Source organism: Pseudoxanthomonas sp. P4_B2, assembly GCF_056402315.1.
On the sequence record NZ_JBFUHQ010000002.1, the window covers coordinates 763711 to 817986 of the forward strand.

At 61.8% G+C, this 54276-nt stretch carries 60 protein-coding genes (2 of these 60 cut by a window edge); 27 read left to right on the forward strand and 33 right to left on the reverse strand.

What is annotated here, in order from left to right; translation table 11 throughout:
* The 9 genes from AC1DTQ_RS07930 to AC1DTQ_RS07970 form a co-directional block, all read left to right on the forward strand.
* Positions 1 to 321, forward strand: partial view of a DNA glycosylase AlkZ-like family protein gene (locus tag AC1DTQ_RS07930; protein ID WP_477848969.1) — the 3' end only. Its footprint begins 768 nt before the window's first position; 321 of the gene's 1089 nt are visible here — the last part of the coding sequence; its start codon lies beyond the left edge, outside the window; its stop codon occupies positions 319 to 321.
* A gap of 456 nt (positions 322 to 777) precedes the next feature.
* Positions 778 to 1182, forward strand: a complete 405-nt coding sequence (locus AC1DTQ_RS07935; RefSeq protein WP_477848970.1) for a hypothetical protein — start codon at positions 778 to 780, stop codon at positions 1180 to 1182.
* Between the two features lie 806 nt (positions 1183 to 1988).
* Positions 1989 to 2384 carry a hypothetical protein gene (locus AC1DTQ_RS07940; protein ID WP_477848971.1) on the forward strand — a complete coding sequence of 132 codons (396 nt, stop codon included), beginning with the start codon at positions 1989 to 1991 and terminating at the stop codon, positions 2382 to 2384.
* A 26-nt stretch (positions 2385 to 2410) separates the two neighbouring features.
* On the forward strand, positions 2411 to 2857 hold the full coding sequence (locus AC1DTQ_RS07945) for a GFA family protein (RefSeq protein WP_477848972.1): 447 nt from the start codon (positions 2411 to 2413) through the stop codon (positions 2855 to 2857).
* Between the two features lie 78 nt (positions 2858 to 2935).
* Positions 2936 to 3769 carry a lysostaphin resistance A-like protein gene (locus tag AC1DTQ_RS07950; protein ID WP_477848973.1) on the forward strand — a complete coding sequence of 278 codons (834 nt, stop codon included), beginning with the start codon at positions 2936 to 2938 and terminating at the stop codon, positions 3767 to 3769.
* A 51-nt stretch (positions 3770 to 3820) separates the two neighbouring features.
* Complete coding sequence (locus AC1DTQ_RS07955) at positions 3821 to 4225, forward strand: GFA family protein (RefSeq protein ID WP_477848974.1); 405 nt, start codon at positions 3821 to 3823, stop codon at positions 4223 to 4225.
* 104 nt (positions 4226 to 4329) lie between these two features.
* Positions 4330 to 4698: an S-adenosylmethionine decarboxylase gene (locus tag AC1DTQ_RS07960; RefSeq protein WP_477848975.1), complete on the forward strand. Its 369-nt coding sequence runs from the start codon at positions 4330 to 4332 to the stop codon at positions 4696 to 4698.
* A 108-nt stretch (positions 4699 to 4806) separates the two neighbouring features.
* On the forward strand, positions 4807 to 5127 hold the full coding sequence (locus tag AC1DTQ_RS07965; protein ID WP_477848976.1) for a DUF2277 domain-containing protein: 321 nt from the start codon (positions 4807 to 4809) through the stop codon (positions 5125 to 5127).
* A 16-nt stretch (positions 5128 to 5143) separates the two neighbouring features.
* Positions 5144 to 5512, forward strand: a complete 369-nt coding sequence (locus AC1DTQ_RS07970; RefSeq protein WP_477848977.1) for a hypothetical protein — start codon at positions 5144 to 5146, stop codon at positions 5510 to 5512.
* A 289-nt stretch (positions 5513 to 5801) separates the two neighbouring features.
* On the opposite strand, the gene AC1DTQ_RS07975 is transcribed toward AC1DTQ_RS07970, so the two are convergent.
* The gene (locus tag AC1DTQ_RS07975) at positions 5802 to 6362 is read right to left on the reverse strand and encodes a hypothetical protein (protein ID WP_477848978.1); all 561 of its coding nucleotides are present in this window, start codon (positions 6360 to 6362) and stop codon (positions 5802 to 5804) included.
* 248 nt (positions 6363 to 6610) lie between these two features.
* Here AC1DTQ_RS07975 and AC1DTQ_RS07980 point away from each other — a divergent pair, with 248 nt between their 5' ends.
* The 3 genes from AC1DTQ_RS07980 (at position 6611) to AC1DTQ_RS07990 (ending at position 8222) form a co-directional block, all read left to right on the forward strand.
* Positions 6611 to 7033, forward strand: a complete 423-nt coding sequence (locus AC1DTQ_RS07980; protein ID WP_477848979.1) for an ester cyclase — start codon at positions 6611 to 6613, stop codon at positions 7031 to 7033.
* Between the two features lie 4 nt (positions 7034 to 7037).
* Positions 7038 to 7652, forward strand: a complete 615-nt coding sequence (locus tag AC1DTQ_RS07985) for a TetR/AcrR family transcriptional regulator (protein WP_477848980.1) — start codon at positions 7038 to 7040, stop codon at positions 7650 to 7652.
* Between the two features lie 141 nt (positions 7653 to 7793).
* Positions 7794 to 8222 carry a YybH family protein gene (locus AC1DTQ_RS07990; protein ID WP_477849158.1) on the forward strand — a complete coding sequence of 143 codons (429 nt, stop codon included), beginning with the start codon at positions 7794 to 7796 and terminating at the stop codon, positions 8220 to 8222.
* Between the two features lie 66 nt (positions 8223 to 8288).
* On the opposite strand, the gene AC1DTQ_RS07995 is transcribed toward AC1DTQ_RS07990, so the two are convergent.
* Both AC1DTQ_RS07995 and AC1DTQ_RS08000 read right to left on the reverse strand, forming a co-directional pair.
* On the reverse strand, positions 8289 to 8858 hold the full coding sequence (locus tag AC1DTQ_RS07995) for a dihydrofolate reductase family protein (RefSeq protein ID WP_477848981.1): 570 nt from the start codon (positions 8856 to 8858) through the stop codon (positions 8289 to 8291).
* A 145-nt stretch (positions 8859 to 9003) separates the two neighbouring features.
* Positions 9004 to 9156 (reverse strand): hypothetical protein, encoded by a 153-nt coding sequence (locus tag AC1DTQ_RS08000; RefSeq protein WP_477848982.1) that lies wholly within the window; start codon positions 9154 to 9156, stop codon positions 9004 to 9006.
* A 176-nt stretch (positions 9157 to 9332) separates the two neighbouring features.
* On the opposite strand from AC1DTQ_RS08000, the gene AC1DTQ_RS08005 reads away from it, so the two are divergent.
* The 5 genes from AC1DTQ_RS08005 to AC1DTQ_RS08025 all read left to right on the forward strand — a co-directional run bounded on the left by AC1DTQ_RS08005 (position 9333) and on the right by AC1DTQ_RS08025 (position 11778).
* Positions 9333 to 9704, forward strand: a complete 372-nt coding sequence (locus AC1DTQ_RS08005) for a GFA family protein (RefSeq protein WP_477848983.1) — start codon at positions 9333 to 9335, stop codon at positions 9702 to 9704.
* Positions 9705 to 9821: 117 nt separating this feature from the next.
* A complete protein-coding gene (locus tag AC1DTQ_RS08010; RefSeq protein ID WP_477848984.1) occupies positions 9822 to 10403 on the forward strand; it encodes a hypothetical protein in 582 nt (193 codons plus the stop codon).
* A gap of 61 nt (positions 10404 to 10464) precedes the next feature.
* Positions 10465 to 10908 (forward strand): hypothetical protein, encoded by a 444-nt coding sequence (locus AC1DTQ_RS08015; protein ID WP_477848985.1) that lies wholly within the window; start codon positions 10465 to 10467, stop codon positions 10906 to 10908.
* A 64-nt stretch (positions 10909 to 10972) separates the two neighbouring features.
* Positions 10973 to 11434 carry a thioesterase family protein gene (locus tag AC1DTQ_RS08020; protein ID WP_477848986.1) on the forward strand — a complete coding sequence of 154 codons (462 nt, stop codon included), beginning with the start codon at positions 10973 to 10975 and terminating at the stop codon, positions 11432 to 11434.
* Positions 11435 to 11445: 11 nt separating this feature from the next.
* Positions 11446 to 11778 (forward strand): gamma-glutamylcyclotransferase family protein, encoded by a 333-nt coding sequence (locus tag AC1DTQ_RS08025; protein ID WP_477848987.1) that lies wholly within the window; start codon positions 11446 to 11448, stop codon positions 11776 to 11778.
* 31 nt (positions 11779 to 11809) lie between these two features.
* Here AC1DTQ_RS08025 and AC1DTQ_RS08030 read toward each other — a convergent pair whose 3' ends face one another.
* The 4 genes from AC1DTQ_RS08030 to AC1DTQ_RS08045 form a co-directional block, all read right to left on the reverse strand.
* A complete protein-coding gene (locus tag AC1DTQ_RS08030; RefSeq protein WP_477848988.1) occupies positions 11810 to 15088 on the reverse strand; it encodes an autotransporter outer membrane beta-barrel domain-containing protein in 3279 nt (1092 codons plus the stop codon).
* 331 nt (positions 15089 to 15419) lie between these two features.
* Positions 15420 to 15629, reverse strand: a complete 210-nt coding sequence (locus AC1DTQ_RS08035) for a hypothetical protein (RefSeq protein ID WP_310092315.1) — start codon at positions 15627 to 15629, stop codon at positions 15420 to 15422.
* 150 nt (positions 15630 to 15779) lie between these two features.
* Entirely contained in the window at positions 15780 to 16787 is a 1008-nt protein-coding gene (locus AC1DTQ_RS08040) for a DUF2272 domain-containing protein (protein ID WP_477848989.1), read from the reverse strand.
* Positions 16788 to 16911: 124 nt separating this feature from the next.
* Positions 16912 to 17292, reverse strand: coding sequence for a hypothetical protein (locus AC1DTQ_RS08045; RefSeq protein ID WP_477848990.1), 381 nt, complete (start codon positions 17290 to 17292; stop codon positions 16912 to 16914).
* 380 nt (positions 17293 to 17672) lie between these two features.
* Between AC1DTQ_RS08045 and AC1DTQ_RS08050 the strand changes: the two genes are divergently transcribed.
* Positions 17673 to 18236, forward strand: a complete 564-nt coding sequence (locus tag AC1DTQ_RS08050; RefSeq protein WP_477848991.1) for a transposase — start codon at positions 17673 to 17675, stop codon at positions 18234 to 18236.
* A gap of 82 nt (positions 18237 to 18318) precedes the next feature.
* On the opposite strand, the gene AC1DTQ_RS08055 is transcribed toward AC1DTQ_RS08050, so the two are convergent.
* A complete protein-coding gene (locus AC1DTQ_RS08055) occupies positions 18319 to 19452 on the reverse strand; it encodes a GGDEF domain-containing protein (protein WP_477848992.1) in 1134 nt (377 codons plus the stop codon).
* 624 nt (positions 19453 to 20076) lie between these two features.
* Between AC1DTQ_RS08055 and AC1DTQ_RS08060 the strand changes: the two genes are divergently transcribed.
* On the forward strand, positions 20077 to 21246 hold the full coding sequence (locus AC1DTQ_RS08060; RefSeq protein ID WP_477848993.1) for a DUF3667 domain-containing protein: 1170 nt from the start codon (positions 20077 to 20079) through the stop codon (positions 21244 to 21246).
* Positions 21247 to 21283: 37 nt separating this feature from the next.
* Here the strand turns inward: AC1DTQ_RS08060 and AC1DTQ_RS08065 are convergent, their stop codons facing one another.
* Positions 21284 to 21913 (reverse strand): TetR/AcrR family transcriptional regulator, encoded by a 630-nt coding sequence (locus AC1DTQ_RS08065; protein WP_477848994.1) that lies wholly within the window; start codon positions 21911 to 21913, stop codon positions 21284 to 21286.
* Positions 21914 to 22058: 145 nt separating this feature from the next.
* On the opposite strand from AC1DTQ_RS08065, the gene AC1DTQ_RS08070 reads away from it, so the two are divergent.
* A complete protein-coding gene (locus AC1DTQ_RS08070) occupies positions 22059 to 23090 on the forward strand; it encodes an MBL fold metallo-hydrolase (protein ID WP_477848995.1) in 1032 nt (343 codons plus the stop codon).
* Positions 23091 to 23221: 131 nt separating this feature from the next.
* Here AC1DTQ_RS08070 and AC1DTQ_RS08075 read toward each other — a convergent pair whose 3' ends face one another.
* Together AC1DTQ_RS08075 and AC1DTQ_RS08080 are read right to left on the reverse strand one after the other, a co-directional pair.
* Entirely contained in the window at positions 23222 to 23422 is a 201-nt protein-coding gene (locus tag AC1DTQ_RS08075) for a DUF3606 domain-containing protein (protein ID WP_477848996.1), read from the reverse strand.
* A 468-nt stretch (positions 23423 to 23890) separates the two neighbouring features.
* A complete protein-coding gene (locus AC1DTQ_RS08080) occupies positions 23891 to 27046 on the reverse strand; it encodes a discoidin domain-containing protein (RefSeq protein WP_477848997.1) in 3156 nt (1051 codons plus the stop codon).
* Between the two features lie 217 nt (positions 27047 to 27263).
* Here AC1DTQ_RS08080 and AC1DTQ_RS08085 point away from each other — a divergent pair, with 217 nt between their 5' ends.
* Both AC1DTQ_RS08085 and AC1DTQ_RS08090 read left to right on the forward strand, forming a co-directional pair.
* Positions 27264 to 27653 carry a BlaI/MecI/CopY family transcriptional regulator gene (locus AC1DTQ_RS08085; RefSeq protein WP_477848998.1) on the forward strand — a complete coding sequence of 130 codons (390 nt, stop codon included), beginning with the start codon at positions 27264 to 27266 and terminating at the stop codon, positions 27651 to 27653.
* Between the two features lie 3 nt (positions 27654 to 27656).
* Positions 27657 to 29543 (forward strand): M56 family metallopeptidase, encoded by a 1887-nt coding sequence (locus tag AC1DTQ_RS08090; RefSeq protein WP_477848999.1) that lies wholly within the window; start codon positions 27657 to 27659, stop codon positions 29541 to 29543.
* Positions 29544 to 29633: 90 nt separating this feature from the next.
* On the opposite strand, the gene AC1DTQ_RS08095 is transcribed toward AC1DTQ_RS08090, so the two are convergent.
* The 5 genes from AC1DTQ_RS08095 to AC1DTQ_RS08115 are packed head-to-tail and all read right to left on the reverse strand — an operon-like array spanning position 29634 to position 34744.
* On the reverse strand, positions 29634 to 31676 hold the full coding sequence (locus AC1DTQ_RS08095; RefSeq protein WP_477849000.1) for a hypothetical protein: 2043 nt from the start codon (positions 31674 to 31676) through the stop codon (positions 29634 to 29636).
* Complete coding sequence (locus tag AC1DTQ_RS08100; RefSeq protein ID WP_477849001.1) at positions 31673 to 32425, reverse strand: PP2C family serine/threonine-protein phosphatase; 753 nt, start codon at positions 32423 to 32425, stop codon at positions 31673 to 31675. Before AC1DTQ_RS08100 ends, AC1DTQ_RS08095 begins: the two co-directional genes overlap by 4 nt.
* A gap of 3 nt (positions 32426 to 32428) precedes the next feature.
* Complete coding sequence (locus AC1DTQ_RS08105; protein WP_477849002.1) at positions 32429 to 33181, reverse strand: vWA domain-containing protein; 753 nt, start codon at positions 33179 to 33181, stop codon at positions 32429 to 32431.
* 42 nt (positions 33182 to 33223) lie between these two features.
* Positions 33224 to 34384, reverse strand: a complete 1161-nt coding sequence (locus AC1DTQ_RS08110) for a serine hydrolase domain-containing protein (RefSeq protein ID WP_477849003.1) — start codon at positions 34382 to 34384, stop codon at positions 33224 to 33226.
* A 27-nt stretch (positions 34385 to 34411) separates the two neighbouring features.
* Positions 34412 to 34744: a hypothetical protein gene (locus AC1DTQ_RS08115; RefSeq protein WP_477849004.1), complete on the reverse strand. Its 333-nt coding sequence runs from the start codon at positions 34742 to 34744 to the stop codon at positions 34412 to 34414.
* A 140-nt stretch (positions 34745 to 34884) separates the two neighbouring features.
* On the opposite strand from AC1DTQ_RS08115, the gene AC1DTQ_RS08120 reads away from it, so the two are divergent.
* Positions 34885 to 36192 carry a metal-dependent hydrolase family protein gene (locus tag AC1DTQ_RS08120; RefSeq protein ID WP_477849005.1) on the forward strand — a complete coding sequence of 436 codons (1308 nt, stop codon included), beginning with the start codon at positions 34885 to 34887 and terminating at the stop codon, positions 36190 to 36192.
* A gap of 62 nt (positions 36193 to 36254) precedes the next feature.
* Here AC1DTQ_RS08120 and AC1DTQ_RS08125 read toward each other — a convergent pair whose 3' ends face one another.
* From AC1DTQ_RS08125 to AC1DTQ_RS08190, 14 genes are all read right to left on the reverse strand, one after another.
* Positions 36255 to 38747 (reverse strand): PAS domain-containing protein, encoded by a 2493-nt coding sequence (locus AC1DTQ_RS08125; RefSeq protein WP_477849006.1) that lies wholly within the window; start codon positions 38745 to 38747, stop codon positions 36255 to 36257.
* A gap of 165 nt (positions 38748 to 38912) precedes the next feature.
* Complete coding sequence (locus AC1DTQ_RS08130; RefSeq protein WP_477849007.1) at positions 38913 to 39185, reverse strand: DUF4242 domain-containing protein; 273 nt, start codon at positions 39183 to 39185, stop codon at positions 38913 to 38915.
* 77 nt (positions 39186 to 39262) lie between these two features.
* Entirely contained in the window at positions 39263 to 39649 is a 387-nt protein-coding gene (locus AC1DTQ_RS08135) for a cupin domain-containing protein (protein ID WP_310092276.1), read from the reverse strand.
* 123 nt (positions 39650 to 39772) lie between these two features.
* Entirely contained in the window at positions 39773 to 41326 is a 1554-nt protein-coding gene (locus AC1DTQ_RS08140) for an alpha-N-arabinofuranosidase (RefSeq protein ID WP_477849008.1), read from the reverse strand.
* A gap of 214 nt (positions 41327 to 41540) precedes the next feature.
* Positions 41541 to 42293: a sulfite exporter TauE/SafE family protein gene (locus tag AC1DTQ_RS08145; RefSeq protein ID WP_477849009.1), complete on the reverse strand. Its 753-nt coding sequence runs from the start codon at positions 42291 to 42293 to the stop codon at positions 41541 to 41543.
* A gap of 52 nt (positions 42294 to 42345) precedes the next feature.
* Complete coding sequence (locus tag AC1DTQ_RS08150) at positions 42346 to 42726, reverse strand: VOC family protein (RefSeq protein ID WP_477849010.1); 381 nt, start codon at positions 42724 to 42726, stop codon at positions 42346 to 42348.
* 56 nt (positions 42727 to 42782) lie between these two features.
* Positions 42783 to 43160: a hypothetical protein gene (locus tag AC1DTQ_RS08155; protein ID WP_477849011.1), complete on the reverse strand. Its 378-nt coding sequence runs from the start codon at positions 43158 to 43160 to the stop codon at positions 42783 to 42785.
* A gap of 69 nt (positions 43161 to 43229) precedes the next feature.
* Positions 43230 to 43739, reverse strand: coding sequence for a hypothetical protein (locus AC1DTQ_RS08160; RefSeq protein ID WP_477849162.1), 510 nt, complete (start codon positions 43737 to 43739; stop codon positions 43230 to 43232).
* Entirely contained in the window at positions 43673 to 44296 is a 624-nt protein-coding gene (locus tag AC1DTQ_RS08165; protein WP_477849012.1) for a pyrimidine dimer DNA glycosylase/endonuclease V, read from the reverse strand. The genes AC1DTQ_RS08160 and AC1DTQ_RS08165 overlap by 67 nt, the downstream gene beginning before the upstream one ends.
* A complete protein-coding gene (locus AC1DTQ_RS08170) occupies positions 44236 to 44613 on the reverse strand; it encodes a DoxX family protein (protein WP_477849013.1) in 378 nt (125 codons plus the stop codon). Before AC1DTQ_RS08170 ends, AC1DTQ_RS08165 begins: the two co-directional genes overlap by 61 nt.
* 35 nt (positions 44614 to 44648) lie before the next feature.
* A complete protein-coding gene (locus AC1DTQ_RS08175; protein ID WP_477849014.1) occupies positions 44649 to 45494 on the reverse strand; it encodes an alpha/beta fold hydrolase in 846 nt (281 codons plus the stop codon).
* 96 nt (positions 45495 to 45590) lie between these two features.
* Positions 45591 to 45992: a hypothetical protein gene (locus AC1DTQ_RS08180; protein ID WP_477849015.1), complete on the reverse strand. Its 402-nt coding sequence runs from the start codon at positions 45990 to 45992 to the stop codon at positions 45591 to 45593.
* Between the two features lie 567 nt (positions 45993 to 46559).
* Positions 46560 to 48323 carry a diguanylate cyclase domain-containing protein gene (locus AC1DTQ_RS08185; RefSeq protein ID WP_477849016.1) on the reverse strand — a complete coding sequence of 588 codons (1764 nt, stop codon included), beginning with the start codon at positions 48321 to 48323 and terminating at the stop codon, positions 46560 to 46562.
* A 246-nt stretch (positions 48324 to 48569) separates the two neighbouring features.
* Complete coding sequence (locus tag AC1DTQ_RS08190; RefSeq protein ID WP_477849017.1) at positions 48570 to 48983, reverse strand: RcnB family protein; 414 nt, start codon at positions 48981 to 48983, stop codon at positions 48570 to 48572.
* Between the two features lie 144 nt (positions 48984 to 49127).
* Here AC1DTQ_RS08190 and AC1DTQ_RS08195 point away from each other — a divergent pair, with 144 nt between their 5' ends.
* Positions 49128 to 49514: a tautomerase family protein gene (locus AC1DTQ_RS08195; protein WP_477849018.1), complete on the forward strand. Its 387-nt coding sequence runs from the start codon at positions 49128 to 49130 to the stop codon at positions 49512 to 49514.
* A 63-nt stretch (positions 49515 to 49577) separates the two neighbouring features.
* Here AC1DTQ_RS08195 and AC1DTQ_RS08200 read toward each other — a convergent pair whose 3' ends face one another.
* The 3 genes from AC1DTQ_RS08200 to AC1DTQ_RS08210 form a co-directional block, all read right to left on the reverse strand.
* Positions 49578 to 49817 carry a hypothetical protein gene (locus AC1DTQ_RS08200; protein ID WP_310092253.1) on the reverse strand — a complete coding sequence of 80 codons (240 nt, stop codon included), beginning with the start codon at positions 49815 to 49817 and terminating at the stop codon, positions 49578 to 49580.
* A gap of 275 nt (positions 49818 to 50092) precedes the next feature.
* Positions 50093 to 51088, reverse strand: a complete 996-nt coding sequence (locus AC1DTQ_RS08205; RefSeq protein ID WP_477849019.1) for an aldo/keto reductase — start codon at positions 51086 to 51088, stop codon at positions 50093 to 50095.
* Positions 51089 to 51183: 95 nt separating this feature from the next.
* Entirely contained in the window at positions 51184 to 51561 is a 378-nt protein-coding gene (locus tag AC1DTQ_RS08210; protein WP_477849020.1) for a YciI family protein, read from the reverse strand.
* A gap of 154 nt (positions 51562 to 51715) precedes the next feature.
* Here AC1DTQ_RS08210 and AC1DTQ_RS08215 point away from each other — a divergent pair, with 154 nt between their 5' ends.
* The 3 genes in view from AC1DTQ_RS08215 to AC1DTQ_RS08225 are tightly spaced (at most 45 nt apart) and all read left to right on the forward strand, a layout consistent with a single transcriptional unit that may run on beyond the window.
* A complete protein-coding gene (locus AC1DTQ_RS08215; protein ID WP_477849021.1) occupies positions 51716 to 52657 on the forward strand; it encodes an ABC transporter ATP-binding protein in 942 nt (313 codons plus the stop codon).
* Positions 52654 to 53427: an ABC transporter permease gene (locus AC1DTQ_RS08220; RefSeq protein WP_477849022.1), complete on the forward strand. Its 774-nt coding sequence runs from the start codon at positions 52654 to 52656 to the stop codon at positions 53425 to 53427. The genes AC1DTQ_RS08215 and AC1DTQ_RS08220 overlap by 4 nt, the downstream gene beginning before the upstream one ends.
* A gap of 45 nt (positions 53428 to 53472) precedes the next feature.
* A protein-coding gene (locus AC1DTQ_RS08225; RefSeq protein ID WP_477849023.1) for an alpha/beta hydrolase family protein crosses the window boundary here: on the forward strand, positions 53473 to 54276 show its beginning. It continues 1146 nt past the right edge of the window; only the first 804 of its 1950 coding nucleotides appear in the window; its start codon is at positions 53473 to 53475; its stop codon lies off the right edge, out of view.

Sequence of the window (54276 nt, forward strand, 5' to 3'; positions counted from 1 at the left end):
CGCTGGAAGCTCGACGAGCAAGTGCGCCTACTGACGCCGTTCGATCCGGTGGTATGGGACCGCCGCCGTTTCCAGCTGTTCTGGGAGTGGGCTTACCGCTTCGAGGCCTATACGCCCGCACCCAAACGCAAGCTGGGCTACTACGCGCTTCCGCTATTGTGGCGCGATCGCGTGATCGGTTGGGGCAATCTGTCGGTGGCCGAAGGCGTGTTGCGACCGCAGCTGCACTACGTCGATGGCCATGCGCCGCAAGAGGCGGCATTCGATCGGGCGCTGGAAGCAGAACTGGTACGGATGCGGGTGTTCTTGGGGTTGGGATGAAGACATTGGATTGACGGGCCTCCCAGGCGGCTCCCACAATCCGCGCTACACCCCATTTTGGGGTCTAATCGTAGTTGGGCGGCAATGAGAGCTAATCGAGATGTTTACCAATCCTGGATTAGCGGCAAGGCTGTCGCTTTCACATGGATTGGGGCGCTTCTTTTTCCGCTTGTCCCGTATACGTCGCCTGGCCAGAAAATGTTCTGGATATGTGCAGCTGCTGGCGCAGTTCTTATTTGGAGCGTAATTGATGGTTTCAGGGCAAAGCGCGCTGGGATTGTTTCAGGCTTCATCGCCAAAGCCGTGGTACCTCTTATTCTGTTTGCGCTTTCTGCAACTTGGGTGGGCTGGAGGTTACTTGCCACCTAACAATTCATTCAAGCCGAGCCCGCTTCGCGGTCTCGGCAAACTTCGGCCGTTTCGTAGCGGGTCGGCTTAATTCAGGCGTTAGATGGCATGAGAAATAGCGTCGCAACCCTATTGATCGTTTTCTTTTCCTTCTTTGCCGTGGCAAGCTTTGGCCTGCTCGGTGGCATCGTTAAACAGCGACAGGCTTTAGGGATGGGAGTAGAGCTTGCGCAAACTACTATGATTCATGACGACAAGCTTCGCATCGTCCTCAACCGCATCGACGATTTCGGCAAGTATAGAAATGTCTCCGAAAAGATAATTACCGGTCGGACCGGCACCCTGAAGGGTATCGCAGGACTTTCCGAAATCTTGCACACCAATATCGGTTACTTCTGTCTCGGCCTATTGCTCAGCCTGTCTGGAGTTCTCGCCACGGGCTTCGCCATGTACTTTCGTCTGCGGTCCTGCATGCAACAGCTCGCTCGTGCAGATGGCCCGGTTACCATCTAACAATTCATTCAAACCGAACCCGCTTCGCGGGTCGGCTTAATTCAGGCGTTAGGGCTCACGGGGAAGTTCATGGCTACTGCTCTTTTGCTAACGGCTTTGGTACTGCCAGTCGTTCTGTTCTGGCTGCTAAGGTCACGTACCCGTTTGAACGGCCTAGTTGCTGCAGGTATTGCGGTTGCGGCCGGCTGGGCACTCAACTTTGCCTGGGCTTCTGTCGCCCATGAATCCATTCCCCTTGCTGTCCGCTTCGGCTGGGTCTGCCCCGCAGTCCTAGTACTTCTCACTTGGCTCGTCTTGCGGTTCATGAGCCGCCGCACCGCGTGAGCCCTAACAGTTCATTCAAGCCGAAACCGCTTCGCGGTTCGGCTGTGTCAGGCGTTAGGCCTCACACAGCCATTCTCGTATAACCTGGCAGTGACGAAATCCCGTTTCTTACATTCGTCTCTTGCGTAACCCGGACGTAGGGCGAGCTCCTGTAGGCGCACTCAGTTTCAAATACTACGTAGCCGTTTGGGTCAAACAGCGCGCCTGGAAACAATTGGAGATTGTTGTACCAAGACCCTTCCCAGTGATAAAGCGCATGTTTTGCACCGACTCCCCAGAGTCGATTCAGTTGTCTGCCAGAAAATCCTAATTTTGTGTTAGTTTTCATATGCTTATTCCTCTCGATTGTCATGCCCGCATTGCCATGACAACTTTTTGAGGGCCTTGTCTCAACCGTTCGTCGGCTGCGGCCTAACAATTCATTCAAGCCGAAGCCGCTTCGCGGGTCGGCTGTGTCAGGCGTCGGACCTCAGGAGAAAACCATGCGGCAGTCCCTCAAAAGCATCGCGGCTGGAGTTGTATCAGGCGGACTCACTTATACCGTATCCCTCTACACGCTCGGCTTCACCACTGCCTTTGCCATGCCGCGGGGCTTTCCTCTCGCACTCTGGCAGGCAACGGTGGTCTTTGGCCTAGGCGCAATGCTTGTGGCATTGCTCATTCATTTCCTCGCAATCCGGGTGCTTACCGCCAAAACTCTTCCTGCTTTCATTGGATTTGCGACAACGGGAATTTTTGCCTTGGCGGCGACAGGCCTACTGACCCATGGCGGTAGCGCCCTAGCGGCGTGGCTAATCGGCGCTTTGCTGGCTTCGGTGGCCTACAGCCAACTGAGATCTAATTCATTCAAGCCGAATCCACTTCACAGGTCGGCTTAATTCGGGCGTTAGACCCTGGTGGGGCAATGTCGATAGCGACAGATTGGATAACACTTCATGGCAGTTGCCATTGCGGTGAACTGCGCGTCGACTTTTCCACTGGCTTAGACCCAGCAAATATCACACCGCGCGCATGCGATTGCATGTTCTGCCGGAAGCACGGTGCAGCTTACATCTCGGACCCCGCCGGGAGCTTGTCTGTGTCTTCGAGCCAAGGCGCAGTGCGTAAGTATCGACAGGGGTCAAACGCCGCCGATTTTTTGATCTGTGCGCACTGCGGCGTGCTTGTTGCGGTCACCTATGAGTACAACTCCCGCATTTACGGCGCAGTGAATATCGGCTGCTTGGATGGGCATAATGGACTCGGGAGCTCCACTCCAGCTTCCCCTCAAACCTTGAGTCAGGATGAGAAGATCTCCAGGTGGTTACAGCTGTGGGTTCCAGACGTACAGATGGTCACGTCTGGCGCCTAACAATTCATTCAAGCCGAAGCTGCGCCGTGGGTCGGCTTAGCTCAGGCGTTGGCCCTTGCTCTCTTATCGGAAAACCTTATGACTCGTGGGAACTTAGTCGGCGGCGTCACATTCTTGCTCGTCGCTTTCGGCGTTCCTTGGGTAGGGTGGCTCTTTGTTCAAGACGAGCGGCTGAGTCTATGGTTCTTCCCTCTGTTCGCCAGTGTCGCGGGATTTGCCGCCTCCTTCGCGGAGGGTGGCAAGAAAGGTCTCAAGATGTTTTCGCGTCGCGTTTTCAGAACGCTCGGTGCATTACGTTATGTATTGGTTGCGACTTTGGTCCCGCTGTTGCTGGGCCTGAGCTATCTGCTGGTCACGGGTGTATCGCTTTCGAGCATCGTCTTGTCTCCGGCGGCCGTACTGGGGTTGTCGCTAGGCGCGGCTCTGATCACAGGACCGCTTGCGGAGGAGTTCGGGTGGCGCGGATATCTGCAGCACGCATTTCTTGGTCGCTTGGCTCCGTTCTGGGCCGCGCTGGCCGTCGGTGGCATCTGGTGGGCGTGGCATATCGCGTTGTACCGAAACTCAGTATTCACCTCCGCTGCCTCGGCACTGAATTTCCTGGCTTATCTAGAGACGTGGTCGATCTTCATGGTCTTCTTGGTGCAGCGTGCCGGCGGCTCCGTATGGCCTGCGGTGGCGTTCCACTGGGCGGCAAATACGCATCCGGGAATTCTGCAAGCGCTCTTGCCCTCCGTTGACGGCAGCTTTCTTCCGGGCGGATCGAAGGGGTCGCTGTTTTACCTTGGAGTCGCCTGTGCGTTCGCGCTACTCAACCACCGGTTCTTTTTCGACAAGCAGGCCAGCGGTGTCGCACTTCACGCAACGGCCAGCAATTCATTCAAACCAAAGCCGCTTCGCGACTCGGCTTAACTCAGGCGTCGGGGCTTCCAAGATTTGTCCTTCTTAATACGGAGCAAACACATGAAGAAAACCTATCACGGCAGTTGCCACTGCGGCGCAGTACGTTACGAGGCGGATATCGATCTGAGCACCGGAACGGGAAAATGCAACTGCTCAATTTGTACGAAGACGCGGAACTGGAGCGTCATCGTCAAACCAAATGATTTTCGCCTGATTTCTGGTGAGTCCGATCTGAGCGACTATCAGTTTGGAACAAAGAGCGGACATCACTTATTCTGCAAGCATTGCGGCGTTCGCTCTTTCGGACGCGGATATATCGAGCAAATCGGTGGAGACTACGTCTCTATCCAGCTGAGCACACTCGATGATGCGCCGCCTGACGAACTCCTGCAAGCAGCTGTTCGGTTCGCCAATGGGCGGGACAACAGCTGGTGGACGGAGCCCACAGAGACGCGGCATCTATAGGCTGTGCCACCAAAACTTGTCCGTACAAAATTGCCGCGGCACATGATTCTCTACTTTTCCTTCATGCGGACTCTGCCGTCCGCTCAAGTCAAACAGGAAGCTTTATGGAGGATTTCATGCGAAATCTAGCGCCAGACATAACTAGGCAGCGCTTGCTGATCGAGGGTTTCTATACTATTGCTGTGGATCACGTATCGGTTGAAGGATACTTGACCGGCGTAGCGGCGCATTTGAGTCTGCGCACCTACGGGACACCGATCATCCACTCCCCCGCGGGTGAGGGAAAGCTGGAGAACGCTGGCTTTGATGCCTTCATTCCGCTGATCGATTCCGGGATTTCGCTTTATGTCTGGTCGGAGCGCAAGTTTTTTGCGGCGGTCCTGTTTACCTGCAAAGCATTTGATGTCCGCCAAGCACTCGAGTTCACGCAGCATCACTTCGGCGCTTCGAAACTTGAGCATCGAGCGTTCTAATTGTTCACAGGTTGCCATTGGTAAGGCCTAACAGTTCGTTCGAACCGAACTCGCTTCGCGGGTCGGCCTAGTTCAGGCGTAGGCGATAATCGAGCATTGGAGGTGTTTGTGTGCAGAAATATTAAGACGTTGTACAACTTCGACCCTCCAGCAACTGGAGATGAGATCCGAGCCTCCGCATTGCAATTCGTTCGAAAATTGAGCGGATTCAATGCGCCATCGAAAGCCAATGAAACAGCGTTCAATGAGGCGGTGAAGCAAGTTACTCTGGCTGCGACAACGCTCATTGATTCGCTCACCACGTTCACGCCACCAAAGAACCGAGAAGTCGAACGCAATAAGGCTGCGAGCCTTTCAGCTAAGCGCTTCGGCGTGAAAGACCTACCCAGCAAATCGTTTAAGCCGAAGCCGCTTCGCGGCTCGGCTTAGTACAGGTGTAGGGATCATGAGAAAGATTGCTGCATTCTTAGTCCTTTTGGCGGCATCAGGATCCGCCCAGTCCACCGACTGCCCCACCACGGAACTAGGACTTGCTGGGACATGGAGCAGGACCAGCGATTCCGGTTTCTTCGAGGAGTTCTCCCTTGAAAGTGCAGCAGGTTCTCGCACCTTCAATTCTTGGCTTGGCCAAAGACCTGAAATATCCGATGCGACCTGGAGCCTGGAAGGCTGCCAATTAGTCGTTACGCCGCAGCACGGACAGTTCGGCCGCTTTCGGTTTAAAGTTATCGGTCTCAAGCACGGCAAGCTGCGTTTGTATGATGTGCTGGATCGCGTTGAGTCGATTTATGTGCGCTCGTCGGATGAGCCATAGCAATTCATTCAAGCCGAACCCGCTTCGCGGGGAGGCTGTGTCAGATGTTAGGCGTCGGGTTCGGAGCGCTACTGACATAGCAGTGTCAGGAGAAATTCTTCAATATGATGATTCTGTTCTTGCCGCCCTCCGCTATACGGAGACTTGACATAGGAGCCCGCACGTGCCGTATCGGGGACCGTCATTGCGAGCCTAGGTGGCTGTTCTGTCGCGGTCCAGAAGTCACGGCCCGAGACCCGAAAAGAAAAGGCAGCCGCAGCCGCCTCTCCGTTTTCTCGAGAATGGCTTGTCAGGCCGGCCACAACCACCAGAACGCCAGCGCGCTGACGACGCCGTAGATCAAGGCGTCCAGCAGATCCTTGATCACGCTGACCCACGGCTTTCCCATCCAGATGCCGGACTGCACGCTGCCGCCCGCATAGGTGAGGAAGGTGATCAGGCCGACCAGATGCCCAGCGTAGTGGGCGTTGCCGGGCAGGCCATAGACCTGCAGCGCGATGGCGCCGGCGGCGATGGCGATCACCAGGTTGAAGAGGAACCAGCGGATCAGCATGCCGCCCATCTTCGGTGGGCCGCTCTTGATCACAGTAAGCATGCCGATCGGGCCGTCCACGTATTTCTTCATCATGGCTTCTTCCCGCATGGCTTTCATGTCCGTGCAGTGAGGAATGCCGTACTGTCCGGGCGCGGGTGCGCCTTTGCGCAGGACAGCCTGCACTTCGTCTTCGTTGGCCAGCTTCTTGTAGTCGCTGTTATGCCACTTGAAGACCATGTGGATCAGGCTGCTGGCGATGTAGACCAGGACCGCTGCTACCAGGATGGGCAGCCAGAGTTGCGGCAAAGCGTTCATGACGGGGCTCCTTCGGAGTTTGGGTGATGGCGCGCAATGGATAGAGCGGGCGGAACCAAACGCGGGTGAAGCGGGTGACGATGGCTGTGGGAGCGCCGAGGCATCTTACTCCCGAAGGCCATGGCGAGAAGGCGGCAGAGAGGCAGAGAACCCAAAGAACCATTCGTCGAATATGCGACGATAGTGTTGTAATGAGACAAATATCTCATTAAGCTGTCCTCCTCACCCATCCCCAGGATTCCCCGACCATGAGCCTTAGCCGCACCCGGATGGACCAGAAGCTCGACGAACACTTCGGTTTCGAGGCCCGCGACGACGTGGCGGGCGTGCTGGCCACGCTTGCGCCGGACGTCGAGCACGACATCGTCGGCTCGCCGACCGGTCCGACCCATGGTCCCGAATCCGCCCGAGGCTTCTATCAACAACTTTTCGCCGACTTGTCCGACGGCAAAGTGCAAAGCCTGCGTCGCTTGTACGGCGAGGACTTCCTGGTCGACGAATCGATGTGGCGCGGCCGCGCGCCGGGCCGTCCGTTCGGATTGGAAGGGCGCGACCGCCCTCTCGAGTTCCGCCTGCTGCATGTCATCGAGTTCGCCGATGCCGGCGACATCAAACGCGAGCAGGTATGGCTGGATATGTCCGCCATCCTCCAACAACTGCCGCAGAACTGAAGCGATGAGCGATACGTCCGCGGGCCGGCCCAACCAGCGCCGGCGCACGCGCAAGGATCTGTTGCAGGCCGCCACCCGTCTGGTCAGGCAGGGCCGCAAACCGAGTCTGGAGGAAATCGCCGAAGAGGCGATGGTCTCGCGCGCCACTGCCTACCGCTATTTTCCGAAAGTGGACGCCTTGTTGCTGGAAGCCGCCCTGGACGTCGCCACTCCCGATGCAGATGCGCTGTTCGAGCATGCTCCGAAGGAGGATGCCGTCGCCCGGGTGGAATGGGTGGACGACGCCTTGCACGAGATGGTGCTGGCCAACGAGGCGCAGCTACGGATGATGCTGGCGCATTCGCTGCAACGCGGTATCGGCGACGGCAGCGACGATGCCGTTCCTGCCCGCCAGAATCGTCGCACGCCGTTGATCGAAGCTGCGCTGGCGCCGGTGCGCAAGCAGTTCAAGCCGGCAGCATTGAAGCAATTGACGCGCGCCCTGGCGCTGGTCATCGGCACCGAAGCCATGGTGGTTTGCAAGGATGTTCTGCAGCTCGATGACGCGGAGGCGCGAAAGGCGAAGCGCTGGGCGATCCGCGCGATGGTCGAAGCGGCGCGCAAATCGGACGCGGCTTAGATGCAGTGGACGAGCCGGTAGCGAGGGTGCTGAGAACGCCGCGTGGATGCGACGCTGTCGAAATCCGCGCCCCTGGTACGTCGTACTCAGGACCGACCTAGCAAAAACCCACAAGCAGCCAGGAGACCTGACGTGAATCAGATGCCGGATCCATTCCTGCAAATATTGGAATCGTACAAGGCCGCCGTACTCGCCAAGGACGTCGAAGCGTTCCTGGCCCTGTACGACGACGAAGTGCACGTGTTCGATCTGTGGGGCTCCTGGTCGCTCCACGGTATCGAAGCGTGGCGAAGCATGGCGGTGGAGTGGTTCACCTCGGTCGGCGACGACCGGGTCATCGTCGAGATCGACCGAGCCAGTTCGACCTGCGTCGGCGAACTGGCCATCGGCCACGCCTTCCTGACCTACACGGCGGTGTCCGCCGAGGGCGTCAAGCTACGCTCGCTCGACAACCGCATCACCGCGGCGCTGAGAAAGGTGGCGGGAGTCTGGAAAATATTCCATGAACACACCTCAGTGCCGATCGAGCATGCCTCCGCAAAAGCCATATTGCGTCGCGAGATCTCATAGGGCGGGCTCAAGCCCGCCGCATGGACCCAAGATGCGCGATTCCCGACCGCTTGGCCGGGCCCCAGCCTACGCAGCCCGACCGTACTCCAGCACCACCAGTCCGCCTGCGTACGACTGGGCGCTCAACAGTTTCAATTTACGTTCCCCCAGATCAGTAGGAGTGAAGGAGCGGCCATCGCCGATCAGTACCGGCACCAGCCGCAGACGCAACACGTCCACCTCGCCCGCGCGCAGCAGCGCATCGGCCAAGGTCAGGCTGCCCCACACGATCAGATCGCCATGAATGCGCGCGCGCAGCGCACGCATCGCTTCCACGCCGTCGCCTCTCAGTATTTCGACTGGGCGTCCATCGCCCCACGGCGCCGATTGCAGCGTGGAAGAAACGACGAACTTGGGCAGCGCATTGATAGGCGCCGCCACCGGCTCGGCCTGCGCTTCGGTGGTGGGCCAGTAGTCGGCGAACATGCGGTAGGTCGTCGCGCCGAACACGATGGCGCCCACGCTGGCCAGCATTCGCAGCTGCTCGGGGTCGGCGTCGTTGAGCTGGCGCGCGGAAGAGAAGAAGCCGATGCCGCCGTCCGCATCCGCGGCGTAGCCGTCGACGCTGAGGATCTGTTCCACGATGAGTTTGCCCATGTCCGCTCCGCTGCGTTGCTGGAGAATTCGGATGCGTCTGGCGACGCGTCCGCAAGACCGGTGATTCTGCCGGTCTCCTTCAACCGACGAACGGGAGCGCACGAAACAGACAGGCCAGCGCCACTGGCGAAAACTGTTGCGGGGCTTAGTCTTGGCGGGCGCCCGGTTCCACTTCCGGATCGTTGCGCTCCTCGCCGGATCGCTTCCCTGGTTGCTCTCCCACCTCGTGCGTCGGCTCGAGGGTCGCATCGGGTTCGGAGGGATCCAGTTCCGGGGGAAGAGGGTTCTTGGTGCTCATGTTCGTACTCCATCGAAATCAGACCACTCCGTTCTCTTACCCGTATTCGTATCATCCCAGCGTGAAGAAAGGCCTATGAGCGGAAAGGCAGAGCGTACAGCTGAGGTTGAATTCCGCGGCTCACCACAGCCGGAAGCTGTGGCAGTCTGTCGCCCTACCCATGCAATGTGTCCAAGATGAAACAAACGCAACTCTCCGGCCGCTGCGCCTGCGGTCAGGTCGTGTTCCAGGCGATGACGGAAACCGCGTGCGCGGTCTGCTATTGCGAAACCTGCAGGCGCGCATCGGGTTCCTGGGGTATGGCCTGGGTCGACGCAATTCGTTCTTCGCTCGTTATCCATGGCCCGGTATCGCGCTGGAGATCTTCCTCGCACGCGTACCGCCACTTCTGCGGTGTTTGCGGCACGCAGCTGCTGTTGTTGGAAGACGAGGGAGAGAACGTCGTCGAGATCGCGGTCGGCTCGCTGGACCAGCAGCACCTGATCAGCGTCGACCATGAGAGCTATCTCGCCAGCCGCCCTGACTGGGCCAGTGCAATGATGAAGTGAGGGGCACCGACGCCAGATCGGTGCAAAAAAAGCGTCGCTTCGGTCGCCTTCTTCTTTTATCGTGCATATTGACTAATCCTGGAGGGGGATCGGCAGTCGTGGCGGCGGCAACGGGCCATGCCCCATTTAGGCGTTGCATTTCTCATGTCAGCAAATAAGGGGATGATTGTGAAAGACAAAATATTGACTGCTTTGTTGTTTTCTGTAGCTGCAATTCAGCCCGTACAAGCTCAGGATGCACAAGAAGTAACGCCACAAGCGAATTCGCAGGAAGCAAGCTCGCAAGAATCTCCGGACGCTGCCGTCGCGGAAACCTATTCCGCACCGCTAGATTCCGCGCTAGTCCTGCCCAAGCTCAATATCACCTGGGACTGTGGCGATTGCGAACATAACGACAAGGTTCCGCCGCTGATCGAGCAGGCCTACATCGCAGAGGCGAAGAAGCACTCGTTGGCGATCTCCGAGACGGAGATCGCGGAAGTGGCGATTACGGACATTCGCCAGCGGCCGCCGGGTGTGCGGATTATGTTCGGAATCATGGCCGGCAAGGACAGGCTAGGCGTTCGCATTCGCTACTTGGACCAGGAACACATGGTTTCCCACACTTCGGCCAACGCAATTATGGGCCTCAACCATCTGTCCGAGTCTGTTGGTCAGAAGACGTATGTCGAGCTGGCTACGGTAAAGTCCGCGGAATAGATCCAGCAACTCCAAAGCCGAACCCACTTCGTGGGTCAGACTGATTCAGGAATTACTCGGCATGAGAACCCTGCTTTGCTTAATCCTGGTTACTTCGAATGCTTTCTCGGAGGAGGCAAACATTCCAGCAAAGGAAGTCTCACTGGCGGGAGTCTTCGTTGGAGACTCCATCGCTCTGGTCAAAGAGAAGCTTGGTGAGCCGGCGCATGAAACAGAAGCTTCGGATTTCCTGAACCTTCACTACGATTATCCGAACGTCGGAGTTTCATTTAGCGATGTCGTGGTCGCAGGCCTTTATAGCGACAGGCCAGACGGTTGCACACCCAGGCAGCTGTGTCCTGGTGATCGGTTGGATAGAATGCGTTCCCTATATGGAAGGCCGATAGTTTCGGATCGCGAGACTGGGCGATTCTATGAGTACTACGGGCACGATTTGTATTGCTGGCTCCAAATGGATGCAAAGCAGGACAAGATCGTTTCAATAAGAGTGGAATGCCAGCCATGAGCATGCCGTCCAACAGACCCCCTGATAGACGCGCTAGCTATCTGCTCACGCTACGGAGCATCACATGTACACAAAGACGCTTTACGCGGGATGGGCCGATATGGACTTCAACTCGCATATGAAGAACACGGCGTATCTGGACAAGAGCGCCGACGTACGACAGATGTTTCTGATGGAGAACGGCTTCCCCATGGAAGAGTTCGTGCGGCTCAGGATAGGTCCGGTGGTCATGAAGGACGAGGTGGAATATTTCAGCGAAGTCGGGTTGCAGCAGCAGATCACCGTGACCTACGCGCTCGCCGGCCACGCACCGGACGGCAGCCGCTTTCTGCTCAGGCACGAAATCTTCAGGCCGGATGGAAAACTCAGCGCCCGCGTCACCAGCACGGGCGGATGGCTCAACCTGGCCGAGCGCAAGCTCATGGTGCCGCCGCCGACGCTACTCTCCGCCATGAATCTGCTGGAGAAGACGAGCGATTTCGTTGTCCTGCCCTCCAGCATAAAGACGCGCGCCCATAGTTCGTAGGATTCGAACCGATGATCCACCGACTCTTCGTGTACGGAACGCTTGCCCCAGGCCGGCCCAACGCGCACGTCCTGGCCGACGTTCCGGGACAGTGGCAACCCGCGACCGTCACTGGAACCTTGCGTCAGGAAGGCTGGGGTGCGGAGGTGGGCTATCCGGGAATCGTTTTGGATGAGCACGGTAGCGAAGTCGAAGGCTTTCTCTTCAGCTCGGAGCAGCTGGCCGAGTGCTGGGCCAGACTCGATGCGTTCGAAGGCGAAGGCTATGCACGCGTGTTAACCCCGGTACGGCTCGGCGACGGCACCGTGGTGGACGCTTACATTTACAGCCTCAGCGGAAACTGACCGCCGCACCGCCCCGAGAGTCGGCCAGCGCCTACCAGCTATGCCGCAATCCCGCCTGCACGGCCCAGTACTGCTTCGTTTCCATGCCCGAGGCTGCGGACGCTTCGAAGAACAGCCCCGTGCGTTTGCGGCTGAAGCTCACGTCGGCGCCCAGTACGAGTTCGCCCCCCGTGCCTTTGCGCTTCGCCGTCTCCGGAACGATGCTGCCCCCATTCATCGAAGCCGTGATGTCCAGGTTATCGCCGAAGTAATGCAGTGCGGATGCCCGCGCGTACACATTGCCCTCCCGCGCCCCCTGTAGCTTCCTTCCGAAGGCGACGCCGACTCGTGCGAACGAGCTATCGAACCTGTCCTGATCGATACGCACGCCATTGAGAGTGGTGTGCTGGCTATCGCGGATCACGCCCACCGACAGACCAAGCTGAGGTTCGAGGTAATAGGACTTCGAAAGCTGGAACGGGTATCCGCCCTCGGCATAGAACTGACTCGCTTCTGTTCGGTACTTGCCGACGATTTCGCGACCTTGGGAATCGCGCGCGGAGTACCGGTTCTGCAGCGACGAAGCACTCGCTCCGAGCAGGACATAGACACCGCTGTTGGCGCTCCAACGGCCGTACAACCCCAGCGTGTTTCCGCTCAACTCCCCACGGCCCGCCACGTACTGCGCGGTCGAGCGGATACGGCCTGCAGTGAAGCCGATCGCAGCGGACGAGTTGGCGAGCGCGAAGCCATGATCCGCGCCCAGAGTCGCGCCACTGTAGTCCTGGCGATAACGGCGGGAGTACGCAGTCTTTGCCGTGAGTTCGCCGGACTCGGCCCTCACCCAGACGCCCGATTGATCCACGGCACTATCGCGCGTTTGACTGCGTACGCGTTGCAGAGAAGTCTGCTCACTGATCTTCCACAAGTTGACCAGGCTGTCGGCCGCATCGGCAGCGGTCTGTACGGTCTCAGAGGGCAGGATGCCGATGTCCCCGCCGCCATCGCCATCGCCGCCGTCACCGTCACCGTCACCGCCACCGCCACCGCCACCGCCACCGCCACCGCCACCGCCACCGCCACCGCCACCGCCACCAGAGCCCTGAATCTCGATCCCGGTCAGCACGATGCTGCTGCCGTCGTCGCTCAGTGCCACCTGCGGCGTGTATGTGAACCGCACCAGTGCGTTCTCGAAGGTGCCGCTCCACTGCCGGTCGAGGCCCGCCACGGCGGCGAACACGGCCGTGCCGCCAGCGGCGGCAGTGGCGTCGACGATGTCGATCGGCGCCGTAGCCTGGATGGTGGTGCCATCGCGCAGAGCGGCTTCATTGACCCATGAGGTGTTGTCGAGCACCGGATCGTAGACGATGGCGATGCCCTGCGTGCCGGTCGCCGAGAAGCTGCTGATGCCGCTACCGAACACGATCTTGTCTGCGGTGGCCGTGCCGGAGATGCCGGTGATGTCGCTGAGCAGGTGGAAGCGGGCCCCGTCACCGAGCGCGACCGTGCCATTGCTGGTGCTGCTGTCGATGACCAGCGTGCGATAGCCGTGCGTAGGCACCGCGCCGAGCTCGAAGCTGCCCCAGTGCGCGGCCATGTCGATCGCGCCGCCGTTGCCGAGGGTGAGCGTGCCTGAGCCGATATCATTCGACAGCGTGCCGGTGCCCTGCGGCTGCCACGCCGCGCCATTGGCGAATGAAAGATCGGCGCGGCCGACGCTGTAGCCGGCATTGTTCTGCACGCCGCCGACCAGGCCGCGCAGCCAGGAATCGGACGTGTCGAAATTGACATCGACCGAGCCGGTTCTGCGGTTGACGCTTTCGGTCGCGGTCGCGATGTCGCCATCGAGTTGCACGCGCTGGCCGCCGGCCTGATTGACGGTGACACTGGCGTCCTGGATGTCGATCGGCATGCTCCAGATCGAATACGCAGCGCCGGTGCGGCCCGCGGTGGTCGACACGGTCAGGCCACCGGCGACGTTGACGGTGCCGAAGTTGCGGATGCCGTACACATCAACATCATCACAATTCGGGATGCCGGGTGGGTTGCAAGCGGTGGCGACCGTGAACGACACCGGCGCGGTAGGCGAGGTGAAGTCGATGAGGCCGCTGCTGACCAGGCCGTAGGTTTCCGTCTCCGAGGCGACGTCGACATTGACGGCGCCGTTGAACGTCATCACCGCACCGGGAGAGCGGTCGTTGCTGAGGCCGGAGGGCTTGCCGAACGGCGTGTAGCCGTTTTCCGGCCCTTCGCTGCGTACGCGGACGTCGACATCGCCGTTCCAGGTCATCCGCGCCCGCCAATGCGTGTTGGCGATGCCGTGCGTGGAGCGAGGCCCCTTCACATCGACCGTGGTGTCGCCGTTGACCTCCATGTTCCCCTGGTTGCGCACGCCGAACGCGGTCGAGCCCATCGCGACCGTGGTCAACGACAGGTCGCCGTTCACCGTCATCCGGCTGCCGACGCCGTCGTTGTAGATCGCATGGGCGTTGTCGCTGGGCCAGATCGACAGCGCCGAGATGGTGGTGTCGCCGTTGAAGGTGATGCGGCCATCGAAGCTGTAGACCGCATCGAGCGTGCCGCGGCTCTCGGCCAGGATCGTGGTCGGGCCGTTGAAGATGATGGTGCTGGTTCGGTCGGCCCAGACCGCACGCGCATAGCCCTGCGTACGGGCGTGGATGTCGGTGGCGCCGTTGAAGACCGTGGTGCTGCGGCCGCGGCCGATCACCCCTTGCGCACTGCTACCCCGGACCATACCGAAATCCAGGTCGTCGGCGTTGGTGGAGATCCTGGTGTTGCCGTTGACGGTGACCGTATTGCCGTCGTTGAGGATGCCGACCGCACTGCCCACGGTGCTGCTCTCGCCGCGGATCGCCGACAGCTCCAGCCAGCCGCCGGCGGCCACGTCGAGCACCACCGGCGGGTTGCCGCTGGTGATCGACATTGCCCGCACGTCGCCGTCGACGCCTTCCAGCGCCACGCTGTCGCCGTCGGCGAAACGGTAGTGCAGCGTGCCGTCCTGCGGGACGATGTCGTAGCCTGGATCGTAATTGCCGGTGCCGCCGGGCCGGTCGTGATCGGCTACGCCGGTAATGGGATCTTCGTGTTCGGTTGCGGCGTGCACGACCGTGGGCCGTGCGACTACGCCTGCGACCAGGGTGGCGGCGATGGAAAAGGAAAGTTTCTTACGGCGGCTGCGCTGGTTGACGCGTTCGGCCTCTTCGCGTGCGTTTTTGACTATCGATTCCTGCCAAAGCGGCGGTAGTTGCAGATCGCGTTCTAAGCCGCGCGAGGCGGACCGCGAAGCCCGCTTCCGTTGTATGCAGGTCATCAAATTCCCCAGTGCCAGAAAGCTATGGCCACGATAGCCAGAGCGTATGAGCGACCCCTCCAAGCCGCTCGATTGGAAAGTAGCACGACACTTTCAATGGCTGAAGTCCAAAGCTCGCACTGTCCCTGATTGCGATGCGATCGTGTGACCGGCATCGCAAAGCGACTCGCTCATCGAGCGTTCGTAAGATCATCCGGACGCCGAGATCTTTTTTCCCTTAATGCTCTGCCGCAAATGATCGCGTCGAACAAAGCGGATATCGATCCTGCGAGCAACGATGGGCGCCGGCAGGCACTAACCAGTGCTGCGTCGTGATCCATGCAGGAATCCGCTAGCGCGACTCGTCGTAGTAATCGCCGCCGATGATCGTACAGATCTGGGCTTCGGTGAAACCATGGAAGCGGCGGCCGCCGGGAGTATGGCGCTTGGCGAAAAGCTTGCCGTTGGCCGCCGTGCGCTCGCGCTTTTCCTGCAGCAGCCATTTGGCGTAATCGTTGGTCAGGTTCCGCGACCGGATCGGGTCAAGTTTCAATCGGGGCATTGCCGGGGTCCTGGGTGGAATGGCGACAAGGCTACTCGACATGGCTCTCCCGCTGCGATCCTGCCCCCGTAATCCAGGTGTTGGCGCATTGAAATGGGCAAGCTCAAAGTGTGGCTGCCGTTGCAATAAACCTTCTGCAGCTTCGCCCGATCAAGGTTCCTGTTTCGGCGGGCATCTCGGCACGCCCGATCCCACCACGCAGTTCACACAACAGGTCGGCGCCCGCGTTGTCGACGGCTCGGGAGAGACCGGCGCAAGGCTGGAGGCGCCGGGCAGCTTGGCCAACGCGTCCGCGGATTTCAGCTTCAACAATACCGCCCAATCCTGACGGTTGAAATTGCAGGCGGCTTCGTTGTCGGGGGCGCATAGCGATTCGGCGCCGGTGCGCTGCGGCAATCCCCAGAACTCGCCATTGCGGTTCAGCGGCAGCAACCGCATCGTCACCCCCTGCTGCACATTGCCGCCGATCAGATAAGCGGTGCTGTCGTTGCCCGGATTGGCGGCGACGACGATTTCGCAATGCATGTCCAGGCCGCCGTTTCCGGCGCTGATTACCGACACCAAGCCGGTGTAACCGTAGAGACGATTGCTGTGGCGCACGTAACACAGCAGGTCTCCGGCCGAGGGTCGTGCATGGGCGGGATCGAGGAACTGGTACGCGCTGGATTCCGGCTGCTGGTAAGCATCGCGAACATAGGTGACGTGGCTGGCCGAGGCGCGGAAACCTGGCAGGCCGGCCTTGCGCACCACCCAAGATACGAACGCGGCCGACCATGGGTTGTCGATCACGAAGGCGCGACACCCCGGCGAGGGATAGCTGCCGCTAGCGGCGCCCTCGCAATCGATCGCACCCGGTAGCTGGCCGACCTGCCGCAGTACGCCGCTTTCCTGCCAGTAACGTGCGACCCGACGCCAGGCCTGACTCTCGCCGTCATCCAGCAGCAGCGCTTCGGATTCCATGATGGTGCTGCTGGCGATGCGGCCATTGCGATCGATGAAAGGCCGATACCAAAGTCCATGCTCGTGGCAGGCGAAGGCGGCGATGCGGGTGGCGGTATCCGCTGCGGTCATCTGTTGGCCGAGGCGGGGACAGACATCTGCCGCATGGGCGGCGGCAGACAACAGCAGCAAAACGGGGAACACGATCCATGCCCGCATCGGTACGCTCCTTGGAACGGAATGAAGTCCCCCAAGGCGCATGATGCCGTAAACGCGACGTGTTCGCCTGCCTCCTGAGGTATCGACGCCTCTTGCGCGCGCGCGAAAGCCCCATTTTTCGCCGTTATTTGCTGCTTCTCTTGCTGGCTGTCTTCTTAGCTGTCTTCTTTGTGGAAGACTTTTTGGCCGACGATTTCTTGGCTGCGGCCTTCTTGGTCGACTTCTTCGCTGCTGATTTCTTGGTCGTCGATTTCTTGCTGGCCGATTTTTTGGCGGTAGCCTTCTTAGCCGTCGATTTTTTCGCGGTCGCTTTCTTGGCGGTCTTCTTGCTGCTCTTCTTGGCGCTCTTGCGGCCCTTGGCGCCGCCGTCCTGCTTGTTGACGGAGGCCCAGGCGATCCGCTCCGCAGCCGCCTCCGAACGTCCCTGCTCCCGCTCGCTTTCCTCGATATGTTCGGCCTGTCGCTTCTGCTTATCCGAATAGGAAGACTTGTCTCCACGTGGCATCGCGCGCTCTCGGCTATGAAACACGGGGCGAGGCTAAGCGCGGGGATGTAGTCGGACGATGAAGGCCGGCACGTGTATTCGCTTCCTCTGTCGGTACATCACGACAGGCGCCAAAGTCCTTGCTGGCTGGCATCCCGAAATCGACGAAACACAGGGCAGCCTCCCAAAAATTCTTTGTCCCGAGACTTGCCTGGATAGCGCGCATGGCCTATCCGACCCTTCCCTTACCGCCATGTTCTCCAGAGTCGTAGAATGTCCCGTGTCGTAATGCGAGCCACCTTGCCGGACTCGTACACGGCGCCATTGTTATCGGCGGAATATGTCCGCTTTGACCACGGCCGCTCGTTGTTACCCAAATAACGTTCGCAAAAGGGAAGTTGATGGCTCATCGGTTAAGGGACACTGCGAATGCGGTCGGTTCGACCACGATCTCGCCCTCCAGACAGGACGATCCCCCGGAAGGCCAGTTGGCGATCCGCAAATGGCATTTCCTGGCTTCTCGTCTGCCCGGTCAGTTGGCCATCAAGTCCGTAGGCGGGCTGAGCACGCGCAGATTCATTGAAGCGGTCCTTTGGATCGCCGCTACCGACTCCACCTGGCCCCAGCTGCCCAAGTCCTACGGCAATTTCCACGCCGTGTACCAACGGTTCGCCAGATGGGCGCGCCTGGATGTCTGGGACTATGTGAGCACCTGTCTGGAAGGCGACCCGCGGCTGCCCGCGCTGCAGCGATTGGTTCGCCAGCATCTGGAGATCCGCCGCAGGCGGAACAAGCCGGTCGAGCAGGCCCCGGTCGGCGAAACGATTCCGCTTGCGACGACGCCGAAGGATCGCATCCATGAACTGGAGGCGCGGATAGCAAGAATGGAGCTGCAGTTGCGCGCGGTGCTGGCGGTATTTCCACAGGTCGCGGAACGTTTCCCCGACCTGGAGATCGGGGACTGAAGCGGACCGCTTCACCGATTTCGCTGCGCTCAACGCAGCCATAGGGGCAGCCATAGAAAAACAGGCGATTTCCCCGGCGGAGTCAGGGACTCTCGTTCGCCAATGCCAGTCCCGGTTCCTCGCAGCACACGCGATTGCGGCCTGCGGCTTTGGCCCGGTACACCGCGCTGTCGGCGGCGTGATACAGCGCGTCGTCGTCCTGATGCAGATTGCTGTCGAACTCTGCGATGCCGATGCTGGCGGTCATGACCAGCACGATGCCGTCCGGTGCGATGGGATCCTCGACCAGACTCGCGCGGAAGCGTTCCGCGCGCTGCATCGCCGTCGCCAGGTCCTGTCCCTCCAGGACCACGCCGAACTCCTCGCCACCGACCCGCGCCGCCAGGTCGCCCGGTTCGCTGAAACTGCTTTTCAGCCGCGCGGCGATGGCCATGAGGCAGGCATCGCCGATGGCGTGGCCATAGGTGTCGTTGATCTGCTTGAAGTGATCGATGTCCAGCAGCAGCAAAGTCAGCGGTTCGCTGCGCCTGGTCCGCTCGGTCGCCGCTTCCAGCACATCGGCGAATTGCCGGCGGTTGGCCAGTTCGGTCAGCGGATCGATCCTGCTTTGCCGGGAAAACAGATCGCGCTGGCTGCGCAATTCCTGATCCAGGTCCAGCCGCTGCTGATATTCGGCATAGCTGCGCAACAGCGAAATCACCACGTAGACCAGGTAGATCGTCACCATCAAGCCGTTCGGCCGATCGACAGGGTTGGCCCAGAGCAGGAACAGGCCGGGCGCGCACAACAGCGCGATGCCGGCGAAGGCGAAACCGCGGCGCATGCTGAAGGCATGTGCAATCGCCGTGGCCAGGCCCAGGGTGAACAACAGTGCGGTGATGCGCGCCGGCCCGAACCCGGAATCGAGCGTGGCCCAGCAGAACAAGCCTCCCCACAGCGCTGTGGTGAAGAGCACGATCCCCCAGTGCAGGCGCAGCCAGCGCGAAAGCGCGGTGGCCTGGGCTCCATCAGGGAGCGGACGATGCAGGAAGCGCCAGACCGTCAGGCCGATGAAGGCCACAAGCAAGCCCCAGCTGATCATCGGTGCGCGGGTAAAGGCGTCCCCGTAAATGCCGACCAGCAGCCACGATGCTGCGTAGAACGGGCCACCGGTCAACGCGCGTTGATAGGTATCGGCCATCTCCTGGGTAAGTCGGCGGATCTGTACGGCATTCATGGGAAGGTCCAGCGAAAGGAGTTGCGCGCAGCGTTGTCGGTTGGTTTCTAAATCTACAGGGCCAGTACACGCAACTTGAGTGCCATTCGTAAGTCTTTGAATATAGCCGGCAAATGCCAGCAAATGCGGGCCGCAGGTGGCGATACGTCACTTTGTGACGCAGTGGCAGGCCGGCGAGCGGCTATCTTCGCGCCGCATTCTTGTTTCCCTCCGCCGAGCTGTTGAACGCATCACCCGTTCTGAACGTGCGGCGTGGAAGGGTGGCGATAGCATCGCAATACAGGAACCGTCGCCATGGCCGACAGCAAGCAAACAAACCTGCTCCGGAAAGCGGTTACCGGGAACAGCACGATCCACGCGGACAACCCGGACAGCACCAGAACAAGGACGGAAGGCAGCTGCCGGAGAACGCCGACAATGCCATGCCTAAGCCCCGAGAGCCCGAGCAAAAGCCCGCGAAACGCAAACCGGCTCCCTAGCCCGGCATTGAAAGCATCGGCCGTGACCGTGGACGAACCGGCGGTCGAAGCGCCAGGCAATCAAGAAGTAGACGCAGTGCTGGCGCCCGGGTGCCGCTGGCCGCTATCGTAGCGCCCGCCCTCACCACTCGAGAACCGGCCGCACATGACCGTGTCCGAAAACGCAACCGGACACGATGCGCCGGCCCGCTGCGAGAACTGCCACGCACCGCTGCACGGCGAGTTCTGCCATCAATGCGGGCAATCCATCCACAATCCGGTTCGCCACGCGGGGCATGCGCTGGAAGAAGTGTTCGAGTCGTTCTGGCACCTGGACGGACGCGTGTTCCGCACCTTGCGCGATCTGTTGAGACCGGGCCACACCGCCCTGGAATACCTGGCCGGCCACCGTCAGCGTTATCTGCCGCCCTTGCGCATTTTCGTGATCATGAGTCTGCTGGCGTTCTTCGTGGGCAGGGCGACGATCCATTTCGATGACGAACCGGCCGGGGTCGATGTCACTCCCATCCTTCAAAGCAAGACCGTGGCCGAAGTCGAGCGCCACCGCGACCGGATGCTGGCTGAGCTTGAAGAGGATCGCAAAGAAGGCGGCAACGTAATTCCGGGCGTGAACGCCATGATCATCACCGAGCAAGTGAAGATCCAAGGCGAGGCGGCGAACCGCATCGTGGAATTGACGTCCGGCAAGAATGCGGCCGCCGCTTCCGCTCCGCAGAAAAATGGCGTAACGGAAGCCGCCCCATCCAAGGGCGAACTGTTCTCCAGCAAGAATGAGGCGTGGAATCCCGAATTGAATCCCGTGAAGATCGGCTGGCTACCGGCTTTCGCCAACGCCTGGCTGACCCGCAAGGCGGGCCATGCCATCGACAACATACAGAGCATGGAGAACCGGCCGGATCGCTATTTCCAGGCCTTCATGGGATCGTTGCCTTCGGCTCTGTTCGTGCTGGTGCCGGTGTTCGCGCTGATGCTGAAGCTGTCCTACTTCTTCCAGCGCAGGCTGTACATGGAGCACTTGGTGGTGGCTCTTTACAGCCATGTGTTCCTGCTGATGGCGTTGACGACGATCTTCGTGTTCATGGCTCTGAGCGGGGCAGTATCCGCGCATGCGCACTGGCTTTCGATCCTGCTCAATATCGCGGTCGTGCTGTTGCTGGTGTGGATGCCGTTCTACCTGCTGCTGATGCAGAAGCGCGTTTATGGGCAAGGCTGGATCATGACGCTGGTGAAGTATTCGGTCATCGGCTTCGTCTATGTGAATCTGCTGGCGACAGTGGCCGCGTTGATGTTCCTGGTGCGATTGACCAGCATCTGAGTCGCCGCGTTAGCTTCGGGCGCCTAGCGCACGAGCGTTAGAGCGCGTAGTACTCCAGGAACATGTCCACCGCCGATGCCGCCACCTGCTCCTGCATGTCCTGGGTCAGCGGCGGCGCACCCAGGGTGATCTGCGGCCAGAAGGCGAAACTCTTCACCAGTCCCTGGATCTGGTTCGCAGCGAACACGGGATCGAGGGGCTTGAGTTTGCCATCGGCCAGCGCGGCGCGGATCCAGATCGTCACGCCTTCCTCCTTGCCGCCCATTCGCGCCACCATGCTTTGCGCGCGCTCCGGCGAGTGGATGGTTTCGGCGATCGCCACCCGCGCCAGATCGATGAAATTGGCGTCGTCCAGCATGCGCAGTTTCTGCCGCAGCAGTTCCAGCAACTGCTCGCGCAACGGGCGGTCGGAGCGATAGGCCAGGTCGATCAGCGCTGTGCTCTTTTCCCACAGCTGCACCAAGATCTCGGCGAACAGTGCGTCCTTGCTGGGGAAATGGTTGTAGACCGTGCGCTTGGAGACCCCGGCGGTCGCCGCGATGCGATCCATGCTGGTTGCTTCGAAACCATTGCTCCGGAATTCGTCGATGGCTGCCTGCAGGATGGCCTGGCGCTTGCGGTCGGTCAGGCGCTGCGGGGCGGGGGAGAGCTTAGAAATCGGGCACATGCCACCATTTTACACCTGGTAGTTTACTTTTAGAAATATGGGAACTACACTGTGCAGTGTAAGGCCATGATCCTCATCGCCTCGCCCCCTGTTGCTAGCCATGAAATTTCCCCTCCGCTCCCTGAGTTTGCTTGGAATCCTAGCCATGACCGCCTGTGTCCTGCATGCCACCTCCCGCACTCCCGCCTACCCGGATTCGCCGCAGCTGCACGAGGGCAAGTTCCGGAATGCGGTGCCCACCCCACCCACGGGCTTCCTGAAGACCGTGCGCCTGGCCTGGAACGTGCTGACCAACAAGCCGCGCGACACCGTGCCGGCCGGCGCGATCCCTCTGCAGACTTTGACCCGCGCCGAACTGATGGCGGCGCCCGACCGCAGCCTGTTCCGGCTGGGGCATTCCACCTTGCTGCTGAAACTGCGCGGGGAATTCTGGCTGACCGATCCGGTGTTTTCCGATCGCGCCTCGCCGGTGCAATGGGCCGGACCCAAGCGTTTCCATCAGCCGCCGATCTCCATTGCCGAGCTGCCGCCGATCAAGGGCGTGCTGTTGTCGCACAACCACTACGACCATCTGGATCACGCCGCGATCCTCGCGCTTGCCGACAAGACCGACTACTTCCTTGCGCCGCTGGGCGTGGGCGACACGCTGATTGAATGGGGCGTGCCTGCGGACAAGGTGCAGCAGTTCGACTGGTGGCAGGCGGCCACGGTGGACGGCCTGCGTTTCGTGGCGACGCCTGCGCAGCATTTCTCCGGTCGCGGTCTGTTCGACAGCAACCAGTCGCTATGGGCCTCGTGGGTGATCGTAGACGACGACCTGCGCGTGTTCTTTAGCGGAGACACGGGCTACTTCGACGGCTTCAGAGCCATCGGCGAGCGCTTCGGTCCGTTCGACGTAACCTTGATGGAAACCGGTGCTTACGACAAGCAATGGCCGCACGTGCACATGCAGCCGGAACAGACGCTACAGGCGCATCTCGACCTAAAGGGCAAGTGGTTGATGCCGGTGCACAACGGTACCTTCGATCTGGCCATGCACGCCTGGCACGAGCCTTTCGACCGCATCTCCGCATTAGCTGCGGAAAAGGGCGTGAATCTGGCTACGCCGTCCATGGGTCAGCGTCTGGACCTGCAGCAACCGCAAACGGGCGAGGCCTGGTGGCTGACGACGCAGTAATTCCTTCCGACAGAAATTTCCGGCAGAAATGGCGATAAGGAAAATCGCGAGGTGCCGGCAAGTTTTCGAACGGCCGACTTCAACGCGCTTCCTATCCGCGCGCTGTCAGCCTACGCGGCGGCGGCGGCGACTCAATTAGTGAGCTGGCCCTGGTATTTCAACCAGGCTTCCACTTGAGGCGCGGAGTCGCCCACGGCGTCGATGGCCTGTAACAGCTGGTTACGAGAAACGCCCAAGCGTGTCGTCCAATATTGCACCTGCTGCTGTTGCTGCAGGGAAATCAGGCGTGTGGTGTCGTCGTCGTGGCCAGCATCGTCGGGTTGGTCTGTCATGACTGCTCCAAGGGCTGGGTTCGGAAGGGCCGCAATTGACATGCACCGATAGTCGGCAACCCAATGTGAGGACGGCGTGCAGAAACGGGCTGTCCGCTTTATGCGGTTCAGGTCGTTAAAAAGGTATGCAATCCCGGCAGCGGCGGCGTCACGGCCGCCTCACGGGGCAGGTGGAAGATGGCCCTACGAGGGTAGGCGGGAAGGTACTTATGAAGACATTAAGAGCCGCATGCTTCCTGTGCCTGGGGATGATGCTGGGAACCCTGCTTTCCGGGTTCTGAGCGGCTAGAAACGATCCGGCAGGAGCGGCCTGCAGGAACGATCTTGTACCTGTAGGAGCGACGCAAGTCGCGAAGCTCAGATTGCCCGGGTGTTGCTAATCCGCGAAGGCTAAGTGCTTCGCGACTTGCGTCGCTCCTACCCGCTTCCGGCAGAATCCGGATCCGGAGCATTGGCCTGTTTGGCGCTTCACCATTGCGCCACTAATTCCTTGAATGGTTTGTCCAACAGGATTCCGTTGGCGTCGTAGTCCGACAGGGACTTGCCATCCACGGTGACTCGCGCGGGTTTTTCGCGGTTGGGCCAATAGACCTGCAAGGCCGTGTCCTTGGCGAGCCCGGAACCCAAAGTCACCCGTAGCTGCGTGCCGTTCTGTCGCGCGGCCATGGTTAATGCGCCATGGGCGGTCGGTAATTTGCTGACGCTGAGCCCGTCACCGGCCACCCACGAAGGCGGCGCACCGGGCAACAGCGACAGGCGCTGATCGCCCTCATGCATCAGCATGCCGAAAATCGTGCGCGCGTATTCGGCACCGATCCAGGTATGCGGCATGTCGCCGAGATAGCCGGGATGGCGCAGGCGCGAATGCACTACTTCGGCCAGCACCTGCCATTCCAGTGGACGGCGATCCCGCAGCAGGCTGTGCAGCAGTTCGTCGGCTTCCTTCGGTTGGTTGAGGTGTACGTAAGTCAGCACGTTGCGCATTTCGTACGGCGTGTACGCGTACAGCGCTTCGGGCTTGTCGCGCGAACGCACGTCGGCGAGATAGCGCTCGAAAGTCAGCTTTAGCGCGTCCGACGGCATCAGGTCCTGCTGGCGGGCCGGATCCAGCCCGATCGAAACGCTGGTCGGATCGCCGCCGCCGGTGTCGGCATCGGCGGGGATGAAGTCGGAACCCTTCCACTTCATCGTCGCGCGGATCGAGGCGGCCACCGATTCGCGTAGCGCAGCGTACTGTTCGCGCGCCCACTTGGCGGTCTCCGCATCGCCCCACTGTTCGGCCAGCCAGGCGCCGTCGTGCCAGCCCTTCAACGCCCAGTAGTCGTCCCAGTAACTGTGGGTAGGGCTGGAATAACCTTCATGGCTGATCGACGGGGCGATGATGCCGTGGAAGCGTTCCGGCGCCGGCTGGTCGGCCAGATAGCCGGGCGCCAGGGTGCGCTCGCGGAGTTCCTGCATGAACTTCATCGCGCGCTTCACCACGTCCTGGTATTCGCGCACGCTGGCCGCGCCGCCGTCGTAGCGCGCCGTGTCCGCCACCAGCGCGATGAATTCGCCCTGGCTGTCGTATTCGATATCGCTGCCGAAGCCGGTGTTCACCGAGCCGTCCTGGTTGAGGATCGGCGACACCAGTCCGTTCTCATGCACGGCGTGGTCGGAATACCATTTCAGGTAGTCGCGGGAAACCTTGGCCTGACCCACGCGCAGCAGCACCGACGAAGTGGCGGCGCCGTCGCGGATGAAGGAACGGTTGTAGTTGCGTGGACCCGGTTGCATCGCCGGTCCGGTCTGGTTGAGCAGCATGTAGGCGCCCTGCGCGCGCAGCATGTCCACCAGCGAGTGGTCGGGCAGCGACAAGCCCAGCTTGCCGAAGCGCGAATGCCACTGCTGCGCGACCTGCGCGGCGACCTTATCGAAACCTGCGCCCGCATCGCCTTTGGCCCCGATCAGCGCCGCGCGGTCGACCGCCGCCGCCTCCGGCAACGCGTCGGTCTTGGCGTCGGCGCGCGAAGTGCCCAGCGGGAATGCCAGTACGACGTCGCGATGTTCGCCGGGCGCAAGCTTCACTTTGTAATCAAGCAACGCTGCAGCCAAGCCATCGGCATCGCTGGCCTGCAAGGACTCAGGAACGGTACCCGCCGCGACGTGCGCCGTGATCTCTCCCTCGCCATGCGCGCCAAAGGCGGACGCGCCGCGCGCATCGGTCGGCGTCAGCGACGACAGCAGCACGCGGCCGTTGACGCGTACGTCGGTGCGATCGGCGGCGCCTTCGATGGCGACCTCGCGGATCGGCGACACGCCGCCGTGCTGCCATGGCGGATTCACCTGCAGCGGGCGCAATACCAGCGCCAGCGTTCCGTCGATGGATTGCCGGCCGGTGTTGCTGACGCGGTAACGCGTGAGCGTCACCGGCTGTCCGTTCTGTTCGACCGCCATCGCTTCGGTGCGCACCTGCACGCCGGGCTGCGCTTCCCATTGCACCGACGGCATCGGCATCCAGCCGTCGCGCAGCGAATGCCTGCGCTCGACGTTATCGGAGATGGCGACACGGCCCGAAGCATCGCGCCACGCGGCCTGCACCATCGGCGCGCCTTTGTAGGCTTCCAGGTTGCCGTATTCGTCGAAGATCGATTTCTGCATGCCGGCCGGGATGCCGATCACGGTCCAGTACACCTGCTGCTGGTGCAGCGACGAGGGGAACAGTTGCGCGTTCGCCCGCGACGCCACCACTTCATAGCGGCGGGTCGGCGTCATCACGCGTTCCGGGCCCAGCAGACGCAGGCGCTTGATCAGCGGCGCGGCGCCGTCCACTTCGCCGGCGCTCAGGCGCAACGCCGAAAGCGTATGCACCTCGCGCGCGGCGAGGTTGGAAAGATCGCCCTGCGATCCGGGATCCTCCGCCAGCGTGATCCACGCGCCTGAAGCATCGCGGCCTTCCAGCTTGGCGCCGTTGCGCGGACCTTCCCACCAGACTTCCAGACCGGGAGTCGGCAACGGGCGGCCCAGGGTGATATCCAGCTCGCGCGTGCCCGCCATCTGGCCTTTGGCCTGCAGCGCGCGGGCGGGTGCGTTGCTCCACAGCGCCTGCGCGTTGTCCTTGCCGGTGAGGTTGACGATGCGCGCCGCTGCGCTGGGCGCAAGCGGTTCGAATTCGAATACCGAAACGCCCCAGTCCGCGGTCTTGGGCAGGCTGGCCAAGCGCACGTAACGCGCCTTGGCGGTCGGGAAGAACAGGTAGTCGGTGAATCCGCGCGAATCGCCGCTGACATAAGCGTCGTGCCATTGCTTGCCGTCTACCGACGTCTGGATGGCGTAGGACACGGCGAAACCGCTGTCCCAATGCAGCAACACGCCGCCGACGTCGACGACCTTGCCCAGGTCCACCTGCAACCAATGGTCGGCGCTGAAAGCGCCGCCCCAACGGGTCTTGGGGTCGCCGTCGATCGCATGCGACGCGGCCAGCGCCGGCACCTGCAGCGAGGACCCGGTGGCCTTCCACTGCGAGCGCGGGGGCAGGGCGTCGCCCTTGGCCAAAGCGACCGAGGAAGACAGGAACAGCGCCGGTAACAAGACGAATCGCGACAGCCTGGCGGCCGGGGACGAGCTCGGGGATTGGGTGGTCACGTGGGTTTTCCGCGTCGATTGCAGGGGAATGAAGCCGTGGAGCCCGGGCTTCGCGTGGCCCCGGATACTAGTGTTGAAAACGATTACATGCGAGCCGCAGTGCACCAAGGCGTCCTGACCGTTCGTCGCCCAGTCTCTGATCCATGACTTTCTTCCTGTTGACTACATATGTAGTCATATGCATGATGACTACATATGTAGTCATAAGGTGGATGGCATGAGTCTCAAGAGCATCGGTGATCAGGAGCTGGCGTTACTGCAGCACATCGCGGAGCAGGGGGACGCTTCGGTGGGCGAAGTCGCCGCCGCCTTCGGCGAACCGCGCGGATTGGCGCGTTCGACCGTGCTGACCATGATGGAGCGGTTGCGCGCCAAGGCTTTTCTCAGGCGCAAACAAGTCGATGGCGGCGTGTACCGCTATTCCACCACCGCGCAACAAGACGACGTAGTACGCAACGCGGTCGGCAGTTTTGTGGAGAAGACGCTGCAGGGTTCGGTCTCGCCATTCGTGGCGTGGATGTCGCAGCGCACCGAGGTCAGCGACAACGAGCTGGCGGAACTCGAGGCGCTGGTCGCCACCCTGCAATCCAAGCGTAAGGAAGGTTGAGCCATGGCCCTCGAGTTCGTTTCGGAAATCTTGCTGCCGCGTTTGCTCGCCGCCAGCGTGCAGTCCACGTTGTTCGTCGCCGCGGTCTGGGTATTGTGCAAATCGCTGCCGCGCCTGTCGGCATCCGCCCGCGCCGGTCTGTGGTGGCTGGTGGCTCTGCAACTGGTGGTCGGCGTGCTGTGGTCCAGTCCGCTCGCCTTGCCGCTGCTGCCTGCCGAAGTGGTGGAACACGCCAGCGCTGCGCCGGCGCGAATGACCGTGCTTTCCCTTGCGCCTACCGAGACGATCGCATCGCCGATGGCCGACGCATCGTCCTACCTCGCACCATCGGTAGCGTCGTCCTGGTCGTGGTCCGATGCATTCGCGTGGCTGTGGCTGCTGGGCCTGAGCTTCATGGTCGCCCGTACGCTGCGCGGCTACCTATCCACGCGACGCCTGCTGCGCGACTCGCACGCCTGCAGGGACAGGACCTTGCTGCACGCCCTGCAATTGGCGGCCGAAGCGCACGGCCTGCGCCGCACGCCGCACTTGCGCCTGTCGGCATCGATCGATTCTCCGCAGCTGATCGGTCCGTGGCGACCGGTGTTGCTGCTGCCCGCCGACCATCCGCAATCGATGCATGCCGACGAACTGGACATGGCGCTCACTCACGAACTAGTCCACCTGCAGCGACACGATCTGTGGTGGGGCCTGTTGCCGGCGGCGGCACAGCATTTGTTCTTCTTCCACCCGCTCGCCCACTTGGCCGCGCGTGAATATGCGCTGGCCCGCGAAGTCGCCTGCGACGCCGCTGTGCTCGCTGGCAACCGTCATTGCGCGCGCGATTACGGACGCCTGCTGATACGACTGGGTGTCGCCCCAAGGCCCAGCGCCGGCCTGGCCAGCGCGTCGCCCACCTTCCATATTCTCAAGAGGAGACTTCTCATGCTGCAGAACACCGCTTCCACGCCGCGCGTCGTCGCGTTGGCCATCCTCGGCCTGGTCGCCGTGCTCGGAGTGATGCCGTATCGCATCATTGCAGCGCCCGCCGCCGAAACCGCGACCGCACCGCGAGCGCCAGTGGCCGCAACCAAACCCACACCTTCCATCGCGCCGGTTGCGCAGACTGCGCCGGTCGCCCGTGTGGCGGCCCCGCCCGCGCCGGCTCCAGCTCCAGCTCCAGTTGCCGAGGTTGCGGCGGTCGATCCGGCGGACGAAATAGCACCCCCGCCGCCGGCTCCCGCGCCTCCGGCCCCACCCGAGCCGGCGGTCCCGCCAACGCCACGGGCAATGCCGGCCCCACCCGCACCACCCGCCCCCGCAGCACCGTTGATTACGCGCGGCATGTTCAACCTCAGCGCACGCGACACCCAGCAGGCCTACGTGTTCGTGAAAGGCGACCACAGCATCGCCGAGGGCACCACCGAGGACATCAGGAAAGCCAACCGGTTGCGCCGCGGCAACGAGGAGCTGCTGTGGATCCGCAGGGACAATACGGAATACCTGATCCGCGATCCGGCCACGCTGGAACGCTTCCGGGCCAGCTATGCCGAAGCCATGAGCCTGGGCGATGCGCAAGTGGCCATCGGCAATCGCCATGCGGCGATCGGCAGCAAGCAAGCCGCCATTGGCCAGCGCCAGGCGCAACTGGGCATGAAACAGGCGGAAATGGCCAGCCAACGCATGCAGGGAAGCAAAGCCGACGCGCGCATGGCCGAACTGGATCGCCAGCAGGCGGCACTTGACCAGGAACAGGCCAAGCTCAACGCCCCGATGGCCGATCTGGATCGCCAGCAGGCCGCGCTGGCCAAGAAGATGGAGGCCGCTAATGCGCGCGCCGAACGTGAGACCAAGAAACTGATGGAAGAAGCCATTCGCAATGGCACGGCGCAGCCTTTGAACAAGGGCTGATGCAGAAACCCGCCTCGCTTGCATCTGTGCTGCGGTCGTTTCAGTAAAACGATCGCTCCTGCCGAGGAACGACGCGACATGCAGGTGAGGTTACAAAGGCGCTTCGGGCCGGACTTCGCCGCGCTGTTCGGCGGCGATCCGTCTGGCCTGTTCGCTCAGTTCATGAAACCGCCGCACATCTATACCCATGGAGGCGAGGGAGGGGAGCCGGAATTGGCCGCGTATGGCTACGGCCTGGCCATCGTTTTCCGCGAGACTTTCGGCTATCGCCAGCGCTCCCAACGTTTGTTGATCGTCGGCAGCGGTGACACCCAGGCCATACCACGCTCTCGGGTTGAGGGTATTGGCCCACAGGGCTTGTACGAAATAGTCGCGGGCCTGTTCGCGGCGGCTGTCCAGAAGCGCCATCCAGCCCAGCTCGAACGCGGCCTCGTGCGCATAGGGGTCATGCTGCAGGATGCGTTGCAGCGCCAAAGCCAGGACTTCCCTTGCTTGTTGTTTCTCCAGCGAATTTCCCGGTGCAGACAGGAAGACGCTGGTAGCGCGGGATTGCTCGCCACGCGCCCAAGAGGAGGAGCGGTCCAGGGATTGCCCGCCATTGCGTAGGGAGGCTACCGAACTAGCCAGCTTGTTTCCACTGCTTTGCCCCACCTGCCGGGCCAGGCTGGCATAGACGTTGGCCTGGGTCTGCATCTGCATCGCGTTCGGCACGGCCGCCGCGCCGCCCAGCAAAATCGGCGGTGTTTCCGGTTGGGATACCGGAGGGTCTTCGCTAGCGATTCCGATCTGAGCCGGTGCCGACGAGCCTACATAGGGAGGCGGCCGCTCCGCTTTATCACGCAGATTGTTGAAGAAAACCACGCAGAACATGCCGATAAAAAAAACGCTGCGCACGCGGTTAAGCCAGCTCATCCTGCCGATCGCCTGCAGAATGAAATTCGAAGGGCGCGCGGTGGGTGCGGGAAGGGGCTGAGCCGGTGGATACCGAAAAACCGGTCGGGGCCTCCGTCCTGGCCGCGTAGCGCGCAACGGTTGGGGCATCTTGGGGGCGGTACGCGTCGTATGCGCCTGTTGCTTGCGAGTGGCAGTCAGCAACGATTCGCGCGCGCACGCCGCGCATGCCTGTCCCGCAAAATGCTGGTGCGCTGACCGCTTACCGCATACGGCCAACCGCTGGGTCGAACGCGTTGCGTAGGCGCGCAGCAGGCTGCTCCACTCGCCAGCGGAGGGACGCAGCGAACGGCCCAGCGCGAATGCGCGATCGAACATCTGCCGCAGATCGGCAGGCATTGCGCCATGGCCGCTTCCCGGGTTGGCGGCGATACCCGCGTTGGCGCGCAGTCCATAGGCGTACCAGTCGCCCGCTATGCGTCCGGGAATGTCGGTGGGCACCCGGTCCGACCCAGGCCGTCCGCTATAAGGGTGAATGCCGAAATTCAGCAGCTGAAAGACGATCACCGCCAACGCGAAGCGGTCCTGCTGTTCCTCGCCCGTGGCGGTGATGCCATGCGCATGGAACTCAGGCGCCAGATAATCGATGGTGTATTGCGGCGCCGGAAACCGCTCGCCATGGCCCTGGATGCTGAAACCGTCGCAGTCCAGCATCGCCATGTACAGCGAGCGCGGATAAAAGCGCAGATTGACGGGTTTCATGTCCACTACGTAATGGTGCTGGCGGTGCAGTTCGGCGATCACCGCGGCCAGGTTCGCAGCCAGCGTGATCTTGGCTCCCAGTCCGGTCGGTAAACCGGCTGCGCGCGCCTGCCGTTCCTGCATCACCAGCTCCAGTTCGCTGGTGGCGGCCACGTCCACCGCGGGCATCACGAAGCCCAGGAACCGGCCCCTGTCGTCGCGCAGCGGCGTCAGCGGCCAGGCGATCTGCACGTAGCGCTTGCCGCCTTCGTCCAGCGTCGGCAACTGCGGCGACAGTTCGAGCATTGCCGCCAGCTTGCGCTCGTACACGGCGACGTCGATATCGGCGTGATAGATCTTGGCGACGTTGTGGGCATCCTCCCGCAACAGGTACACGCTGCCCGCGCCACCGCTCTTGAGCATTCTGGCCAGCGTCAATCTGCGGCCGTCGCCCGCGCGCACGGAGCTCCCTTCGCGGATACCGGCGCGCGCCGCGCTCATTGCCTCAACGCGATCAGCAGCGTCTTGTCGTCCGAAGTGATCTGGTAGGTGCGGGGATCGGTCAGGGTGCCGAGCAATGCCGCGCTACCCTCGCTTTCCGAAGCGGTGGAAAGAAAGCGCTCCACCGGATCCATGAACGGCGCATATAGCGCGCCATTGCCCTTGGCCATCACGAAAGGCATCGCACCGTCGGACATCAGCGCCGCGCAGGTCGTGGCGTGCGGAATCCGCGTCACGCGCAGATGCTCCTGCCAGACATCGCCGGTGACGAAGTAGGTTTCGTTGGCGTACTCACCATTTTCCGGCAGCGACAGCGCGCAGTCGGCCGCGTCGGCGCCGCGTGCGACGCCCAGGCCGTCGCCGATGTGGAAAAAGAATCCGCCCTCGGCATCGGCCAACACGCCCACCAGCGTGCACGAGTAATCCGAAAAGCCCGTGTTAGCGGCCAACGCCCGCGCTTCCATCGCGGCGCGTGCCGAAGCGACCGCTGCGACCACGTCCGCGCGGAATGTTTCGATGTCTTGCCTCGCACGCCCGGCGGCATTACTGCCTTGCGACAGCTGCTCCACCACTTGCGCCGACACCATCGCAGCCCCCTCGTGGCTGAGGACGTGCGAGCCGGCGCCATCGCAGACAATGGCCACCAGTGTGTCGCCCACGACTGCATGCGCGAACGCATCCTGGCACGGGATGTTCGCATCGATATGGGATTTTCCTATCGCCGCAGCGGCGAAGACGCACCAGGACATCGATCAGGTCGGCGCGCTGGACCAACTGTCGGCCGCCGGCAACTGTGCCTGGCCTCCAGGTCTGGCTTGCGAGACGACCTTCATGCTCGCGCTGAGCCACAGAAATAGTTCCTGGAACTTCAGGCCATCCAGTTTCTTGACCGCCGCCGCGCCCTTGCTGCTGAACTGCCCCAGCCCTTCGGCATTGGCGCCGGCGCCAACCGCCAGCGGGAACACCGCGACCTTGTTGGCCTGCTCGGCGCCCCGGCAGCGATCCGCTGCACCCTGCCAATCGTCGGTCGGCTGGCCATCGGACATCAGGAACATCCACGGCCGTGTGTAGGCGATGCCTGCGGACTTGAAGTTCTGCTTTTCCTCCTCGATCTTCACCAGCGCCAGGTCCACCGCCTGTCCGGTAGGCGTCGTGCCGGAGGCTTCCAGCGTAGGCGCGGTAAAGTCCATCGCGTCTTGCCAGTCACCGACGACTTGCGCGTTGTCCATGCCGCCGTACTCGACCAGCAGGATACGCACCCGCTTGGAAGCGATCGCGTCGCTCTTCAACTCTTGTTCCAGCACGCGCAGCCCTTCGTTGAGTTGCGCCATCGGCGCGCCGGCCATGCTGCCGGAGCAGTCAAGGACCAGCACCAGTGGCGTGCGTTGCTCGGTGTTGTCCACCAGGGCGACGTCTGGAATGGCGGTCTGGGTCATCTCGTTCCCTCGTATGGATGGCAGTACCGCGCTGAAGCCGGCGCGGAAGCCGATTATGCATGAGGACATCGATCGCCGTTGCGGCGACGGAAAGACGGCGGACCGTCGCACTCATTCCGGTTTCCAGAACTTCATCTCGCCGTACTCCCACGTCCATGGCGCCCCGGTTTCGCCCAGCACGAAACCGACCAGCTGCGGGAACGCAGGCTCCGCGCGCACGTCGTTGGCCAGAATCACCACGCAGCGGCGTCCGCGTTGCACGCATACCCAGGTGTTGCCGGTGCTGTCGTTGTGACCGCCCTTGAAGAAGCCGGGTCCCTGCGGGCCATCGAACACGACCACGCCCAGTCCTGCGGCAAGATCCTTGCGCTGCTTTTCGGCCGGTAGTTCCGGCTGCAGAGAGGGGAACTGGCTGGCGGTGGAAATGGGCAGTTGCGGTTTCACCAGTTCCGCCGATCCCTGCGCGGACAAGGCTTCGCCGCGGACGTATCCCGAGGCCAGCCGCGCCATGTCGGCGATCGTCGTGTCCATAGAGCCGGCGGCACGCACCTTGCTGCGTTCGTCGTGCGCTTCGACGCTGCCATCCTCGCGCCAGCCATCGGCGAGATTCTTGGCGAAGTCAGCCCGCCACATCATGCTGGTGTTGGTCATGCCGAACCGGTCGAACACGCGCCGCTGCATTTCCGCGCCCAGATCCAGGCCCAGCCCGCGTTCGATGACGAACTGCAGCAGGATCATGCCGTCGCCCGAATAGGCGTAGCGGCTGCCCGGCGCGAAATGGAAGTGCAGCTTCTCGTCCGGTTCGACGAAATAGAAGTTGGCGAAGCCGGCGCTGTGCGTCAGCAGGATGCGCGGGGTGATCGCACGCCAGCGTTCATCACCGGACAGACTGGACCATGGCGCATAGCGGTCGTCGTCCGGATACTCCGGTAACGGCTTGGCCAGGTAATCGCCGATGGGCTTGTCCAGATCCAGTTTCTTCTCTTCCACCAGCTGCATCACCGTGTAGGCGAACGCGGCCTTGGTCAATGAGGCGGCGTACATGATGGTGTCGGTTTGCAACGGGTCGCCGGCGGCGTTACGCGCGCCATAGCTGCGTACATTAACCACCTTGCCGTCGTCGATCACCGCGATCGCCAGGCCTTTGGCCTGCGTAGCCGCCATCGCGCGCGCGGCTTCGGCGTCCAGCGCCGTTTCGGTGGGGAGGGCCGCGTGAGCGGCCTGCAAACAAAGCAATGCGATCAATCCGGAAAAAAGCAACCCAAGCTTCATAGAGTTCTTTCCTGCTCCCCTGTGGACCTACGGAATTTGCGTTTGCTTGCCGCCGCACGCCAGGCATTTGCGATAGTCGCCTTGTGCGCCATGATGCAGCGCGCTCAGCGGTCCGCCGCAGCCGGCGCAGCGAGGCGTCTTGCCGCTTTTCCAATTCCACAGCCGTAGCGTCGCCACCAGGCCGGTGACCAATGCGACCAGCAGGAACACCGGCGGTAGCCATCTCACGTACGGCACCAACAGGTGCAGGCTTTCCACGCTGCCGAATAGCGACGTCCACAACATGCACACCGCCGCCGCCGCCAACGCCGCCAGCGCGGGCAGGTAGGCGCGCACCACCATCCAGCCGTATCGATTCATCGCCAACCGCCCCTCTTCGTCGCCGCTCCCCCGTAATGCCGGCAGCTTACCGGGTTGTCCGTCGCAAACGCAGCGGCGCGGCGCATGCCGGCGCCGAATCGTCATAAACTCGAACACCACACAGGCAGGGGGAGGCATTCATGAAATCTTATCTCGGCGGTCTGGCGGCCGGTTTGTTGCTGGCTTCCGCCGCCCACGCGCAGACACCGGCGGCGCCCGCGTCTACAGTCACCGTATTAAAGGCCGCCCATCTGTTCGACGGACGCAGCGGCAATCTGACCTCCCCCGGGTTGGTGGTGGTGCAGGGGACCAAGATCATCGCCGTGGGCACCAATGCAGATATTCCGGCCGGGGCGAAAGTCATCGAGCTGGGCGACGCTACGCTGGTGCCGGGTTACATCGACGCCCATACCCATATTTCCTACGACCACGAAGACGACTGGGCGCAGGGCTTCTACGAAGGCATGCTGCGTTTCCCGGTGGAGCAGTCGTTCCACGCCGGCAGCAACGCCAAGGCCACACTGATGGCCGGTGTCACCACCGCGCGCGACGTCGGCGCCGGCGATTTCATCGACGTGGCGCTGCGCAACGCCATCAACGCGGGCCTGACCGATGGCCCGCGCATGCTGGTCGCCGGCCATGCGCTGGGTTCTACCGGTGGCCACTGCGACAGTTCGCCGTTTCCGCCGGAACGCGTGAAGCCGTCCGGACCGCTGGAAGGCGTGTGCAACGGTCCCGAGCAATGCCGCGAGGCCACTCGCCTGCAGATGAAGTACGGCGCCGACCTGATCAAGATCTGCGCCTCGGGCGGCGTGCTCTCCGAATCCGATCCGGTCGACGTACCGCAACTCACTCCCGAGGAACTGCGAGCGATCATCGGCGAAGCGCACAATTGGAATCGCAAGGTCGCCGCGCACAGCCATGGCGATCTGGCCGCCAAGCTAGCGGTGGAAGCGGGCGTGGATTCCATCGAGCACGGCAGCTTTCTCACCACGCCCACCTTGCAGCTGATGAAGCAAAAGGGCGTGTACCTAGTGCCCACGCGCATGACCCAGCTGTGGGTGCTGGACAAGGCCGACAGCTATCCACCCAAGATCGGCGCCAAAGCGCGCGCGGCCGGCGCTTCGCATACGGCCATGTTCAAGAACGCGCTGAAGATCGGCACGCCCATCGCCTTCGGCACCGACGCGGCGGTATATCCGCATGGCATCAACGCACAGGAATTCGGCGACATGGTCGAGCTGGGCATGTCGCCCTCCGCGGCGTTGCTGTCCAGCAGCCAGGGATCGGCGAAACTACTGGGCATTGATAAGGAAACCGGCACGCTGGAAGCCGGCAAACTCGCCGACATCGTCGCGGTCCCGGGCGACGTGCTGCAGAACATCCGCGCCACGGAAAAACCATTGCTGGTGATGAAGCAGGGAGTGGTCGTCAAGCGCGCAGATTGAACCGCGCCGCAGGACGGCCACCCTGTGGAGCTTCGCGACTCGCGTCGCTCATGCAGGGGATATCAGGCCAGCGATGGGTCCCGCGCATGCTTGCGCGCATCGCCTAGCGCCGCTTCCAGTTCCTGCAGCCGATACGGCTTGGGCAGCACGGAAAGCCCCAGCGCCTCGGCTTTCTGCTTCGCCGCTTCCACGTGGCCAGTGGTGAGGACGACCGGAAGTCCTGGACGACGCAGTCGGATCTCCTGCGACAGGTCGATACCGTCCAACTGGCCCGGCATCATCACATCGGAGAACACCACACCGAAGGATTTCTCACCAGCCAACGCGCCGAGTGCGGCATCGGCATTCTCCACCCGCGTCACTTCGTAACCCAGTGTGGCCAGCATTTCGCCGGTCAGCGCGGCCACTTCATCGTCATCCTCCACCAACAGCAACGATCCCTGCGCCTGCACTTCGTTGCGGTCCGGCGTTTCCGTTTCCTGCTCTTTTGCATCGATGGGCGACTTGTCGGTGCGCGGCAGGTACAGGAAGACCGTGGTGCCGTTGCGCGGTTCGCTCTCGATCCGCACCGCGCCGCGCGACGCCTTGGCGAAGCCGTGCGCCTGCGCCAGCCCCAATCCGGAACCCTTGCCGATATCCTTGGTGGTGAAGAACGGCTCAAACACGCGCGCCAACACCTCGGGCATCATGCCGGTGCCGGTATCGGCGATGGATAACTCCACGTAGTCGCCGAACAACTCTTCGTCGTTCAAGGCGGGCGCGTTGCGGCCGCCGATGCGGATGGTGCCGCCGCCGGGCATCGCGTCGCGCGCGTTGACCGCCAGGTTCAGCATCACCAGTTCCAGCTGGCCGGGATCCACTTCCACCGGCCACAGGCCCGCGTCGAAAGCCACCTCCACATGCACATCGCCGCGCAGGCTGCGATCCAGCATCTCGCGCATGCCGCCGATCTTGCGCGCCAAGTTCACCGGCTCCGGACGCAACGGCTGGCGGCGCGAAAACGCCAGCAGCTGGCGGCTCAGGCCGGCGCCTTTCTCCACCGCCTGGCGCATGCCGGCGATCACTTTTTCGCGGCGCGCCGGCGCCAGGGAGTCCATGACCTCCAGTCCGCCAGAGATCACCATCAGCAAGTTGTTGAAGTCGTGCGCCACGCCGCCGGTCAGCTGACCGATCGCCTCGATCTTCTGCGCCTGCTGCACGCGCGCCTCGGCTTCGGCCAGACGCGCCTGCTCGCTGGCGCGGTCGGTCACGTCGTACACCACCACGAACGCGCCGACCTGCTTGCCGCTGCGGTCCCTCAATGCGTTGAAGCGCGCGTCGTAGTAACGCTTGCCTTCGGTGGGCGAATCGAACGTCTCCGGAACATGGAAATCCTCGCCGCTGATCGCGCGATTCCAGAATCCGCGCATGCGCTCGGCGCGCACCGGATCGCCCTTGAGCATTTCCAGGAGGTTGTCATGGACCTTCAGGCGGTGGCCGTAGATCCTCTCGAACTCGTCGGAATAGGAATTGTTGACGGCCAGCACGTAGTAGCACAGGTCGATGGCCAGGATGTGGGTGTCGGAAAACTCCACCAGGTCGGCCAGGATATTGCGCTCGGCCATCGCATCGGCCACACGCTGCTCCAGCGTGTCGTAAAGCTCGCGCACGGCGTCGGCGTCGGCATGCGCGCCGGTCACGTCGAAACCTTCCACGAAGATGCCGGTCACCTTGCCCTCCGCATCGGCAATGGGCTGGTAGACGAAATCGATGTAGCGCTCGATCGGTGCGGTGCCCGGCGCATTGCTGACCTCGTATCTCGCGCCGGTGGTGGAGAACGCCTTGCCACTGCGATACGCCTCGTCCAGCAGGTCCAGATAGCCCTGCTTCACCGCATCGGGCTGCGCTTCGGCCACCGTCTTGCCCACCACTTCGCGATTGCCGATCAGCTGCAGGTAAGCGGGGTTGACCATCTCGATGACGTGTTGCGGTCCGTCCAGCAGCGCCATGAACCCCGGCGCCTGCTGGAACAGTTCTTTCAGCCGGTCGCGTTCGGCCAGGTGCTTGCCCTCAGCGAGGACCTGCTCGCCTGTTTCCGAACACATCACCAGCACGCCGCCTACGCCGTGCGGCGCGTCGGGTTCGTCGATGGGGCTGTAACTGTAGGTCCAGTACACGTCTTCATGTGCGCCGTTGCGCGTGATCGGAACCCGTGCGTTTTCGTTCCAGGTGGCGCCGCGTCCTTCCATCACCTGTTCGATCTGCGGACCGATGATGTCCCAGATTTCATTCCAGCATTCGCGGCCGCGCTGGCCCAGGGCGCCGGGGTGGCGTTCGGGCCCGATTGAGCGTGCGTAGGCGTCGTTGTAGAACTGGATCAGCTGCGGACCCCACCAGATGAACATCGGGTGCCGAGTCGAAAGCAGCAGTCGCACCGCGGTCTTCAGCTGCACGGGCCAGGTCTCGGGCACGCCCAGCGGCGTGGACGTCCAGTCGAAGGCCCGCATGCGCTCGCCCATTTCGCCGCCACCTTGCAGAAAGGCGAGCGGCTGTTTCTCGGCAGCGGGCGAGGTCATCGGCTTCCCCGGAGAAGGATCGGACGAGTCCATGTTATGCCCGACTTGCCGTGAAAAGGTCGTATGTGGTTCAACTTTTCTCTATGCAGCAGGACTTTTCACGCTTTCTTCCGGCGTGAATCGCGTAGCGGTCGTGGCCTCGGACGGCCTCCGTACCGAGCTTCGTTACTCCGCGGTGGTCGGATCGATGGTGGCGATGACTTCGGAAACGCGATTGGCGGGAAAGCCGCCTTGCTGCGCGTGATCGCGGACCATCTGCTCGTTCGGTGCGCGATACAGGCAGTAGATCTTGTCGCCGGTGACATAGCTGTGGATCCACTGGATCTGCGGGCCCATGTCGTTCAATACCGCGCAGGAAGTCTGCGAAATGTTCTTGAGTTCCTCGGCCGACAACTTGCCGGCGCCGGGGATGTCGCGTTCGATTACGTACTTCGGCATGGTGGTTTCTCCAAGAAGTCCCCTCAGAAACCAACGCCATGCAATGCCGCCGTCGGCCAGACTCGCGCCTTTTGCGTTCAGCCCGCCATCTTTTCCAGCATGTGGTCGATGACTTGGTTGTGCTCGTGCTGGGGACTGAACAGGATAACCTCGGCATCTTTGCCGACTTTTATCGTATGGCCGGGTGGCCAATAGAACAGGTCCCCGCCGTTGACCACTTCCTGGCTATCGTCGGCGTAGGTGACGGTGACTTCGCCCTGCAGCAGATAGCCCCAGTGCGGCGACTGGCACAAGTCGCCTTCCAGGCCTTGCAGCAGTGGTGCGATATCCGTGCCGGCACCCAGGGAAAAGTATTCGCCACCGATCCTGCCGTAACCGGAGGCATCGCCGAAGTCCATCGTCTGTCGCGCCGTCGCACCCGGTATTTCGATACGGACCGGGATATCGTTCTTGGCGATTCGCATGGCGGGCTCCTCCATTGCGGACGTGGTGGAGGCGATGGATCGCAGTCGTCCTGCCTACTCCTCAACCAACGCCGCGCAACGCCTCCATCGGCCAGGCAAGGGCCTACAACCGCTTCGTTGGCTTCAGTCGAGCCTGATCACCACTACCGATTTGGCCGGAATGTCGAGCTTGAGCCTGCCTTCACCGAGCTTGCCGCCGGTATAAGACGCCGGGACGAGATTCGGCTGTTGTCCCGGGATATTGTGGGTGTCCATCTTGTCCGCGGTCAGCACTTGGCCCGACACCGTTTTGGCCTTCAAACCGCCCAGATCGATGTCCAGGTTCACGCGGTCCTGCGGATCCATGTTGGCGATGCCGATATAGATCTTGCCGTCCTTGGCGCGCGCTGCGGAAGCGTTGATCGCGGGAATGGATTTGCCGCCGGCGCTGAAGTCCGGCGTGTTCAGTTCCAGCGGCAGCGAAGTCGCGTCATGGAACGGTACGTACATCTTGAAGGTGTGGTAGGTAGGAGTCAGCGCCATCTTGCCGCCGTCAGTGAGAATCATCGATTGCAGCACGTTGATGGTCTGGGCGACGCTGGTCATGCGCACGCGGTCGGCGTGTTGGTGGAAGATGTTGAGATTGGCCGCCGCCAGCACCGCGTCGCGCAAGGTGTTCTGCTGGTACAGATAGCCCGGGTTGGTGCCTTTTTCGACGTCGTACCAGGTGCCCCATTCGTCGACGTACAAGCCCACGCGTTTTTCCGGATCGTGGGTATCCATGATCGCCGAATGGCGTTTGATGAAGTCATCCAGCTTCAGGGTCTGAGCGAAGGTGTCGACCCATTCCTGCTGGGTGAAACCGGTGGCGGCGCCCTTGGTCTTCCAGTCGCCCGTGGGCAGCGTGTAGTAGTGCAGGCTGAGGGCGTCCATGAACTTGCTGGAGTCCTTCATCAACACTTCGGTCCAGCGGGTGTCGTCGCCGCTGGGGCCGGTGGCCACACGCAGGCCGGGGTTGTCCTCGCCTTGATGGAAGAAGCTGCCGAAGCGGCGCAGCTCGTTAGCGTAATACTCCGGCGTCATGTTGCCGCCGCAACCCCAGTTTTCGTTGCCTATGCCCCATAGCGCGACCTTCCAGGGTTTGTCGCGCCCGTTCTTGCGCCGCTCCTGGGCCAGAGTGTCCTGGCCGGGAGAAGTCATGTACTCGATCCATTCGCGCATGTAGGTCGGGGTCGAACTGCCGACGTTGATGGAGATATAGGCCTCGGCGCCAATCTGTTCCACGAAATCCATGAATTCATGGGTGCCGAAGGCATTGGTCTCGGCGGCACCGCCCCACCAGTTGTTCTTGCGCACGGGGCGCCGGTCACGGGGGCCGATGCCGTCGCGCCAAAGGTACTCATCGGCGAAACATCCGCCGGGCCAGCGCACCATCGGCGTCTTGATGGCCTTCAGAGCCTCGACCACATCGGTGCGGATGCCGCGGACGTTGGGAATGGAGCTGTTCTCGCCGACCCAGATGCCGTCATAGATTCCGCCGCCCAAATGCTCGGAGAATTGGCCGTAGATATTGCGGCTGATCTGGGCGCCAGGCTGGTCAGCATGCAGAGTGGCCTTGGCCTGCAGCGTGGCCGCGGCGCTGGGCTCGGCACTCAGAAGGGCGAGAACGGCTGCCGTGGCGGTGAAGATCTTTAGCATGAGGTTTCTGTCTCTGTGGAGGTCGCTGTTTTCTGTCGATGCGCGACGATGCTTTCTTCCGCCGGAGTGTCGCCCGCGTCGCCTGCCGCTGTCGATGCATAGGTACAAGCGATTTTCTTATAGGTATAGGCGATTTTTCGTTCGGGTGCAGTGCCCGGCTTGGAGAATCCACGGACTGGAGGCGAGGGGATCGGTTCGCTTCGTTCGCCCCGGCCTAAGCGGGCAGCAGCGCTCTCAACAGCATGTAGAGCCCCAGCACGGTGAGGCCAGCAAGGAACCAACGACGGAACGCTTCGGGATGCAGTTTGTCGCGCACGCGCTGTCCGAGATACATGCCGGCAAGCGCAGGAAGAACGGCGAGTAGCGAATTGCCGGCCTCGGTCAGTTCATAGTGGCCGGTCAGTGCAAGCGCCGCCGCCAGCGCGAGGGTTGAGATGGTGAAAGACAAGCCCAAGGCCTGAATAAGTTCGTCCTTGGTCAGATCAAGAGAGCCCAGGTAAGGCACGGCGGGAATGACGAACACTCCCGTGGCGCCGGTGATTACGCCCGTCAGCACGCCGACCAAGGGCGACAACCAGGGTTCCGCTTTGGCGGGAACGGCGAAGCGGCGAACGACAAGACTTACGACGCCATAAAGCGCCAGAATGGCGCCAAGCGCTGCGCTAGCCGTGGACGAAGACGCGCCGGTGAGGATGCCGATGCCGATCCCCGTGCCCACGCAGAGTGTGAGCATCATGGGCGCCAAACGCCGAAGCAAAGCGACGAAGTTGGGACCTGCGAGAAGTTGCCAGAGGTTGGTGACCAACGAAGGAACGATCAGGATCGCGGCCGCATGGGCGGGCAGCATCGCAAGGCTGAGCAGCCCCATCGCAAACGTCGGAAGGCCCATGCCGACAACGCCTTTCACGAAGCCCGCCGCGGTGAAAACCAGGGCGATGAATAGCGCGAGGAGAGCGGTATCTGTCAAGGACTGGGCATGCCTGAATTAGGTCCCACGAGCGGATTCGTGGCTAGGCGATTCAGGCCCACGCGTTCGCATTCTTGGGAAATCCTGGGCGCTGGATGCGGACTACGCAGAACCGTTGTCCGGTCGGCGCCTGCATTACCACCCATCGCTCCAAGCGGTCGACCACCTTGGCGCCGAGTTCTTCGAGGCGAGCCACTTCGGCAGGAATGTCGTCGGTCTCGATGTCGATGTGGACTCTGCTTTCATGGTCGACGCGCTGGATCTGCACGATAGGCTCATCGGCCGGCGTCTCCAGCATGCGGTAATTGCCGCGAGTGCCCGGGTGATCGGAGTCGATAGCGCGCCCCAATGCCTCGGCCCAGAAGTTGGCGGCATGATCGATATCGGGCGTATTACAGTCGATCAGCAGCGCGCAGAGTCGGGAATGATGCATGGCTTTTCTCTCAAGCTTGAGTTCGAACGATTGGGTGCGATTGAATGAGTTGCCGATTATTGCTTCCCGTTTTCAGGAATCACAATGGAGCTCGCCGACGATGCGCTCTTCATCGACATGCATGCGAACATCGTTAGCCACGCCTTCAAGGGCGAAAGAGGGCGGAAGACTGGGGTCGCCGGGTTGCGATAGGCTAGATTGATCTTGCTTTTCCGTTCTTCGAAATCCAAGACCTCGTATGAGCCCGCGGGAAGACTGCGTGGGCCCGTAGGCAAGTTCATTTGAATCATCGAAATTTCTCCATAGCCGATGAATTCAATGCTGTAAGACGAAGAGTCGTTCGATCCCTCGAATACGCACCTCGTGCTGGTCGCCGAAGCGGGAATTGCGGCTGCCGCAAGAAAGAGGACGAAAATCACCCGGTAAATTTTCATGCGGCAACTCCAGCATTGAGCCGATCCGTGAGCCGAGCTCGGCCGGGTGAGGTGCTATGGCCTATTGCCTCAATAGTCGCGAGCGCCAAGAAGCCCAACCGAGTAGCCCGCTGCCTTGAGTTTCGAGGTCGCCCTTGAGCTGAGCACGAGAAGCGCTAAAAGACCGACCAACGGAATCAGCATGAGCACCAAAAGGAAGATCCTTATCCACATTGGATACTCCAGGCCACGCGAAATCTTGTAGATGCCGGTCCAAGACAGGCCGAGACAGATCAGTATTGGCAGCAACACTAATGGGCCGAGCACAGCCTTCAAAGCGGCGCACAGAAAATACAGCAAGATGGCGTAGATGATGAGCTTCTGCCCGGAGGCGACGTCGTCCAATCCCATGCTCGGCTCCAACTTCTTGAATACGGGCGCCTTAGGTGCCTGGTACGGATTCTCCACTTGCGCTCTCCCCTGTTGAGCTGCCGCAGACCCGTGCAAGCAGGCTTGCGGCGCAAATGCATGAATCAAGCCGATCCGCGAGACGGTTTCGGCTTGAATGAGTTGCCGGGCGCCACCGGCGCTCGCTCCCATGATGCCACCGGTCCGGGGCCAGGATGAAATAGCGGGTGGCATATCGGCTTGCCGAGTCCGCGCCACCGCGCGAAGAGCGCCGGACTGCGGGCGGCGAGTTTTTGCAGGAGGTGCTCCCATTCGTAAGCCACTTGCCCGCGGCTCACCGAAATTGGCGCGACCGGCCGCACGGGCCCGATCTTGGTGCGATCGAACGCGTAGCCGCGCGAAGTCGCTTCGGCGTGGACCGCCGCCAGATATGCATTAATCGCCAGACGTGGCGATGCATGCGCCTTAAAGCGCTCGAGCTGAGGGTGGCGCGTGTACCCCCGTGTTTCATTGCGCAGGACGGCGCGCGCTAGCAAAGCCTCGCGCCATAGCGCGACCAAGCCTTGTGGGTCCAGATACTTGGGATGCAATGTCCAGAGCCGCATGCGATAGCGCCCACCCTTGTATTGAGCCGAATCCGCAAAGCGGTACTCCGGCTTGGTTGTGTTGTTAGAGCGAGCCCGCACTATTAGAGCGAATGCGCCACCGTGACAAGCAGCCCGCCGATGATGGCGAGGTTGGATTGCCATATATGCAGGGCATTGTCGCGCGCCTGGCCCTCCATGCTCCAGAAATTGACCAGCAAGACGGATGCTGCAATGGTAAAAGCGACCAAGCCCAAAGCGGCCCAGGTTGTATAGAAACCGAAGATCAGTGCCAGGCCGGCCAAGATCTGAAACACCGTGCCGAACAGCAAGACAAATCTGGCCGCAGGAACGCCACGCGCCGAAATCGCTTGAGTGATGGCAGGGAGAGTGAAGAAGTGGTGAATACCGCCAACGACGAACAAGCCACCCAATAACAGGCGACCGATGAACCACAGTATCGCTTGAGCTTCTATTTGCATGGCCGCAACCCGACGTCTGAGCTTGAACGAACAATTCAACGTGTGGACAAACATCTCCTTCGAAATTCGCGGATTGCCGCAATCAACTGCTCCGGAGCTTCCTCGGCTACGTACTCTCCGCCGGGGATTATCTTGCCTTCGATGTTCTGCGCGCCCATTTCCCGAATCGGAGGTAGATAATCGTCGGGCTTTCGACCATCCGCATCGCCGCGTACGTACAGGATAGGAACTTCTATTTGTTTCTTATGCGCGTTGTGCTTGGCGTCGTCGGCCATTGCTCGGTACCAATCGAATCCAGCGGTGAGGGATTCCGGGCGCTGATACGCCGCCGTATACTCATTTCGAGCCTCTTCTGTGATCGCGGCCTTGTCGCCGGCCATGAAGTCGTAGAAGAAGTCAAAATATTGGCGCTGGCGTCCAGAAACCAATATTTCCGGTAGCGCCGGAAGCGCATGCAGCGCGAAGTGGAAAATACGCGGATCGGCGAGGATCTCTTCCCAAGGCGCGATGCCGGGAAGTACCGTATTCATCACCATAGCGCCAGAAATCCTGTCCGCATGATCGCGTGCGGCAGCGTACGCGATCATGCCGCCCACATCGTAACCGGCAAACAGAATGTCCTTGGCTCCGAGTTGCTCGGCCGCGTCGAGCAGAGCGCCGGCAATCACGGTTTTCTCCGCCGATGGCAGGACGCCATGCGAAGCTCCGATGCCGGGCGGATCAAACGCAAGCACGAAATGGTCGATACCTAATTCCGGCAGCACGTTCTCGAATGCGCGACTCGATTGTGGCCAGCCATGCAGCAAAATCAGCGCGGGCAGCGAAGCATCGCCCGTGGATCGGGCTGCGATCTCCGCCCCCTGGACTTTTGCGAATATCATGGTGCACTCCCCTTGTTTGGTGGAGTTGAGATACCGGCGGTCAGTCAGCCATCGTCTCCGTTATCGGCGCGTAAAGATTCGTCGGAACCATGCCAGTCACCCAAGAAGCTTGCGCAGCTCATCATTGGAGTAAACGCGTATGTCGCTGATGAGATTTGTATTGCCGGGCGCGAATTTGTCGTCAAAACGGAGGATGGGTCCATAGGCGATGCCATTGAACTCACCAAAACTGGAAAGGCTTGTGGAGATCGTTAGGTGGTAGCCATTTCCCTGGTAGAAGGTGGTTCCTCCATCGCTCGGCAGCGGCGCATCGCTATCGAACTTGGCATGGATGGGCTTTCTGCCTTCAACGACGGCACGGAAATCTTCCGAGGCCTCTTCGATGATTCGCCGATGCTCTAACGGAAGCATTGAAAGGTCGACGCCAATGAAGGGGCCGGCAGCAAGAGTAGGAGAAGGCGTGGATTGCTGCGAGCATGCGGCAAGTGGGAGTGTCATGTGATTGCACCTAGGGTATTAATTGCGGCCAATTCGGAAGCGGCTTCGGCTTGAATGAATGCCTAGAGTGGGTTGCTAAGAACCGGAGCGGAAGCCCCAAACGCTGAGTCCGCCGGCTAGAAGAAGCCCAGGCCAAGAAACCCACATAGGAATGAGCGTTGTGCCAATCTGGATGGGCACGTCGAGCGCCAATCTAGCGACATGGGCCAACGCAACAATACCAAAGATTGCAGCAGCTACTTTGCAGAAGGCTTGGCTGGACATTTTCAGTTCTCCGATCTCGATGGAACGGGATTTTTTCGGCCTATCTCTACATTCTTTAGTTAGACATCGATATAGAGGGCAACCAATAGTCCTCCGGAAGTGAAGCATCGGTTAATCGAAGAATTTTTGGGTAAGCACGAGCATTTTCGTCTGCACTTCCACCTGCGGTAACTCGCCGGCTTTCCACCCCGGCCATGCGATCCGCATTCGGACGCTGCTAGCTGCGATGGATTGCATGAGTGATGTGGACGGAAGAGGGTGAGGGCTTCGCGACTCGCGTCGCTCCTACAAAACAGGTAGCGGCTAGGGGCGCGCGTCGTCGGTCGGCAGCAATTGCCAGGTGTTCCGGCCAGCCTTCTTGGCCGCGTACAACGCCGCATCGGCGGCGGCGGTCAGGGTCTTGGCCACGGCCGGGTGCACCGAATAGGCGATGCCGATGCTGGTGGTCACATGCAGCATCGAATCCCCCACCGCAATGCCTTCGCCCATCGACTCGATCAGCTTGCGGGCGATCATTTCGGCGGTTGCCGGCGCCGACAGATCCTCGATCAACACCACGAATTCATCGCCGCCCAACCGCGCCACCAAATCGCCCGAACGCACGCAGGCGCTGAGGCGCTGGCCGAAGATGCGCAGCACCTCGTCGCCCGCCGCATGGCCGTAACTGTCGTTGACCTCCTTGAAATGATCGATGTCCATGTACATCAGTGCCACCGCCAGGCCCTGCCGCCGCGGCCGACCCAGTGCATGCGTCAGCCGCTCGTCGAACTGGCGGCGATTGGCCAGTCCGGTGAGGCTGTCCAGGCGCGCCAGCGCTTCCAGCTCATTGCGGCTTTCCCGCAATGCCTGCTCGGCGGCCACGCGCTGGGAGACGTCGCGACCGGCGAAGATGATGTCCATCGCAGCGCCGCCATCGGCACTGGGAATGGAACGCGCCGCAGCTTCCATCCAAACGTAGTGCCCGTCCTTGTGGCGCAAGCGGTAGATCGCGGTGACCGGATGGCCCGAGGCGAGCACCGAGGCGATCGTCTGCTGCTGCACGGCGTAGTCGTCGGGATGCACCAGAATCTCGCTGGGCTGCAGAAGCTCTGCCGGTTCCCAGCCCAGAATGTCCCGCGCCGACGGAGAAACATAGAGCCGTTGCCCATCCGCACGCATCCGCACCACCACATCGTGCGAATAATCGGCCAGCATCCGGTAGCGCAGTTCGCTCTCGCGTACGCGGGCCGTCAGCCGAGCGCGTTCGGCCATGCTCAGCGCCACCGGGAAACTCATCAGGCAGGCGGTGCCGACGAACAACTGCAACAAGATGGTGCGTTGGATAATATTGCTGTCGTGCACCAAGGCCAGCGGCCCATAGCCCAGCGCGGTGGCGATGCCGCCGATGATGGCCAACAACGAGATGCCGACCACCACGCCGGCGAAGCGATGCCGGAAAACCCCGTACAGCAACGGCGGATAGACCAGGAACAGCAGCGGATAACTGGTCTGGTAGAACACCACGGCGCAGACTGCGGCGATCAGCAGCATGTCGCCCAGGAAAATCCAGCGCTGCCCAGGAACATCGCTCAGGCCGATGCCCTTGCGATGGGCCACCAGCGTCAGCGTCGCCACAATCACCATGCCGACCACGTGCGCCGAGTACCAGATCAGGAAGGTGGTCAGGAACGGGGTGTGGGAGGCGAGGGACACCACTGCGCTGGCAAGCACGCCGGAGACGGCGCAGGCCGCCAACGTACTGCTGGTGGCGATGGCTCCCAGACCCAGCCAGCGAGTGGGATTGCCGATATCCGGGACAAGTCGCCGAACCACGCCGGCGACGATCAGCACTTCGAGCAGATTGAAGGCGCTGAGCGCGAGGGCGAGGCCCACGCCGTCGCCGGACAGCAGCCGCACTACCAGTTCGGCGGCGAAACCGACGGCGACGTAACCCGGCCAGAGTGCGGTCCGGCGCGACAGCAGCCAGCCGACAAAGATGCCGCTGCTCACCCAAACCGCGGAGACCTCGCCAGGCAAGCGGGCGACTTTCAAAGAGACCCAGGCCGTGACGCCGATAAGCAAGGCCATGAGCAGCCGGTCCCGCCAGAGCCGGCTGCGGTGCGATTGTGAGGACGTGTCGTCGTTCAACAGTGGACATCCCGCCCAGTGCGGCACCGGAAGCTTATCGAAGCCCATGTCAACGCATGTGATGGCCGGCGTCCACCGGGGCAATGGGAAAGTGCGGCTTCCATCACCTCACCTGTTGCAACGCCGCACATGAAAAAGCCCCGCCTGGGCGGGGCTTTTATGTTGCCAATCGTCACCGGCGCCGGCTCAGTAGCCCAGTGCCTGCGAGATCAGGCCGCTGGCGACTTCCACCAGCAGATAGCGATCATCCGCCGGGCGTACCCAGCGATAGCCACGCGGCGGTGCGGCCAGATGGTAGCGACGATAGTCGGTCACGTAATAGCGCGGCTGCAGGTAGACCACCGGGGCGTGCATGCCGCGGCGATAACCGTGCTTGATCTGGCCCAGGTGGCGGCCGTTATCGTGACGGCGGTCATCGTGGCGACGATCGTCATAGCGGCGGTCGTAGCGGTCGTCGTCATCGCGGTCGCGGCGGTCGTTGTAACCATAGCGATCGTCGTCGTAGCGGTCGTGCTTGTCCTTGCCATGATCGCGCGCCATGGCCGCGGCGGAAGACAGCAGCAGGACGGCGATGGAGGTGGTGAGCAGCAGTCGTTTCATGATGAGACTCCCTGTGGGTTGGTGCACAGCCAGGCTAGGCGCGCTTACCTGAACAGGGATCTTTTTGCTGACGATTGACCGCGCACGCGTTCAGGTTCGAGGATGGCAGCCCCGCCCTGTCTGCGTTTGCGCTGGAGAAACCTTATGCCGTTCGTACGAGTCGATCTGCTGGAAGGCAAGTCCGCCGATTACCTTGCCGGTCTAGGCGAGGTCGTCTACGACGCGATGCGAGCGACGTTGAATGTGCCTGCCGACGACCGCTTTCAGGTCATCGCCGAGCACAAGCCGGGCACGTTGTTCATCGATGAGCGCTACCTGGGCATCCAGCGCAGCGCCGAATGCGTGCTGATCCAAGTCACCCTCAATGCCGGCCGCAGCGTGCAGATGAAGAAGGACTTCTACCGCGCGGTCGCCGACGGCTTGCATGCACGGCTCGGCCTGCGTAGGGAGGATGTGTTTATCAACCTGGTGGAAGTGGTGAAGGAGAACTGGTCGTTCGGCAACGGCGAGGCGCAGTACGCGGATCTTTAAGCGGTCGGCTGCCGGTTGCCGATTCCAGGCCGCCATGCGGAAGCATGGCGGTCATCGCGCGCGCTAACGCGAACGCGGCCGCACCGAAGGCGCGGATTTGGGGACTTCGCCTTTCTGCGCCGGGGCCACGGTCTGCAGCACGCGGGTCACGCCCAGCTTTTCTACTTTGCCGCCGGATTTTTCGTAATCGGCAATGTCGCTGGCGATACGCTCGCTTTCCAGGCGCTTATGCGGATTGCCGTCGCTGCCGGCGGGCGGTCCCTTGGGGGCCGGTCCCTTGCCACTGGTTTTCTTCGCTTTCATCAATCCCCTCCTGCGGGGCGGCGGAGGCGTCATGCCTCCGGGTCGGAGGCCGCCCAACGCGACTTCCGCCCCCACTATGCGCCTTTAGACGGCAGGACGGTGTGATCGTTGCGCCGGGCGCCGGGACTAAACAGGAGGTTTAACCGCTTCTGATGACGCTGCAGGGCTTCGCCACCTTGGGCGAGAGGGAGCGTTTTGCTGGCGGCGACCGCTTTCGCACCGGCCCTTGCGTTGCAACGGCAATCGCAACACCTTTCTCACCCTATCAGCGCGAGTTAGCGGTTCAGTGCGCCCATCATGGCCTCCGGATAGCGCATGCCCGCGGCCGCGTCGGCCGGGAAGATCGCCTCGATCCTGGCCAAGTCGTCGGCATCCAGCCTGACTTCCAGCGCGCCCAGGTTTTCCTCCAGGTACTTGATGCGTTTGGTGCCCGGAATCGGCACCAGGTCCTCGCCTTGCGCCAGCACCCAGGCCAACGCCAGTTGTCCGGGCGTGATGCCCTTGTCGCGGGCCAGCACGTTCACTTGATCGACCAGTTGCAGGTTGCGGGCGAAGTTGTCGCCCTGGAACCGTGGCGACTGACGTCGGTAGTCGTCGGCATCGAAATCTTCCGGCGATTTGATCGCGCCGGTGAGGAAACCGCGACCCAGCGGCGAGTAAGGCACGAAGCCGATGCCCAGTTCGCGCACGGCGTCGAATACGCCATTGGATTCCGGATCCCGAGACCACAGCGAATACTCGCTCTGCAGCGCGGTGATCGGATGCACGGCATGCGCGCGGCGCACGGTTTCGGCGGAGGCTTCGGACAGGCCCAGGAAACGCACCTTGCCCTGTTCCACCAGCCGCGACATCGCGCCGACCGTGTCCTCGATCGGTACGGTAGGATCCACGCGGTGCTGGTAGTACAGATCGATGTGATTCACGCCCAGCCGTTTCAGGCTGCCGTCGCAGGCAGCGATCACATACTCGGGCCGGCCGTTGATGCCGCGCGCGGCGGGATCGTTGGGATCCATCTGGATGCCGAACTTGGTCGCCAGGAACACATCCTTGCGACGACCGGCAATAGCCTTGCCTACCAGTCTCTCGTTGGTGTGCGGGCCGTACATGTCGGCGGTGTCGAGCAGGGTTAGGCCCAACTCCAGCGCGCGATGGATCACGGCGATTGCATCGGCTTCGTCGCCGCGTCCGCCATAGAAGGCGCTCATGCCCATGCAGCCCAGGCCAAGGGCGGAAACTTCGGGGCCGTTGCGGCCAAGCGTGCGTGTCTTCATTGCGAAATCTCTTTGCGGGGGAACCGCATTGTGGATTTCGCGACCGACAATATTCGTTAAGCCCTGCGCGCTGTCGACAGCGGTGGGGTTTGGGATCAGGCGCCCACGCGCCTGCGCACCGCATCGATGTCGCGCACCGGCCGCACTTCGATGCAGCCGGTCGCGGCCCAAGGGAACTCGGCCGCGATGCGCACCGCTTCGTCGATATCGGCCGCTTCGATCAGATTGAAGCCGCCCAGAATTTCCTTGGTCTCGGCGAACGGGCCGTCGACGACGCTGGTCTTGCCGTTGCGGATGCGTACGGTCTTGCCGGTGGAGGCGGCTTCGAGCTGCAGGGAGTCCTTCAGCTTGCCCTGGGCGCGCAACTCGTCGGCATGGACGAAGCAGCCGTGCATGGTGCGGTCGAACTCGCCCGCGGGCATCGCTTCGAGCAGGGTTTCGTCGTTGTAGATCAGGACCAGGAACTGCTGCATGGCGACCTCCAATAAGGGCTGCCACAAGTACCGGTTGCCCGCCGCGAGGTCAAGCTGCGCATGCACAGGGATTCATCTTCCCGTATGCGGGACAGCGACGGCAGCCCGGCTCCGGTAGGATTCACGCACTTCGTCGCGTCAATGCGGGAATGCCGTGCAATCCATCATTTCAATCAACAAACTCAGCAAAACCTATGCGTCCGGGTTCCAAGCGCTCAAGTCGGTGGATCTGGAGATCCGCAAGGGCGAGATCCTGGCCTTGCTGGGCCCCAACGGCGCCGGCAAGACCACTCTGATCAGCATCGTCTGCGGCATCGTCAACGCCAGCTCCGGCAGTGTGACCGCCGACGGCCACGACATCGTGCGCGACTATCGCGCCGCGCGCAGCAAGATCGGTCTGGTGCCGCAGGAACTGTCCACCGACGCGTTCGAGACGGTGTGGGCCACGGTGAAATTCAGCCGCGGCCTGTTCGGCAAGCCGCCGAATCCGCAGTATCTGGAAAAAGTCCTGCGCGACCTGTCGCTGTGGGACAAGAAGGACAGCAAGATCATGACGCTGTCCGGCGGCATGAAGCGCCGGGTGCTGATCGCCAAAGCGCTATCGCACGAGCCGACCATCCTGTTCCTGGACGAACCCACCGCCGGCGTCGACGTGGAGCTGCGCCGCGATATGTGGGAAATGGTGCGCAAGCTGCGCGAGAGTGGGGTGACCATCATCCTGACCACGCACTACATCGAAGAGGCCGAGGAAATGGCCGACCGCATCGGCGTGATCAGCAAAGGCGAACTGATCTTGGTCGAGGACAAGCACGTGCTGATGCGCAAGCTCGGCAAGAAGCAGCTTACGCTGCAGTTGCAGACTCCTTTGCAACGCCTTCCCGACGAACTGTCCGCGCTTGCGCTGGAACTGACCGACGAAGGCCATGCGCTGGTCTATACCTTCGATACGCAGACCGAGGAAACCGGAATCGCTACGTTGCTGAAGCGCCTTGGCGAGCTGGGCATCGACTTCAAGGACCTGCATTCCAGCGAGAGCTCGCTAGAGGAAATATTCGTCAGCCTGGTGCACGCGGGCAAGCAGGAGGCGCGCGCATGAGTAGGCTCCTCAATTGGCACGCGATCCGTGCGATCTACCGCTTCGAAATGGCGCGCACCTTCCGCACCATCACCCAATCCATCGCCTCGCCGGTGCTGTCCACATCGCTGTATTTCGTGGTGTTCGGCGCGGCGATCGGTTCGCGCATGGGCGACATCGACGGCATCAGCTACGGCGCCTTCATCATTCCCGGCCTGATCATGCTGTCGCTGTTGAACGAAAGCATCTCCAACGCCTCGTTCGGCATCTATATGCCCAAATGGGCGGGCACCATCTACGAGCTGCTGTCGGCGCCGGTGTCGTACATCGAGGTGGTGATCGGCTATGTGGGCGCGGCGGCCAGCAAATCGCTGATCCTGGGCATCCTGATCCTGGTCACCGCGCGCATCTTCGTGCCCTACGAAATCGCACACCCGTTCTGGATGCTGTGCTTCCTGCTGCTGACCGCGGTGACCTTCAGCCTGTTCGGTTTCATCATCGGGCTGTGGGCCGACGACTTCCAGAAACTGCAGGTGATCCCGCTGATGGTGGTGACACCACTGACTTTCCTCGGCGGCGCGTTCTATTCCATTAGCATGCTGCCGCCGGTATGGCAGAAGATCACCCTGTTCAATCCTGTCGTTTATCTGATCAGCGGATTCCGCTGGAGTTTCTACGGCGTGGCCGACGTCAATGTCGGCATCAGCCTGGCCGCCATCCTCGGCTTCCTGGCGCTGTGCCTGGCGGTGGTGTGGTGGATCTTCAAGACCGGCTGGAAGCTGAAATCCTGATCGGTTCTAATGACCCGGGGCCGCAACGGCCAGGGGAGAGAATCGATGGGGAAGCGGAATGCGCTGGTCTTGCTGGCCGCGTGGCTGTTAGCTGCGCCGGCTTTGGCGCAGGTGGATCTCGACGCCTACCTTAAGCAGGACCGATACGAGGAAGTCAAGATTTCTCCGACCGGCGAATATCTGGCGGTGACCATCCCGCTCGAAGACCGCACGGCCGTGGCGATCATGCGGCGTTCGGACAAGACCATCACCGCCAAGGCCATAGGCGGCGAGCATTCGCTGGTCGACGATTTCTGGTGGGCCAACGATGAACGCGTCGTGGTCGCGATGGCGCAGCGCCTGGGCACGCATGATGCGCCTTATGCGACCGGCGAACTGCATGCGGTCAATGCAGACGGCACCAAGGGCATGCTGCTGGCTAGCCCCCGCGGTATCGATGACATGATCGGCATCGGCGGCAAGATTCGTATGACCGCAGATCCGGCCGTGTTCATGATCGATCCACTAGCCGGTGACGAGCGCAACATCTTGGTGTCGTCAATGCGCTTGACCACCGATCCGCTGACCTACGTCGAGAAGATGGACATCTACAATCGCCGTCGGACACTGGTCGCCTCCGCGCCTGTGCGCAATGCTTCGTTCGCCGTAGACAGCGCCGGCGAGGTGAGGTTCGCGCATGGCTCGGGCTACGACAACGTCAGAAAACTTTACTACCGTGAAGCCCGAGGTCAGGACTGGCGCCTGATCAACGACCAGTCTGCAAGTGGCATCGTGATGACCGCCTCGGGCTTTTCCGTCGATGGGAAGACGGCCTACCTGACGGCGCAAGTACCGGGCGGTCCGGATGCG

Bases quoted from the DNA above. Each gene is read 5' to 3' on its own strand.
- AC1DTQ_RS07985 (WP_477848980.1), top strand. From the start codon at position 7,038: ATGAGCGATACGTCCGCGGGCCGGCCCAACCAGCGCCGGCGCACGCGC.
- AC1DTQ_RS07960 (WP_477848975.1), top strand. From the start codon at position 4,330: ATGGAGGATTTCATGCGAAATCTAGCGCCAGACATAACTAGGCAGCGC.
- AC1DTQ_RS08025 (WP_477848987.1), top strand. From the start codon at position 11,446: ATGATCCACCGACTCTTCGTGTACGGAACGCTTGCCCCAGGCCGGCCC.
- AC1DTQ_RS08060 (WP_477848993.1), top strand. From the start codon at position 20,077: ATGACCGTGTCCGAAAACGCAACCGGACACGATGCGCCGGCCCGCTGC.
- AC1DTQ_RS07955 (WP_477848974.1), top strand. From the start codon at position 3,821: ATGAAGAAAACCTATCACGGCAGTTGCCACTGCGGCGCAGTACGTTAC.
- AC1DTQ_RS08140 (WP_477849008.1), bottom strand. From the start codon at position 41,326: ATGCTAAAGATCTTCACCGCCACGGCAGCCGTTCTCGCCCTTCTGAGT.
- AC1DTQ_RS08010 (WP_477848984.1), top strand. From the start codon at position 9,822: ATGCCCCATTTAGGCGTTGCATTTCTCATGTCAGCAAATAAGGGGATG.
- AC1DTQ_RS08135 (WP_310092276.1), bottom strand. From the start codon at position 39,649: ATGCGAATCGCCAAGAACGATATCCCGGTCCGTATCGAAATACCGGGT.
- AC1DTQ_RS08200 (WP_310092253.1), bottom strand. From the start codon at position 49,817: ATGAAAGCGAAGAAAACCAGTGGCAAGGGACCGGCCCCCAAGGGACCG.
- AC1DTQ_RS08195 (WP_477849018.1), top strand. From the start codon at position 49,128: ATGCCGTTCGTACGAGTCGATCTGCTGGAAGGCAAGTCCGCCGATTAC.
- AC1DTQ_RS08075 (WP_477848996.1), bottom strand. From the start codon at position 23,422: ATGACAGACCAACCCGACGATGCTGGCCACGACGACGACACCACACGC.
- AC1DTQ_RS07970 (WP_477848977.1), top strand. From the start codon at position 5,144: ATGAGAAAGATTGCTGCATTCTTAGTCCTTTTGGCGGCATCAGGATCC.
- AC1DTQ_RS07980 (WP_477848979.1), top strand. From the start codon at position 6,611: ATGAGCCTTAGCCGCACCCGGATGGACCAGAAGCTCGACGAACACTTC.
- AC1DTQ_RS08110 (WP_477849003.1), bottom strand. From the start codon at position 34,384: ATGAAGCTTGGGTTGCTTTTTTCCGGATTGATCGCATTGCTTTGTTTG.
- AC1DTQ_RS08105 (WP_477849002.1), bottom strand. From the start codon at position 33,181: ATGTCCTCATGCATAATCGGCTTCCGCGCCGGCTTCAGCGCGGTACTG.
- AC1DTQ_RS08070 (WP_477848995.1), top strand. From the start codon at position 22,059: ATGACCGCCTGTGTCCTGCATGCCACCTCCCGCACTCCCGCCTACCCG.
- AC1DTQ_RS08210 (WP_477849020.1), bottom strand. From the start codon at position 51,561: ATGCAGCAGTTCCTGGTCCTGATCTACAACGACGAAACCCTGCTCGAA.
- AC1DTQ_RS08030 (WP_477848988.1), bottom strand. From the start codon at position 15,088: ATGACCTGCATACAACGGAAGCGGGCTTCGCGGTCCGCCTCGCGCGGC.
- AC1DTQ_RS08120 (WP_477849005.1), top strand. From the start codon at position 34,885: ATGAAATCTTATCTCGGCGGTCTGGCGGCCGGTTTGTTGCTGGCTTCC.
- AC1DTQ_RS08065 (WP_477848994.1), bottom strand. From the start codon at position 21,913: ATGTGCCCGATTTCTAAGCTCTCCCCCGCCCCGCAGCGCCTGACCGAC.
- AC1DTQ_RS08020 (WP_477848986.1), top strand. From the start codon at position 10,973: ATGTACACAAAGACGCTTTACGCGGGATGGGCCGATATGGACTTCAAC.
- AC1DTQ_RS07975 (WP_477848978.1), bottom strand. From the start codon at position 6,362: ATGAACGCTTTGCCGCAACTCTGGCTGCCCATCCTGGTAGCAGCGGTC.
- AC1DTQ_RS08035 (WP_310092315.1), bottom strand. From the start codon at position 15,629: ATGCCCCGATTGAAACTTGACCCGATCCGGTCGCGGAACCTGACCAAC.
- AC1DTQ_RS08050 (WP_477848991.1), top strand. From the start codon at position 17,673: ATGGCTCATCGGTTAAGGGACACTGCGAATGCGGTCGGTTCGACCACG.
- AC1DTQ_RS08155 (WP_477849011.1), bottom strand. From the start codon at position 43,160: ATGAAAATTTACCGGGTGATTTTCGTCCTCTTTCTTGCGGCAGCCGCA.
- AC1DTQ_RS08130 (WP_477849007.1), bottom strand. From the start codon at position 39,185: ATGCCGAAGTACGTAATCGAACGCGACATCCCCGGCGCCGGCAAGTTG.
- AC1DTQ_RS08125 (WP_477849006.1), bottom strand. From the start codon at position 38,747: ATGACCTCGCCCGCTGCCGAGAAACAGCCGCTCGCCTTTCTGCAAGGT.
- AC1DTQ_RS08175 (WP_477849014.1), bottom strand. From the start codon at position 45,494: ATGATATTCGCAAAAGTCCAGGGGGCGGAGATCGCAGCCCGATCCACG.
- AC1DTQ_RS08170 (WP_477849013.1), bottom strand. From the start codon at position 44,613: ATGCAAATAGAAGCTCAAGCGATACTGTGGTTCATCGGTCGCCTGTTA.
- AC1DTQ_RS08055 (WP_477848992.1), bottom strand. From the start codon at position 19,452: ATGAATGCCGTACAGATCCGCCGACTTACCCAGGAGATGGCCGATACC.
- AC1DTQ_RS08090 (WP_477848999.1), top strand. From the start codon at position 27,657: ATGGCCCTCGAGTTCGTTTCGGAAATCTTGCTGCCGCGTTTGCTCGCC.
- AC1DTQ_RS07990 (WP_477849158.1), top strand. From the start codon at position 7,794: ATGCCGGATCCATTCCTGCAAATATTGGAATCGTACAAGGCCGCCGTA.
- AC1DTQ_RS08165 (WP_477849012.1), bottom strand. From the start codon at position 44,296: ATGGCAATCCAACCTCGCCATCATCGGCGGGCTGCTTGTCACGGTGGC.
- AC1DTQ_RS07940 (WP_477848971.1), top strand. From the start codon at position 1,989: ATGCGGCAGTCCCTCAAAAGCATCGCGGCTGGAGTTGTATCAGGCGGA.
- AC1DTQ_RS08095 (WP_477849000.1), bottom strand. From the start codon at position 31,676: ATGAGCGCGGCGCGCGCCGGTATCCGCGAAGGGAGCTCCGTGCGCGCG.
- AC1DTQ_RS08000 (WP_477848982.1), bottom strand. From the start codon at position 9,156: ATGAGCACCAAGAACCCTCTTCCCCCGGAACTGGATCCCTCCGAACCC.
- AC1DTQ_RS08160 (WP_477849162.1), bottom strand. From the start codon at position 43,739: ATGGGAGCGAGCGCCGGTGGCGCCCGGCAACTCATTCAAGCCGAAACC.
- AC1DTQ_RS08220 (WP_477849022.1), top strand. From the start codon at position 52,654: ATGAGTAGGCTCCTCAATTGGCACGCGATCCGTGCGATCTACCGCTTC.
- AC1DTQ_RS08180 (WP_477849015.1), bottom strand. From the start codon at position 45,992: ATGACACTCCCACTTGCCGCATGCTCGCAGCAATCCACGCCTTCTCCT.
- AC1DTQ_RS08045 (WP_477848990.1), bottom strand. From the start codon at position 17,292: ATGCCACGTGGAGACAAGTCTTCCTATTCGGATAAGCAGAAGCGACAG.
- AC1DTQ_RS08190 (WP_477849017.1), bottom strand. From the start codon at position 48,983: ATGAAACGACTGCTGCTCACCACCTCCATCGCCGTCCTGCTGCTGTCT.
- AC1DTQ_RS07950 (WP_477848973.1), top strand. From the start codon at position 2,936: ATGACTCGTGGGAACTTAGTCGGCGGCGTCACATTCTTGCTCGTCGCT.
- AC1DTQ_RS07935 (WP_477848970.1), top strand. From the start codon at position 778: ATGAGAAATAGCGTCGCAACCCTATTGATCGTTTTCTTTTCCTTCTTT.
- AC1DTQ_RS08185 (WP_477849016.1), bottom strand. From the start codon at position 48,323: ATGGCCTTGCTTATCGGCGTCACGGCCTGGGTCTCTTTGAAAGTCGCC.
- AC1DTQ_RS08150 (WP_477849010.1), bottom strand. From the start codon at position 42,726: ATGCATCATTCCCGACTCTGCGCGCTGCTGATCGACTGTAATACGCCC.
- AC1DTQ_RS08015 (WP_477848985.1), top strand. From the start codon at position 10,465: ATGAGAACCCTGCTTTGCTTAATCCTGGTTACTTCGAATGCTTTCTCG.
- AC1DTQ_RS07945 (WP_477848972.1), top strand. From the start codon at position 2,411: ATGTCGATAGCGACAGATTGGATAACACTTCATGGCAGTTGCCATTGC.
- AC1DTQ_RS08040 (WP_477848989.1), bottom strand. From the start codon at position 16,787: ATGCGGGCATGGATCGTGTTCCCCGTTTTGCTGCTGTTGTCTGCCGCC.
- AC1DTQ_RS07995 (WP_477848981.1), bottom strand. From the start codon at position 8,858: ATGGGCAAACTCATCGTGGAACAGATCCTCAGCGTCGACGGCTACGCC.
- AC1DTQ_RS08115 (WP_477849004.1), bottom strand. From the start codon at position 34,744: ATGAATCGATACGGCTGGATGGTGGTGCGCGCCTACCTGCCCGCGCTG.
- AC1DTQ_RS08005 (WP_477848983.1), top strand. From the start codon at position 9,333: ATGAAACAAACGCAACTCTCCGGCCGCTGCGCCTGCGGTCAGGTCGTG.
- AC1DTQ_RS08205 (WP_477849019.1), bottom strand. From the start codon at position 51,088: ATGAAGACACGCACGCTTGGCCGCAACGGCCCCGAAGTTTCCGCCCTT.
- AC1DTQ_RS08100 (WP_477849001.1), bottom strand. From the start codon at position 32,425: ATGTCCTGGTGCGTCTTCGCCGCTGCGGCGATAGGAAAATCCCATATC.
- AC1DTQ_RS08085 (WP_477848998.1), top strand. From the start codon at position 27,264: ATGAGTCTCAAGAGCATCGGTGATCAGGAGCTGGCGTTACTGCAGCAC.